The organism is Paenibacillus sp. FSL E2-8871 (assembly GCF_038000345.1).
Taxonomy (GTDB): domain Bacteria; phylum Bacillota; class Bacilli; order Paenibacillales; family Paenibacillaceae; genus Paenibacillus_AQ.
Genome location: NZ_JBBOBV010000001.1, coordinates 4497951 through 4555621, shown reverse-complemented (window position 1 = coordinate 4555621; position 57671 = coordinate 4497951). Strand labels below are relative to the sequence as shown.

At 43.2% G+C, this 57671-nt stretch carries 52 protein-coding genes, 3 pseudogenes and 1 riboswitch (2 of these 56 cut by a window edge); of the genes and pseudogenes, 31 read left to right on the top strand and 24 right to left on the bottom strand.

Annotated elements, in window-relative coordinates:
- Together gntK and NYE25_RS20650 are read right to left on the bottom strand one after the other, a co-directional pair.
- Positions 1-789: the 5' portion of a gluconokinase gene (gntK, locus tag NYE25_RS20655; RefSeq protein ID WP_341146751.1), read on the bottom strand. It extends 750 nt beyond the left edge of the window; 789 of the gene's 1539 nt are visible here — the first part of the coding sequence; it begins with the start codon at positions 787-789; the stop codon falls past the left edge of the window.
- Positions 782-1513 (bottom strand): GntR family transcriptional regulator, encoded by a 732-nt coding sequence (locus NYE25_RS20650; RefSeq protein ID WP_341051038.1) that lies wholly within the window; start codon positions 1511-1513, stop codon positions 782-784. The genes gntK and NYE25_RS20650 overlap by 8 nt, the downstream gene beginning before the upstream one ends.
- 392 nt (positions 1514-1905) lie before the next feature.
- Between NYE25_RS20650 and NYE25_RS20645 the strand changes: the two genes are divergently transcribed.
- The gene (locus tag NYE25_RS20645; RefSeq protein WP_341146750.1) at positions 1906-2697 is read left to right on the top strand and encodes an AraC family transcriptional regulator; all 792 of its coding nucleotides are present in this window, start codon (positions 1906-1908) and stop codon (positions 2695-2697) included.
- A 96-nt stretch (positions 2698-2793) separates the two neighbouring features.
- Positions 2794-3183: a hypothetical protein gene (locus tag NYE25_RS20640; protein ID WP_341146749.1), complete on the top strand. Its 390-nt coding sequence runs from the start codon at positions 2794-2796 to the stop codon at positions 3181-3183.
- A 195-nt stretch (positions 3184-3378) separates the two neighbouring features.
- Here NYE25_RS20640 and NYE25_RS20635 read toward each other — a convergent pair whose 3' ends face one another.
- Both NYE25_RS20635 and NYE25_RS20630 read right to left on the bottom strand, forming a co-directional pair.
- On the bottom strand, positions 3379-4230 hold the full coding sequence (locus NYE25_RS20635) for an alpha/beta hydrolase (RefSeq protein WP_341146748.1): 852 nt from the start codon (positions 4228-4230) through the stop codon (positions 3379-3381).
- Between the two features lie 325 nt (positions 4231-4555).
- Positions 4556-4960 (bottom strand): hypothetical protein, encoded by a 405-nt coding sequence (locus NYE25_RS20630; protein ID WP_341146747.1) that lies wholly within the window; start codon positions 4958-4960, stop codon positions 4556-4558.
- Between the two features lie 143 nt (positions 4961-5103).
- Here NYE25_RS20630 and NYE25_RS20625 point away from each other — a divergent pair, with 143 nt between their 5' ends.
- The gene (locus tag NYE25_RS20625) at positions 5104-5436 is read left to right on the top strand and encodes a helix-turn-helix domain-containing protein (RefSeq protein WP_234534779.1); all 333 of its coding nucleotides are present in this window, start codon (positions 5104-5106) and stop codon (positions 5434-5436) included.
- 289 nt (positions 5437-5725) lie between these two features.
- Positions 5726-7120, top strand: a complete 1395-nt coding sequence (locus tag NYE25_RS20620) for an SMI1/KNR4 family protein (RefSeq protein ID WP_341146746.1) — start codon at positions 5726-5728, stop codon at positions 7118-7120.
- 129 nt (positions 7121-7249) lie between these two features.
- On the opposite strand, the gene adhP is transcribed toward NYE25_RS20620, so the two are convergent.
- Positions 7250-8266, bottom strand: a complete 1017-nt coding sequence (gene adhP, locus NYE25_RS20615) for an alcohol dehydrogenase AdhP (protein WP_341146745.1) — start codon at positions 8264-8266, stop codon at positions 7250-7252.
- Positions 8267-8463: 197 nt separating this feature from the next.
- Positions 8464-8544, top strand: a riboswitch (glycine riboswitch).
- 133 nt (positions 8545-8677) lie between these two features.
- On the opposite strand from adhP, the gene NYE25_RS20610 reads away from it, so the two are divergent.
- Together NYE25_RS20610 and NYE25_RS20605 are read left to right on the top strand one after the other, a co-directional pair.
- Entirely contained in the window at positions 8678-10036 is a 1359-nt protein-coding gene (locus NYE25_RS20610; protein WP_341146744.1) for an amino acid permease, read from the top strand.
- A 138-nt stretch (positions 10037-10174) separates the two neighbouring features.
- Positions 10175-10627 carry a helix-turn-helix domain-containing protein gene (locus tag NYE25_RS20605; protein WP_076285039.1) on the top strand — a complete coding sequence of 151 codons (453 nt, stop codon included), beginning with the start codon at positions 10175-10177 and terminating at the stop codon, positions 10625-10627.
- Positions 10628-10705: 78 nt separating this feature from the next.
- Here the strand turns inward: NYE25_RS20605 and NYE25_RS20600 are convergent, their stop codons facing one another.
- Entirely contained in the window at positions 10706-12169 is a 1464-nt protein-coding gene (locus tag NYE25_RS20600) for a DHA2 family efflux MFS transporter permease subunit (protein WP_341146743.1), read from the bottom strand.
- Between the two features lie 166 nt (positions 12170-12335).
- On the opposite strand from NYE25_RS20600, the gene NYE25_RS20595 reads away from it, so the two are divergent.
- The gene (locus NYE25_RS20595) at positions 12336-12890 is read left to right on the top strand and encodes a TetR/AcrR family transcriptional regulator (RefSeq protein WP_042193012.1); all 555 of its coding nucleotides are present in this window, start codon (positions 12336-12338) and stop codon (positions 12888-12890) included.
- Between the two features lie 172 nt (positions 12891-13062).
- Here NYE25_RS20595 and NYE25_RS20590 read toward each other — a convergent pair whose 3' ends face one another.
- Positions 13063-14214 carry a metallophosphoesterase gene (locus tag NYE25_RS20590; protein ID WP_341146742.1) on the bottom strand — a complete coding sequence of 384 codons (1152 nt, stop codon included), beginning with the start codon at positions 14212-14214 and terminating at the stop codon, positions 13063-13065.
- Positions 14215-14551: 337 nt separating this feature from the next.
- On the opposite strand from NYE25_RS20590, the gene NYE25_RS20585 reads away from it, so the two are divergent.
- The 6 genes from NYE25_RS20585 (at position 14552) to NYE25_RS20560 (ending at position 21575) form a co-directional block, all read left to right on the top strand.
- Positions 14552-15592, top strand: coding sequence for a zinc-dependent alcohol dehydrogenase (locus NYE25_RS20585; RefSeq protein ID WP_341146741.1), 1041 nt, complete (start codon positions 14552-14554; stop codon positions 15590-15592).
- Positions 15593-15628: 36 nt separating this feature from the next.
- Entirely contained in the window at positions 15629-17569 is a 1941-nt protein-coding gene (locus NYE25_RS20580; RefSeq protein WP_341146740.1) for an alpha-amylase, read from the top strand.
- A 15-nt stretch (positions 17570-17584) separates the two neighbouring features.
- On the top strand, positions 17585-18721 hold the full coding sequence (locus tag NYE25_RS20575; protein WP_341146739.1) for a sugar ABC transporter substrate-binding protein: 1137 nt from the start codon (positions 17585-17587) through the stop codon (positions 18719-18721).
- A gap of 21 nt (positions 18722-18742) precedes the next feature.
- The gene (locus NYE25_RS20570) at positions 18743-19402 is read left to right on the top strand and encodes a dihydrofolate reductase family protein (protein WP_042193005.1); all 660 of its coding nucleotides are present in this window, start codon (positions 18743-18745) and stop codon (positions 19400-19402) included.
- A 74-nt stretch (positions 19403-19476) separates the two neighbouring features.
- On the top strand, positions 19477-20841 hold the full coding sequence (locus NYE25_RS20565; RefSeq protein ID WP_076298081.1) for an MATE family efflux transporter: 1365 nt from the start codon (positions 19477-19479) through the stop codon (positions 20839-20841).
- 125 nt (positions 20842-20966) lie between these two features.
- Positions 20967-21575 carry a hypothetical protein gene (locus tag NYE25_RS20560; RefSeq protein ID WP_341146738.1) on the top strand — a complete coding sequence of 203 codons (609 nt, stop codon included), beginning with the start codon at positions 20967-20969 and terminating at the stop codon, positions 21573-21575.
- 12 nt (positions 21576-21587) lie between these two features.
- Here the strand turns inward: NYE25_RS20560 and NYE25_RS20555 are convergent, their stop codons facing one another.
- From NYE25_RS20555 to NYE25_RS31315, 4 genes and pseudogenes are all read right to left on the bottom strand, one after another.
- Positions 21588-23012, bottom strand: coding sequence for a HAMP domain-containing sensor histidine kinase (locus tag NYE25_RS20555; protein WP_341146737.1), 1425 nt, complete (start codon positions 23010-23012; stop codon positions 21588-21590).
- Positions 23009-23311, bottom strand: coding sequence for a winged helix-turn-helix domain-containing protein (locus NYE25_RS31325; RefSeq protein WP_410477466.1), 303 nt, complete (start codon positions 23309-23311; stop codon positions 23009-23011). Before NYE25_RS31325 ends, NYE25_RS20555 begins: the two co-directional genes overlap by 4 nt.
- Positions 23312-23340: 29 nt before the next feature.
- Positions 23341-23440: pseudogene (locus NYE25_RS31320) on the bottom strand (DNA-binding response regulator); the annotation flags it as partial.
- Positions 23417-23698: pseudogene (locus NYE25_RS31315) on the bottom strand (response regulator); the annotation flags it as partial. The pseudogenes NYE25_RS31320 and NYE25_RS31315, both read right to left, overlap by 24 nt.
- A 200-nt stretch (positions 23699-23898) precedes the next feature.
- On the opposite strand from NYE25_RS31315, the gene NYE25_RS20545 reads away from it, so the two are divergent.
- Entirely contained in the window at positions 23899-25101 is a 1203-nt protein-coding gene (locus tag NYE25_RS20545; RefSeq protein WP_340973512.1) for a macrolide family glycosyltransferase, read from the top strand.
- Positions 25102-25156: 55 nt separating this feature from the next.
- Here the strand turns inward: NYE25_RS20545 and NYE25_RS20540 are convergent, their stop codons facing one another.
- Positions 25157-25915, bottom strand: coding sequence for an SDR family NAD(P)-dependent oxidoreductase (locus NYE25_RS20540; protein WP_341146736.1), 759 nt, complete (start codon positions 25913-25915; stop codon positions 25157-25159).
- Positions 25916-26053: 138 nt separating this feature from the next.
- On the opposite strand from NYE25_RS20540, the gene NYE25_RS20535 reads away from it, so the two are divergent.
- Entirely contained in the window at positions 26054-26440 is a 387-nt protein-coding gene (locus NYE25_RS20535) for a MerR family transcriptional regulator (protein ID WP_076285022.1), read from the top strand.
- A 103-nt stretch (positions 26441-26543) separates the two neighbouring features.
- On the opposite strand, the gene NYE25_RS20530 is transcribed toward NYE25_RS20535, so the two are convergent.
- The 3 genes from NYE25_RS20530 to NYE25_RS20520 are packed head-to-tail and all read right to left on the bottom strand — an operon-like array spanning position 26544 to position 29162.
- Positions 26544-27449 carry a DUF5643 domain-containing protein gene (locus NYE25_RS20530; protein WP_076285021.1) on the bottom strand — a complete coding sequence of 302 codons (906 nt, stop codon included), beginning with the start codon at positions 27447-27449 and terminating at the stop codon, positions 26544-26546.
- A 20-nt stretch (positions 27450-27469) separates the two neighbouring features.
- The gene (locus NYE25_RS20525) at positions 27470-28627 is read right to left on the bottom strand and encodes a DUF4179 domain-containing protein (RefSeq protein WP_341146735.1); all 1158 of its coding nucleotides are present in this window, start codon (positions 28625-28627) and stop codon (positions 27470-27472) included.
- Positions 28620-29162 carry a sigma-70 family RNA polymerase sigma factor gene (locus NYE25_RS20520; RefSeq protein WP_231573368.1) on the bottom strand — a complete coding sequence of 181 codons (543 nt, stop codon included), beginning with the start codon at positions 29160-29162 and terminating at the stop codon, positions 28620-28622. Before NYE25_RS20520 ends, NYE25_RS20525 begins: the two co-directional genes overlap by 8 nt.
- A gap of 352 nt (positions 29163-29514) precedes the next feature.
- On the opposite strand from NYE25_RS20520, the gene NYE25_RS20515 reads away from it, so the two are divergent.
- Entirely contained in the window at positions 29515-33573 is a 4059-nt protein-coding gene (locus tag NYE25_RS20515; RefSeq protein ID WP_341147762.1) for a glycosyl hydrolase 53 family protein, read from the top strand.
- 308 nt (positions 33574-33881) lie between these two features.
- Positions 33882-36305 carry an RNA polymerase recycling motor HelD gene (gene helD / locus NYE25_RS20510; RefSeq protein ID WP_341147761.1) on the top strand — a complete coding sequence of 808 codons (2424 nt, stop codon included), beginning with the start codon at positions 33882-33884 and terminating at the stop codon, positions 36303-36305.
- Here helD and NYE25_RS20505 read toward each other — a convergent pair.
- Entirely contained in the window at positions 36269-36751 is a 483-nt protein-coding gene (locus tag NYE25_RS20505; RefSeq protein WP_341146734.1) for a VOC family protein, read from the bottom strand. The two genes, helD and NYE25_RS20505, sit on opposite strands and share 37 nt — an antisense overlap.
- A 158-nt stretch (positions 36752-36909) precedes the next feature.
- Between NYE25_RS20505 and NYE25_RS20500 the strand changes: the two genes are divergently transcribed.
- From NYE25_RS20500 to NYE25_RS20470, 7 genes are all read left to right on the top strand, one after another.
- The gene (locus tag NYE25_RS20500; protein WP_076285015.1) at positions 36910-37344 is read left to right on the top strand and encodes an Lrp/AsnC family transcriptional regulator; all 435 of its coding nucleotides are present in this window, start codon (positions 36910-36912) and stop codon (positions 37342-37344) included.
- 100 nt (positions 37345-37444) lie between these two features.
- Positions 37445-39181: a sensor histidine kinase gene (locus NYE25_RS20495; RefSeq protein WP_341146733.1), complete on the top strand. Its 1737-nt coding sequence runs from the start codon at positions 37445-37447 to the stop codon at positions 39179-39181.
- Between the two features lie 11 nt (positions 39182-39192).
- The gene (locus NYE25_RS20490; RefSeq protein ID WP_341146732.1) at positions 39193-40767 is read left to right on the top strand and encodes a response regulator; all 1575 of its coding nucleotides are present in this window, start codon (positions 39193-39195) and stop codon (positions 40765-40767) included.
- Positions 40768-40936: 169 nt separating this feature from the next.
- Complete coding sequence (locus NYE25_RS20485) at positions 40937-41857, top strand: ABC transporter permease (protein ID WP_042192982.1); 921 nt, start codon at positions 40937-40939, stop codon at positions 41855-41857.
- 39 nt (positions 41858-41896) lie between these two features.
- Positions 41897-42778: a carbohydrate ABC transporter permease gene (locus NYE25_RS20480; RefSeq protein WP_076285013.1), complete on the top strand. Its 882-nt coding sequence runs from the start codon at positions 41897-41899 to the stop codon at positions 42776-42778.
- A 53-nt stretch (positions 42779-42831) separates the two neighbouring features.
- Positions 42832-44427 (top strand): ABC transporter substrate-binding protein, encoded by a 1596-nt coding sequence (locus tag NYE25_RS20475; RefSeq protein ID WP_076285012.1) that lies wholly within the window; start codon positions 42832-42834, stop codon positions 44425-44427.
- Positions 44428-44666: 239 nt separating this feature from the next.
- Positions 44667-45251: a Crp/Fnr family transcriptional regulator gene (locus tag NYE25_RS20470; RefSeq protein ID WP_042192976.1), complete on the top strand. Its 585-nt coding sequence runs from the start codon at positions 44667-44669 to the stop codon at positions 45249-45251.
- An 8-nt stretch (positions 45252-45259) separates the two neighbouring features.
- On the opposite strand, the gene NYE25_RS20465 is transcribed toward NYE25_RS20470, so the two are convergent.
- The 3 genes from NYE25_RS20465 to NYE25_RS20455 all read right to left on the bottom strand — a co-directional run bounded on the left by NYE25_RS20465 (position 45260) and on the right by NYE25_RS20455 (position 48234).
- Positions 45260-45979 carry a DUF4386 domain-containing protein gene (locus NYE25_RS20465; RefSeq protein WP_341146731.1) on the bottom strand — a complete coding sequence of 240 codons (720 nt, stop codon included), beginning with the start codon at positions 45977-45979 and terminating at the stop codon, positions 45260-45262.
- Positions 45980-46085: 106 nt separating this feature from the next.
- Complete coding sequence (nudK, locus tag NYE25_RS20460; RefSeq protein ID WP_341146730.1) at positions 46086-47048, bottom strand: GDP-mannose pyrophosphatase NudK; 963 nt, start codon at positions 47046-47048, stop codon at positions 46086-46088.
- Position 47049: 1 nt separating this feature from the next.
- On the bottom strand, positions 47050-48234 hold the full coding sequence (locus tag NYE25_RS20455) for a MerR family transcriptional regulator (RefSeq protein ID WP_341146729.1): 1185 nt from the start codon (positions 48232-48234) through the stop codon (positions 47050-47052).
- A gap of 226 nt (positions 48235-48460) precedes the next feature.
- On the opposite strand from NYE25_RS20455, the gene NYE25_RS20450 reads away from it, so the two are divergent.
- From NYE25_RS20450 to NYE25_RS20435, 4 genes and pseudogenes are all read left to right on the top strand, one after another.
- Positions 48461-48745, top strand: coding sequence for an alpha/beta-type small acid-soluble spore protein (locus NYE25_RS20450; RefSeq protein ID WP_076285007.1), 285 nt, complete (start codon positions 48461-48463; stop codon positions 48743-48745).
- Positions 48746-48937: 192 nt separating this feature from the next.
- A pseudogene (locus tag NYE25_RS20445) lies at positions 48938-49120 on the top strand (YiaA/YiaB family inner membrane protein); the annotation flags it as partial.
- A 57-nt stretch (positions 49121-49177) separates the two neighbouring features.
- On the top strand, positions 49178-49414 hold the full coding sequence (locus tag NYE25_RS20440; RefSeq protein ID WP_306035596.1) for a YiaA/YiaB family inner membrane protein: 237 nt from the start codon (positions 49178-49180) through the stop codon (positions 49412-49414).
- 27 nt (positions 49415-49441) lie between these two features.
- Positions 49442-50029: a DUF1349 domain-containing protein gene (locus tag NYE25_RS20435; RefSeq protein WP_341146728.1), complete on the top strand. Its 588-nt coding sequence runs from the start codon at positions 49442-49444 to the stop codon at positions 50027-50029.
- Between the two features lie 98 nt (positions 50030-50127).
- On the opposite strand, the gene NYE25_RS20430 is transcribed toward NYE25_RS20435, so the two are convergent.
- Entirely contained in the window at positions 50128-50730 is a 603-nt protein-coding gene (locus tag NYE25_RS20430; protein ID WP_341146727.1) for a TetR/AcrR family transcriptional regulator, read from the bottom strand.
- 136 nt (positions 50731-50866) lie between these two features.
- On the opposite strand from NYE25_RS20430, the gene NYE25_RS20425 reads away from it, so the two are divergent.
- From NYE25_RS20425 to NYE25_RS20415, 3 genes are all read left to right on the top strand, one after another.
- Positions 50867-52129: an MFS transporter gene (locus NYE25_RS20425; protein WP_341146726.1), complete on the top strand. Its 1263-nt coding sequence runs from the start codon at positions 50867-50869 to the stop codon at positions 52127-52129.
- 133 nt (positions 52130-52262) lie between these two features.
- Positions 52263-52847, top strand: a complete 585-nt coding sequence (locus NYE25_RS20420) for a spore coat protein (protein WP_341147760.1) — start codon at positions 52263-52265, stop codon at positions 52845-52847.
- A 145-nt stretch (positions 52848-52992) separates the two neighbouring features.
- The gene (locus NYE25_RS20415) at positions 52993-54303 is read left to right on the top strand and encodes an amino acid permease (protein WP_341146725.1); all 1311 of its coding nucleotides are present in this window, start codon (positions 52993-52995) and stop codon (positions 54301-54303) included.
- Between the two features lie 4 nt (positions 54304-54307).
- Here the strand turns inward: NYE25_RS20415 and NYE25_RS20410 are convergent, their stop codons facing one another.
- From NYE25_RS20410 to NYE25_RS20395, 4 genes are all read right to left on the bottom strand, one after another.
- Positions 54308-55081: a YqcI/YcgG family protein gene (locus NYE25_RS20410; RefSeq protein WP_341146724.1), complete on the bottom strand. Its 774-nt coding sequence runs from the start codon at positions 55079-55081 to the stop codon at positions 54308-54310.
- A gap of 92 nt (positions 55082-55173) precedes the next feature.
- A complete protein-coding gene (locus NYE25_RS20405) occupies positions 55174-55800 on the bottom strand; it encodes a LysE family transporter (protein WP_341146723.1) in 627 nt (208 codons plus the stop codon).
- Between the two features lie 107 nt (positions 55801-55907).
- Positions 55908-56498, bottom strand: a complete 591-nt coding sequence (locus NYE25_RS20400) for an urea carboxylase-associated family protein (protein ID WP_341146722.1) — start codon at positions 56496-56498, stop codon at positions 55908-55910.
- Positions 56499-56645: 147 nt separating this feature from the next.
- Positions 56646-57671: the 3' portion of a sensor histidine kinase gene (locus tag NYE25_RS20395; RefSeq protein ID WP_341146721.1), read on the bottom strand. 363 nt of this gene lie beyond the right edge of the window; 1026 of the gene's 1389 nt are visible here — the last part of the coding sequence; its start codon lies beyond the right edge, outside the window — the gene reads right to left on this strand; its stop codon occupies positions 56646-56648.

The following is a 57671-nucleotide window of genomic DNA, read 5'->3' as shown; positions in this document are numbered from 1 at the left end:
ACCGCTTGTCCCAATTGTGACGGCAATTTCGCCTTTTCTTATCGCATTTACACCTAGATTAGAAAGGACTCCGTCGCTGGCACCAATGACAAATGATGTTTGTGGATCGATACCCATCTGTTTTGCCAAATCTGAATCACAGTTGGTAAATATCTTGGTTGTTGGAACGAGTTCAGATAATTGAGCAGGTGTTATACCAGCAATTTGTAATGCTTCTTCATCCCAATCTAGTGTTTTGAGATTCATCATGCCCATGGCTGAAGCCAGGGAATGATCAACAACATAGTGATCAAAGAACTTTTTGAAAATATATTCTTTAATTCCTATATATATTTTAACTTTGGAAGCGATTTCGGGAAGGTCATTCACAATCCAAGCTATTTTAGTTAATGGTGACATGGGATGAATCGGTGTTCCCGTGCGTTTATAGACTTCATGGCCATTCAACTCATTTTTTATTTTATGTGCCCATGCTTCACTTCGGTTATCTGCCCAAGTGATACAAGGCGTCAGCGGCTGGTCATTTTCATCCATAGCAATGACACTATGCATGGCACTGCTAAATGAAACAAACGATAGCTTTTTGTGTGAATGATGTTTCATTATATTTGAAATGGCTTGTAGGACTGCCTGAAAAATCTCTTCTGGGTCTTGTTCAGCTGTCGATATATCCGGTGTATAAAGCGGGTAACCCATATTTTCTTGTTGGATGACTTCGCCTTTTTCACTAAATAAAACTGCTTTCGTACTTGTGGTTCCGATATCTATACCTAACATATAGTTAGTCATCTTGCTGCACTACTCCTTTCGAGAGCATTTGTTGCGATATCCATAGGTCTTCTACTTTTCCTTGAACATCATCAAAATTGTCATGCAAGGACTTACTCATGAGGTCTCTATCTTTTGTGTGGATCGCTTCAATATAAAGCTCATGATTTTTAATAATCCTTGTAAAGTCTTCATATTTTTCTTTGAAACGCATGCGCATCGACAAAAGGATGAAGCTTTCCATAACGGGTTTTAAATTATTCCAGATCATCAGGATGTATGAATGATTAGCTGCACGAATAATCGTTTCATGAAACAAGACATCTTGATAGGAAAATTCATCAGCATCACTATATTTGATTGCGACCTTCATCATTTCTAGAATTTTACTAAGTTCCTTTATTAATTCATTAGTGTCTATCTTTACAATCCGTTCAAATACAAACGATTCTATGAGTAAACGGACATCATAAATCTCTTCTATTTCTTTTTCTGATAAACCAATAACAACGGCACCCATTCTTTCTAAACGGATAATATTTTCGGATGCCAGTATTTTTAACGCTTCACGGATCGGTGAGCGACTTACAGCAAAATCTGCAGCTAATTTATTTTCCGATAATATGGTGCCGCTTTCAATTTCGCCGGAAATAATACGCATTCTAAGCTCGCAGGATACACGATCACCAGCAGAAGCTTTTGAAAGCCATTTGGAGGGATATAGAAATCTATTTGATTCGGTCATAAATTCACCTCATAATTAATATGGTATACTTGTATACAAGTATTATATCCTGAATATTTAATTTTGCAAGCGATTTCATGAATTTGGATTTGTCATGCATGATATTTGTTGAACAATTGAACCTAAAGCGAATTGGCATATTGATTTTAGTAGGAAGAGGGGATGCGCCGCCCCTCTTCTTTTCTATAATAAACTAGAAAATAAATGGCGGGGTTTATCGAGACATATCAATATAGGGGATATAATTGAGAAGTTCGGGGCCAACGGCGATTGGAAGAAAGACTCGACAGCGAAGTGAGCACAGATGGAACCTGATGTTTAAGGTGCTAAAGGTATTAGTGGAAACGTGGACAAAAGAGAATTCACCAGTCTTTTAGAAGGAGATGCATACGATGATTCGAATCTTTGAACCTATAAATGCCTTACATAAGATAGTGGACTATATTTGGGTCGTAGACTTCGACTTTCTCGCTGATGACAATAGAGAAGATATTATTATGCCGCTGGGGTATATCAATATCATTTTCAATTATGGGTCTGCTTATAGACTGGTGGGAGAAGATCAGGAAATGGTGATCCCCAATACGGTTGTGATTGGTCAAATGAAAAGCGCGAAATATGTTCGATATGGACAACAGTTGTATCAAATCGGGATTTCATTAACTCCGTTAGGATTTATACACTTGTTTCAAGTGCCCGGCCTCGAATTGGAAGAGCGAATCCTACAAGCCACCGATGTGGACCCTGATCTAGATGAACTGTACCGGATGATGAGATTTAAAGATGTGGAACAGAATATCACAGCAATCAATCATTATTTACTCGATAAGATGGTGTTGAATAAGAAGGATACTGGCCGCATAGAGGAAATGCTTACTTATGTAGAACGAGAGTATGAAAACTTGAACATTGTGCGTATGGCAAATTTTTTTTGCATTTCAGTAAGTACGTTAGAGCGTTTCTTCAAAAGGCATGTCGGGCTTACCCCAAAGACCTACGGGGATATTGTGAAGTTTAGAAAACATGTTGAGGATGAAAGATTGAGGGAGGAGATGCAGTATCGTTACTATGATCAGTCTCACCTCATCAAAACATTCAAAAAGTTTGCAGGCAAAACCGTCAAAGAGTTAGAGAAACTTCCACATGAATTAACCCTTCGATATGTCTGGCATGGTCAGAAGTGATGAACGCCAGATCATATTGATGCTGATTTTTTACAATACACTGTTATTTCTTCCTGCTAATCTTGAGACACTAACAGATGAGAGGAAGGAATAACGATGCAGGATATTATGATCATGGCAAGTTTACTAGTGTTTTTAAATGTAACATTATTGGCGATATTGGTTCCGGGAGGGCCGATTGAGAATAGAGATTTCTCAAAATTAAAAGGAGGTGTATTTTGGGGGTTTAATCTGTTTCTTATCTTGCTTGGAATTACGTCGTTTATCGTATGCTATCTCTTGTTGATATCACATCCACATGCCATATTCATGACACAAATCATCGCTGTTTTATACTTTATTGTATACATTATCGACTTAGCTGGTATTTTTCCAAAATCACCGACTAAAATGTCTAAGCCGCTTATGCTTTTCGAAGTAATTAACACATCAATGGCTATATTCCTCTTCCTCTTTGTGATGGCGATTGGGCATGTCGGTTCGTAAGGACGAGGTCCGTGCACGTTGTCTTTAGGGTTTAGCAACGTGGAGGAGCCTGAGCAATCTCAAGAAATAGAAAATAGTAGGTTATGAAATATCGAATATCCAGTTACAAATAGGTAAATATGTATAAATCATTGGGCGTCCGGTAGGGCGCCTTCAATAAAAAAACACTAAGAATTAACTTAGTGCCTCAATTGGTCAATTGCCCTCAAGAATCCACTTGCTTAGCTCTTTGTCAAAGGTTTGAGGTTCTTCAAACATCGGATTGTGACCACTATGCTCAAAGATCACTTTTTTGACGTGCTTATAGGTTTCATCAACAGAATTCCAAAGTGAAACAGGCGCTACCAAATAGTCATACCTGCCTAAACCGATAAATACTGGTTTGTTGAAGTTAGCGAGTGATTGTATAAGATTCAATTCTGCGAATGCTTCTCCCCACAGATGATCGATAATTGGCATATTCGTATATATATCTTCCCACATGTATGCTGCGTTTAATGTATAGTCATAAAAGCTTTGGGCTCCCATCCAAATACACATGTGAACGAATCGTCGTTCAGGATCTTTCTGAATGTCACTTTCTAACAAAGCAATATCCATCTCGAACTGTCTTTTTCTCTCTGGACTTACTGTCTCATTAAAAAATGCAAAACTTTGACGCTGTCTTTCCTCGCTATTTGTAGGTGCTGAATTCAATAAGGCAACTTTTTGGACATGGCAGGGATATTTTTTAGCATATTCCAAAGCCATGAAAGCATGTCCTGAATGTCCTAATAAGATGAAATTTGTTAAGTTAAGATCCTGCCTTGCCGTCTCTATATCATCTAATACTTTGTCCAATCTATAATCTTCAGATTGCAGAGTTCGGGGCGGCTTCACAAATCCTCTATGATCAAGGAAAATAAACTGGAATGTATCATATAAATCTTCTGAGAATAGTTGAGGATAATAAACACTGCTGCCTATCACCAAAATAGGTTTCCCAGTTCCTTTTACACTATAATTCAGTTCAAATCCATCGCTATTTATAGTTTGGTATTTATTCATTGTCATCATCCTTTTTTCATTTTTACTTTACACATCACTCCTTCCTTTCACGGATTCCATTACATTCTCCATGGAACGTTCTAACATTCCGATCACCTCAAATTTTGTGGCTTGTAATAAACATAGTTAATCGATTACCGTGTTTAGACGAACTCGCCTTTAGTGGGATATGGTGAACTGTATCATAAATAGGGGAATGCTTTGGACACGCTCATTATGATATCCGAGCAGAATAAGGCTTTCCCCTTCCTGTTCTTCTTTGTTTATTTCTTTCTATTGAAATTTTTATATTCGTATCACTCTAACTAGATCTCAGATGATTCGATCAGAAAAGTGAACAGGGATCAACCCTCATTCTCCTACACAACTCGCATAAAACCTCTTTTGCTCTATTTATCACCCTATTGCTAGCCTCAATTTTTATAACTTCTAAATCCTGCCCCTCTCCGTTAACGATGTAGTCCAACTCGCCAATAAACACCACAATCTCAAGCGCAAGATTATAATCCGTATGTAGAAGCAGTAAAAGATCAATTAAAGCAATCCCTGATCCCAATTCTGTCTTGTTTTCATAAATATATAGTGCCCGAATCATGGAGATGAGTGCCGAATGACAAAGATAGAATGCAGCTTTATTCTGATTATGTTTTCTCATGATATGGACTAACTTCATATGATATTGAGCAAGTTGATAATAATCGTCAATTTTATTTTGCAATCTTTTTTCCATGGCAATCCCCCTAGAATAGAAATGGAAAAGTATTATACTAGTATAATACTTATAAATATTAAAATAAATAATAATATTCGCTATCCGGTGTTTACCTTGATGAAACTTGTCTACACTTTTGACATGGAGAGGTGAATACTGAGATGGATAAGGAAATATTGAAGCTGGTAGGAATACGTATTCGTACTCTTCGGAAAGAGCGCGGCTTGTCCCAGGAAGCACTCGGTGAGAGAGGCGGATTTCATTTTTCATACATAGGACAAATTGAACGCGGTGAGAAAAACGTATCTTTATTGAATTTACATAAGATTGCAGAAGCTCTTGAAGTTAATTTAATTCAGTTGTTTGCATATTTGGATGAAGATTTCATGGTCACATCATCAGAGAGCGATATTCGAGACATTGTGGGTTTGCTTCGTACTGCTAATGATGAAAAAATAAGGCTGGCTAAAAATGTGTTAAGAGAATTATTATGAGGAAATCTCGACAAAGGTAGAGGTTTGACTATTCTGATATTCCATAATATTCTTTATTGATAAGAAAATAACAAGACTAGAGCATGGTCGTGACCTAACTCAGAGGCGTATAACCGGAAACGGGGATAACCGCCTCTTTTTTGCGTGTTCACTTGCGTATTTGTTTTATAAATTTATTTTGGGGATGCCCTATTTTCGATTTTCAATACCTACATCCCATCTGGTAGAATAGGGAAAACCATATTTCTCTATATTTTAGTAACTTGATTATACGCTTGGGGAGGTAGACATGGATAAAGAGCTAATCGCACAGCTGGCAAAGTGGCATGAAGATGATGAACATCAGAAGATAGTTGATACCCTGATGGAGATTTCACCAGAGGACAGAGATTACGAGGTGACCAGCAGTCTAGCAAGAGCATATAACAATCTGGGACGTTATGAAGAGGCGCTTGAACAGTTTGCGATGATTGCAGAACAGGGGCAGGATGACCCGTTGTGGCATTTTCGTGTAGGGTATTCCTACTATTATCTGAATCGGTATGAGGAAGCAGTGAGAGTGCTGGGTATCGCCCATGATCTCGATCCTGACGACGAGAATACGGCCATGTTACTGAACATCAGCCAGCGCAAGCTACGCAAAGAACAACACGCCGCGGCCAGACGGGTAATTAAAGATTCGCATAATGATCCGAGGACGGAAGCAACTCCTTTTGAAGGGATGGATTTCTCCGACTTTTGGGACGATAGCGATTATGGACTAAGAGAATATGTCTCTGATCCGCCTGCGGATGAGCTGATTGCTTCTGTAGAAGAAGAGCTCGGTTACAAGCTTCCTGCCTCCTATATCCGTCTGATGAAGGAGCATAATGGGGGAGTTCCTTACAATACTTGTTACCCGACGGAGGACGCGACCTCATGGGCTGAGGATCATATTGCGATTACAGGCATTATGGGCATTGGGCGCAAGAAAAGTTATTCGCTCTGCGGAGATCTTGGCAGCACATTCATGATTGAGGAGTGGGGGTATCCTGACATCGGCGTGGTAATTTGTGACTGCCCTTCGGCAGGTCATGATGTCGTAATGCTGGATTACCGGAACTGCGGGAGGGACGGCGAACCCGAGGTGATTCATGTCGATCAGGAAGACAATTATGAGATTACGTTCCTGGCTGAAGACTTCGAGACATTTATCCGCGGGCTGGTGAGTGAGGAGGAATACGATACCTCTCAAGAAGATAAAGAAGAGGATCTGCGAAAAGTAGCCGTAGGCAAATTCTCACCTTTGCTCGCGGAGCTGTGCAGTCGTGTGTCCGAGGTAGATCAGCTTGAGCAGAAGATTCGTAATGTCTGTACTCGAATCGTTGAAGAGAAGGGACACTTTTCCTTTCATGCAGATGAGCTCTCTACTCTGATGTACGATGTGCAGTTCTGGCTGTACACAAGCTCTTATCCGAATACGAGCCATCAACAATATCTGGATGTGTATGAGAAGATAATCGCTTTTGGCGGCGAGTTCGGTCAAGGCGGGTATGCGCCCGGCTGGATCAGTGACTGGCTGGATGGGCGGATTCGGGAAGGGCTGATCGTTCAGGAGAACGGAGTGCTTCGCTTCACGGATCAAGCCCGCTCAGAGGTTATTGCACGGCTGGAAGTGGGAGCCGCAGAAGAGGACGTGACCTAATCCGGTCTCCCGCGCAGAGCTTGATTGATCACAACAGAAACATTGTGCAGAAAAGTATTGCTAGTAGGGGGATTTTTAGGCATAAAAAAACCCGAAAAGCAGTACTTTTCGAGCATGTTTTCTTTCGGATTATTTCGTCATATCAAGGACGATTCGACCATTGATTTTGCCTTCTAACATCAGATCGTAGATCTCATTAATATCTTCTAGTTTACGTGTCTCAATAATGGTTTTTATTTTTCCTTCTGCAGCGAATTGTAATGTTTCTTGTAAATCTTTGCGAGTGCCGACAATCGAACCGACTACCTTTGTACCGTTTAATACCGTATCAAAGATAGGAACATCCATGGATTCAGGGGGCAGCCCAACCATGACGCAGGTACCGCCACGGCGAATGGCACGGTAGGCTTGGTCGAATGCTTTTTTCGCAACTGCTGTACAAACGACACCATGCACTCCACCTACTTCTTTTTGAATCCAGTCTGCGGCATCTTCTTTTAATGCGTTTACGGTTTTGTCTGCGCCAAGTTTTTTGGCAAGCTCCATCTTTTCATCTGACGTGTCGATGGCCACTACATTCATTCCCATCACTTTTGCATATTGTACGCCAAGATGACCTAATCCTCCGATGCCGAATATGGCTACCCACTCACCTGGTTTTACACCCGATACTTTCAAAGCTTTATAGGTCGTAACGCCAGCACAAAATAAAGGTGCTGCTTCGATGAAGCTTAGGTTATCAGGAACTTTCACTACATAATCGGCTGCCGCCACACAATATTCTGCATATCCGCCATCTACGGAATATCCGGAATTTTGCTGCTCCAGACAAAGAGTCTCTCTTCCTGTAAGACAATACTCACAATGACCGCAGGCTGAATACAGCCAGGGAATTCCTACTCGGTCACCTACCTTTAGGTGTGTAACTCCTTCACCTATTTCTTCAATAATTCCGACGCCTTCATGTCCGGGAATTAGAGGGAGCTTTGGTTTGACAGGCCAATCGCCATGAGCAGCGTGCAAATCAGTATGACATACACCACACGCCTGAATATGGACAAGGATTTCTTTGTGTCCGGGTTTTGGTTTAGGTACGTCTTGTAGTTCTAACTTTTCTTTGAATTTTTTTACTACAGCGGCTTTCATCAGCATACTCCTTTAGTTTTTTGCTTTTCAAAAAGTAGTATGTTCATGAGGCTAACTTTAAATTCTTGAGACTTTTATCACTGATTAACACTCACATCACAAGTAATATGTTAGAATATCAGAACAGCTTTACTGCGTTACCGCTTTATCAACTTCATAATTCACGAGCTATGATGGCTAAGGATTACACTTTAGCTGGAGCAGCTTCTGGAGAGACTGCGGAAATTCCGCGGCGCCGAAGGGTTCACAATCTCAGGCAAAAGGACAGAAGAGTACTGAATATGTATTTGTCATGCTGATCGCCATCAGTAGGGCAAATATTATTTGATATTCTTACGATCTGGGAGATTGGATGACATCCAATCTCTCTTTTTTATTCCAATTTATTGTACTCACAAGGGGGAACTAGGTATGGCACAACCAGAATTAAAGAGAGAGCTAGCCAATCGGCATGTTCAACTTATTGCTATTGGCGGCACCATTGGTACAGGATTATTCCTGGGATCAGGAAAGGCGATAGAGAAGGCAGGCCCATCCATCATGATCACGTATTTAATCGTGGGTATTGCTGTGTTTTTTGTGATGAGAGCACTGGGAGAGCTCCTATTATCTAAAGCGGGCTATCAATCGTTTACGGATATTGCAGAAGACTACCTTGGATCACGAGTCGCATTCATTACCGGTTGGACCTATTGGTTTTGCTGGATCATGACGGCTATGGCTGATGTCATCGCTGTTGGCGTGTATGTACAGTATTGGTTTGATATCCCGCAATGGGTTCCTGCCATCGCCTGTCTGGTCGTGTTATTAGGACTTAATCTATTAACTGTAAAGAGCTTTGGGGAACTAGAATTTTGGTTTGCTTTAATTAAGGTAATTACGATTCTCGCCTTGATTGGACTTGGGGTCATTTTACTGATCATAGGATTTAAGACGGATGCAGGATCGGTGACGATACGGAACCTATGGGAGCATGGGGGCTTTTTTCCGAACGGTATATCAGGCTTCTTATTTTCTTTTCAAATGGTTGTATTTGCTTATGTCGGTGTGGAGTTGGTGGGTGTGTCAGCAGCGGAAACAGCGGATCCGGAGAAAAATATCCCATCGGCGATTAATAAAATTCCTTTACGGATTCTATTTTTCTATGTCGGCGCGCTTTTCGTCCTGCTATGCATTAACCCTTGGACGGAGCTTAGTCCGGCAGAAAGTCCTTTTGTAAAAACCTTTACTTTAGTAGGGATTCCAATTGCCGCAGGGATTATTAATTTTGTTGTACTAACCTCAGCTGCTTCCGCTTGTAATAGTGGGATGTTCTCAACAAGCCGAATTCTCTATAATTTGAGTAGAAATAACCAGGCGGCACCTCATTTGGGCAAACTGAATAAAAACCATGTACCAGGTAACTCGTTATTCATTTCTACAATTGTTATATCTGTGGGTGCTCTTTTAAGTAAACTTATTCCGGAGCAGGCTTTTGGAATCGTAACAACGATTAGCGCCATTTGTTTTATATGGGTGTGGGGCATTGTGCTCATCTGCCATATTAAGTACAAGAAAACTCGGCCAGACTTACAGGCGAAATCCAAATTCAAAGCACCGTTCACACCTGCTATTAACTATATTGTCTTAACCTTGTTCGCTGGAATACTAATCATCATGCTGTTCGCTGGAGAAACACGCCCTGCTCTATTGTGTACTCCGTTATGGTTTATTTTATTATTCATCTTGTATTCGATTAGAAGTAAAAAGGGGAGAAGTAATCAAGCTTGAGTGAGGTCAACATCAACTAGCGGTAAGCCTAGTGTTAACTGCAACTTGGGGTTGCGGGGCTGCAACTAAAGCGTTCTTTACTTCTGCATACGATTAATCCAATATAGGCTTATGAATTGCAGAAAGGTAGTTGCTGTTATGATCTTTGGGGAGAAGTTAAAAGCGGAAAGAAATAAAAAAAGTTGGTCACAAGAAGAACTGGCCGAGAAGCTGTTTGTAAGCCGACAGTCGGTTTCGAAATGGGAGAATGGTCAAAACTACCCAAGCATTGAAATCATTATTAAAATAAGCGATCTTTTTGGGGTAACTATCGATGAGTTACTAAGGAGTGACGAGGAGTTGACCAAAAAGGTGATAGAAGAAGGCAAGAAATTGGCTCACCCGAAATTAAAGTTTGTATTTGATGTCTTCGTAATAGCAGGCATTGTGCTATTAGTGATTAAACTCTGTGTTCTCTTTCTGAACAAAGTAACGGCACTAGAGATTACCTTGAATGGCGGGTCATTCTTTTGGAACTTCGGTTCTCTGATTTTAATGGTTAGCGGGGGAATCGGCTCCAGCATCCTGAAAGAAAAATATAAACAAGAGTAAGCCGGTGAGCCGGGAAAAGCTATTAATAATGTAAAAGGACAGCTGATCGCTGTCCTTTTTACATTCCACGTTATAAGGTTATTCCTTGTTAACTAGGTTTGCTTTCTTTTCAACCATGATCTTGCTCTTCATCGGCATAAATAATGTTATAACAAACGCGGCGACGGATAAAATCATCATAAAGTAATAGGCGTCACTTGCCCCAAGAATGGATGCAAGGGATTTAAGGATCTCAGGAGTAGTAGAGGGGTTGCTCTGCATCACTGTGGCCGCATGACTTGTTGCCTGTACTGTATAAATCGTAATTACGACAGCAGTACCGATGGCTCCGGCAATTTGGCGAACGGTATTGTTCACTGCTGTACCATGGGTGCCGAGTTGTTTGGGTAGTGCATTTAGTCCAGCCGTATTGAGTGGCATAGTAATGAAGCTTAATCCAATTCGCAAGCCAATGGTACGAATCATTAGATACATATACGTGGTCGATTCAGATAGATCAGTTACCGCCCACATAGATGGAATAATAAAGAGTAAACCAATGATGAACAGTGGTTTAGCACCAAAACGGTCATATAATTTACCGGTGACGGGTGACATGAACGCATTTACGAGTGCTCCCGGCAACAAGAGTAGTCCTGCATCAAATGCTGTAAAACCACGCCCATTCTGCAGATAAATAGGCAATAAAATCATATCTGCGTACATCATCATGGTAATTAACACGTTAATAAGAGAAGTCATCGTAAAAACTTTATTTTTGAAGACAGACAGGTTCAGCAGTGGATCATCAGACTTGATTTGTCGAAGACAGAATACGGCCGTAACAGCGATCCCGATCCCTAAGGTCAGAATTACTATTACATCGTCCCAGCCTTTACTGCCTGCACTACTGAAGCCGTATGAAATTAAGCCAAATCCAACGGTCGATAAAAGAACACTTACTACATCAAGCTTAGACTTAGACGTCTCGGATACATTCACTAAATACTTGAATGCCAACGCTATAACAATGATGACGAGTGGAATGAGGCCGATAAATAACCAGCGCCAAGAGTGATATTCAACAATAAATCCCGCAAGCGTCGGCCCAATAGCAGGAGCAAATATCATCGCCAGTCCAAGCAGTCCCATAGCACTGCCGCGTTTTTCAACAGGGAAAATAGCGAGCACAACGCTCATCATGAGCGGCATTATAATACCGGCACCTGCAGCTTGGATCATCCGTCCGACTAAGAGTAGACTAAAGCTCGGCGCTGCTGCACAAATGATTGAGCCAATTAATAAAAATGACATGGCACTTAGAAATAATTGACGTGTTGTAAAACGTTTCATTAAATAGGCTGTAATCGGAATCAATATCCCGTTGACCAGCATAAAACCCGTTGAAATCCATTGTACAGTTGTTGCCGTGACATCAAATACATCCATCAGACTACTTAAGGCGACATTTAAAAGCGTCTGATTGAGTGTAGATAAGAAACAACCAAAAATTAGGATGGTTAATAGGATTCCTTTATTTATTTTCTTAATATCTTCTTGCATGGTGCAGGCCTCTCCTCATTGCTTTTTCGACATAGTGTCGATAAAATAAATCATATCAGTATTTAAACGGTATTCCTATTTGCAATTTTATTGAAAATGTCGACTAATCGACAGAATGGGTAAATTAGTTGATGAAATACTATATAAACGATAATAGAGGGATGAAATGTCCGAACATAAAAAAGTTGATCCACGAGCCATTCGCTCAAAAAAGATGCTGAAAAATGCTGTTTTTTCATTATTGGCCGAGAATGTGGAGATTTCTCAATTGACTGTCCAAAAAATCGCCAACCGTGCTGAGCTGAATCGTGCAACGTTTTATTTGCATTATGAGGATATTAACGATTTATTGCGCCAGATCGTACATGAAATCTTTGATGACCTGTCCATGAAGGTTGAACCGTTATTACAAGTGAAGAGCAGTATCGAGCAGGAGCAGTTGGTCACATTTTTAAGTTATTTTTATGAATACCGGCAAATCTTTGCTGTATTGGTAGAGCACAAAGGCTTCAAAAACCAATTAACCAACCTATTAAAAAATACTATCGAAAAGCGAAGAAACGTGAGAAACATAGATTCCACTAAGGAGGTTGTCTCCCTTGATATTATTGCAGCATCACTATTAGGGATTATTATGTGGTGGATTAAGGATGGCAGCCAATATAGTGCGGAATACATAGCAGGCCAAATTACCTTGATGTATAAAAGAAGGTATTTATAATCGCTAGACTTTGCTACAGGAGGATATGGGTAAAAACCGTTGTATGATGTAGAGAGACAAATTTCAAGATAACGGATATTCTCCTCACCAACCTTAGGTAAAACTATAAAAAGCGGCAGTCTAGGGGGGTAATTCTCGTCCAAAGGCTGTCCGCTTTTTTTTATAAATCATTCTATTTAAAATCAACTTTAATTAGTGCTATCTCACTATTCGTTCCAATGCGTAATGGCGGTCCCCAAGTCCCTGCACCAGATGTGACGATGACGTTAGGGCTGTTCTGATTTTTCTGATAGTGCCCGTAATCTACTGTAAACATAGCGTTGGTGATTAGATTTGCAGGAAATACTTGTCCTTGATGTGTATGTCCGCTAAGTATTAAATCGACATCATCTCCGTACTGAATCATATTCGTGGGTTGATGATCCATTACGATAACGGGCATAGTTGTATCAATGTTACTCATCACTTCAGAAGTAACTGCTCTAGCATGTCCTTGATCACCAATCGGTGATGAATCTCTCCTGCCAACTACAACGAATTGATTATCAATAACGACATGCTCATCATTTAGAAGTTTAATATTACTCTTATCTATAAAGTTCACAATCTCATCGTATGATCGTCCTGCATCATGGTTACCTAAACAAGCATAAACCCCATAGGTGGACTGAATAGTATTTAATAACTCTATTCCTTTGGAAGGATTAGAGAGCGCATAGTAGTTACCATTAAATATATCTCCTGACATCAACACAATATCCGGCTGCATGTTATTAATACGATCAACAACGTCTTCAATAAACTTTACATCATTTACGTAGCCTAAATGTAAGTCGCTGATCAGAACAATATTTAAATGATCTAACGACGTGCTTTTATGTATTTGGATCGGATAAGTAACTTCTTTTATCTGATTCGCATTATAAATCCCATAGGACACCAATCCTATGACTAGAATTAATACTACTGACCTTGTATGAAAAATAACACGTTTTGGCGCAGGGGAGGGGATGATTTTGATCCATTTACTAATAAGTAAGATTACATCGGAAAGGAGTAACAGCAAGAACAAATAGAAGTAGATCCCCATCCAATAGTCCCCGAATTGACCAATAAAATTAACAATACTTGAATCGGTCGTCATAGCTGAAGAGGACAATAGTAAATTAATAATGATTGTTACCGCACACAAGCTGTAGATGACTCCGTATATAATCCCATTAATACTTGGAAATACATGTTGTAACCATTTTAAAATTTTTCTTGCGATGTAATAGTTACTTGCCGCGTACATAGCGAATATAAATAAAAATGCAAATACCATATAATGCACCGTCCTATTTTTTTAGATTTCAGAGAGCAATCGTTAATAATCAATAATTATGAACACATGGTCAGGTACTCAGTAACAGTAACATATTTTTTCATGTTGGAAGAGGAGTTTGTTGATTTTGAATCAGAAGAAAAATGGATCAGATCAAATCGTACTTGCCGCAATCGAAACGTTTGAGGAAGTGAATTGAAAGCGATTGCTCATTTGGTTTTTATATGAAAATGTAAACAATAACATTTTACGACAATATTCACCTTACTTTTACATGGGAGGTATGATATATTCTGGTGGAATATGGATAATAGAAAAAATGAAAGGGAGAATGCGTATGGAAGCGCTGGTGTGGACATCCAATGATAAGCTAGAGCTCTGCGAATGGGAAGAGCCACAGATTGTAACCCCGGATGAAGTTAAGATTCGGATTGAGATGACAGGCATTTGTGGAACAGATCTAGCGGTCATAACCGGTAAAGAGGAAGGAGTTCCAGGAATCATTCGCGGTCATGAGGCTGTGGGGACCGTAATTGAAATTGGCAGTAATGTTGACCGTGTTAAGGTGGGGGACCGAGTAGTTATCGATCCGAATCAAAGCTGCAATGAATGTTATTTTTGCTTGAAAGAACAGCCGCACTTATGTATAGGCTCCGATGGAAATGGGATGCCTATTGCTGGTTTGAATCGAAATGGGACATTCACTTTTTTTTTCTCAACTGTACAAACGTTTGCACACCTTTTGCCTGATCATATGAGCTGGGAGACGGGGGTATTAATCGAGCCGCTTGCCTGTGTGCTGCACAATTTCAAAGAAGCTAATGTCACGGCTGACGATAAGGTGCTCATTCTTGGATCGGGTCCAATGGGGCTGTTAAGTCAAATGGTGAGTAAATCAAAAGCTGCGCTCACGGTAGCGACGGAAATTAATCCCTATCGGTTGGCATTTGCTAGAGAGATCTCGGATTTTGCTCTAACACCATCCCAATTAAATCAAGCTACCGTAGATGAAATCTGCGCGGGACATAAGTTTGATGTGATTATCGATACGGTGGGCACTCAGCTCGAAGTAGCGGAGGAATGGATTGAGCGTGGAGGGCGCATTGTTCCTTTTGGAATTAATGCGAAGTATCGGTACACCTTTTCCCCTACCAAATTCGTACAGCATGCAATCAAAATTATCGCAGCAGGCGAATACCGCTACATGTTCGAGGAGGCTTTGCGGTTTGCCGCTGAGACACCTGAACTGGAGAGATTGGTGACCAGAAAAGTTAAGCTCAATCAGCACGAGGCAGCAATAAACGAGTTGATCGGCTATGAATTGAACTCTTTGAAGGTGGTTGGGAGTGACACCGTAAAGACGGTTTTTGTTCCCTAAACGTAGAACTGCAATCAACGAGAGGTGGATCTGTTAATGGGCAAAGAAAGCAAATTTAGACTTGTTCAGGATTACTTGTCTACACACAAAGATAAAGACGTCGCGCCAATTTGGATTCCTGCTGTGTGGAATGAGTGCAAATATGAGCGTGTTCTTTTCGAAAAAGACGGTGAAATTTGTGTACATCCGTATGATTTTTTGACAGAGCATTTGAAGTATGTAGACAAGCTATCGTGGAGATATTCGCTCAAGGAACGCACGAATTTAGACGACAGCGCGATCTATTCTTCATTAATTCGTTATTCGACGGCTTGGGATTACAACCATGATGGAACAATTGAATCCGGCACTTTTTTAAGATTCCTTATTCTTCTGCCGCTGTTAAAAAAAATGGGCATCAATATTCTGTATATGCTTCCAGTGAATCAGTACAGCAAGTTGAATCTGAAAGGCGATATCGGGTCACCTTACGCTGTGCAATCGTTATTCCACTTGGATCAGAACCTACACGACAGCCTGCTGGATGGTATGGAGGAGTTTACGATCCACGATGAGCTCAGCGCTTTGGTAGAAGCTTGTCATTTGCTTGATATTAAGACTGTTGTTGATTTCATTCCCCGTGTAACGGCGAAAAACAGTGCGTTCATTACCGACCATCCCGAATGGGTGTATTGGATCAAAATGCAGGAATTAGAAGGCTTTGCACCGCCATCGATTCCTGAGCTTGGATTCTTTGAGGAGTGTACGCCTGACAAATTGGAGACGGTCTACCACAGCCAGGAAACCGCAGCATTTCTGCGGAAGTTCTCGCCGCCGCCCAATGAACTTCATCCAATCCTTTGGCAGCAGTTAAAAGAGAGGGCTGCTAAAACTGGAGATGAGCTATTAACTTTGGTGGAGCAAGAGATGGGGATAACGACTGCTCCCGCGCATTCGGATTGGATTAACGATGTACAGCCGATTTGGGCAGACATTACGTTCTTGCGCCTCTACAAGGACTTTTCTCCGCAAGTGAGACATCTTATAAGTTCGGATCAGGCACCATATGTTCTTTTTGATACGATTAAATGCAATGACTACCCGGGTGAGGAGCCGAATCTGGAGCTGTGGGATGTGCTGGAGGAGGCCGTACGGTTTAATCTCGAAAAGTATGGGATTGATGGCTTCCGCATCGATATCGGACATGTACTTCCTATTCCGCTGTTGACTCGTATTTTTGACACGATTAAAGAGTTGAATCCGAATGCAATCTTGATCAGCGAAGATTTGTTCAATCGTAATCACAAGAAGGCGGCGAGCACCGGCTACAACATTATGCTTGGCAGCGGATGGAATGTCATGACGCAAATCAATAAGGACAATCTCGTTTCATTCTTAGAGGAGCTGCCTGAGTTAAACATTCATGTGTTCGCCTGTGCAGAAACAGCAGATACGCCTCGGATCACGAGCCGTGGCGGTGTTGAGGTGGCTCGGATGATTGCGGTATTTAATCAATTTCTTCCGAATGCAATTCCATACGTGACGACTGGCTATGAAATGAATGAGGAGCAGCCACTCAACTGTGGTCTTGGCGACAACACGAACGGAGAGGAGATTTCCCGCGCTTTTTTTAACGTCATGCAAATTAATTGGACTAATCCTGCACCGATGCTGCCGCTGCTGACGGAGCTGAGTGAATTCAAGAAAGATTGGCCTCAGCTAGTGAAGCCAGAAAACTTTTTCGTGGCTCAATCACCGGAAGGTACAGTTCTGTACGGGTATATGCATGGCGAACAGACGCTGCTCTGCTGCTTTAACTTGAGTGCTGATGCTTCCTGCCAAGTTGATTTGAAGGCTGCGGTACCTGGGCGGTGCCCAATGACCGTGACGCTGGATAGTTCCTTAACGGGGAGCATCGTAGGTCAGAAGTTAGACAGCTTACTACTTGCACCTAATCAGGCTTTAGTGCTCGTAAACAATCATAGACAAGTTAGTTAAGGGAGAGAGGCAGCGATGGAAAAGAAGAACAAAGAAATCGTGTTATGGCATGAGTTTGACGGTCCGGGAGATACCTCGATTGAGGTGTTGGAGGGAATTTGCAAGCTGTATACAGAGCGCTTCGGCGTACAAATTACGCCACAAGTGATGAACATTACGGAGTTGACTGCGCGCCTGAACCAAATTAAGGACACCCATCAAGGTCCGCATCTGGCGATGGTTCCTGCGGATATGTCCTCCTATGTTGAGAATGGCCTTTACTCTGAGGTACCGGGCTGGCTATTTGATGATGCATTGACTGAAGGGGCACTTTCAACGATGCAACTGGATGGTGTTCAGTATGGTATCCCGGTATTACGGGGCAATCATTTGGTTGTGTATTACAATCCGGAGATTTACGCCAGTGCGCCGACGACATGGGAAGTGTTCGAAGAGGCAGCAGAGAGGTTGTCCGCTCAAGGCATCATACCGATTGGAGCAGATTTACAGCAGGGTTATTGGTTTATTCCGTTTCTTACAGCTTTCGGTGGTTGGCCTGTTCAGGATGGAAAGCCGAATATCGTAACCCCTGAAATGAAGCGAGCACTTGATTTCATCCATGACAAGATGGATCAAGGCGTGCTCGTCAGTCTCGACGGTTCCACAGGACTGCTAGAGCAGTTTATTGACGGTAAGATTGGCGCCATTATTTGTGGAGAGTGGATTTATAACCATCTGGACAAGCAGATGAACAACAGGCTTGCGGTCTGCCAGCTTCCGGTCATAGAAGGCCAGCAATCGCTATCCATGTCTTCTTCTATCGGCTTGATTTACCCGAATCATTCGTTAACATCGGAGGAGCGGGAAGATATCTTGTCGTTCACGCATTTTATGCTGAGTGATGAGTGCCAAACCATGTGGACGCTGGGTGTACAGCGGATTCCAGCTCAGGAAGAGGTGCTGAACCGTCTAGCTGCCTCTGCTACGCCTAACAAAAAGATGATTATATCGCTGTTGGAGCACGCACGGCCGATGCCGACGTACCCCTTCATGATTCATGTATGGGAGGCGCTAAATGCGGGTCTAACCGAGCTGCCCTTAAGCAATTCTGAACAAGCATTGAAAAAAATTGAACAGACCATCCAAGCATTCTGGGGCGCATATAAAAGCTAAAAAGAGACGGGGAGAAGACAAATGAAAACAACGATATTCAGCCAAATTTCGATTGACGGTAAGCTCACTATGGGAGCTGGTAATTCGAGTAAGGAGCTTTTTTCTTTGTTTTCCAGTGAGGATATGGAATTCATTCATCTATTCCGGGGGAATGTGCAGGGCATTATGGTCGGCAAAAATACAATTCTGACGGACAATCCCTTTCTTACTAATCGGTATGAGGAGAACAAAAATCCAATCCGGATCATTCCGACGACCACCTTGGATATTCCGCTGGATAGCAATGTGCTTTCGGATGAGGGGAGGACGATTATTGTCACAACCGAGAAAGGACGGGATGAATATAAAATCAAGCAGATCCGGGAAAGAGGGAAGGAGTGCCTCATCTGCGGTGAGGATAAAGTCGATTTCGTGGAGCTTGAACGTCAGTTGGAAGACAACTTCGGGATTACCAGCTTGATGGTCGAGGGCGGCGGCTTTTTGAACTGGCATATCTTCGATCAGGACATCGTCGATGAAATTATTCTGATGCAGCTTCCGATCATCATAGGGGGTTCCACGAACATTACTTTAGTGGATGGAGACGGATATCAGCAATTGTGCTTTGCGAAAAAGTTCAAGGTTGTAGAAATTCAGCCAAAAGATAATTATACGCTCATGCGCTACAAAAAAGTGATATAACCTCATACGAAGTCATAGACTGCGAATGGCTATGGACGCGGTAAAATCGAGAATATGGGGGTTGTGAATGATCCATGTCAGAGAAAGAGAACTTCTACAAAAGTGTGTATAAAATCGCTGTACCTGTTACGCTTCAAAGCTTACTGATGGCATTGCTCAATTTGACGGATCAGTTGATGGTCGGGCAGCTTGGAGATGTGGCGATTGCCTCGGTGGGAATGTCCACCAAAATATATGGGATCATCGCGGTTGTCTTGGCTGGTCTATCGACGGGTGTGTCTATTTATGCAGCCCAGTTTTGGGGGAACAAAGATTCCAAAAGCGTCTCCCAGGTGCTGGGCCTTGGACTAATCGTCGGCTTCGCGTTCTCGTTCTTATTTTCTGCGGCTGTCTTCATCGATTCGCCGCTTTTCCTGAGCATGTTCACGACAGATGCGAATGTAATAGATAATGGGTATATTTTTCTGCAGATCATGTCGATCGGCTTTGTACCTGTCATGCTCACGATGATGTATTCTGCCATTTTGCGTAGTACGGGCCATGCCAAATGGCCGATGTATGTAAGCTTAATTGCTGTTGTGTTGAATATTATACTGAATTACGTACTTATTTACGGGAACTTCGGCGCTCCAGCGCTTGGTCTGAAGGGTGCGGCTATTGCTACCCTTATTTCCAGGGTAATAGAATGTTTGTTGATCATTGGTGCCGTGTACCGATATCGTTTACCGGGCGCTGTTGGGTTAAAGAACTTATTCATCATTCCTAAACCGCTCATTCGCAAGTTTTTTGGAACGACGTATCCGCTGCTGCTGACTGAGTTGATTTGGGTATTGGGTGAAACGGCATATGCGATCATCTATAGCCGTATGGGGACGATGGAGATGACGGCGATGACCATTACCTTCCCATTGCAAGGGCTTTGCATCGGCTTATTGTCCGGTCTGGCTAGTGCAGCTGGGGTTTTGGTTGGCAACCGTTTGGGCGCGAATGAAACGGATATCGCACTCGATCATGCGAAAAAGTTCATTCGTCTTGGCATTATCATCTCTCTAATTGTCGGGGTTATCATTGCGGCAGGCTCGAAGCTGTATGTCTCCGCGTTCAATATCTCCGAGGATGCTAAACAGATGAGCATATATATCGTTATCGTATTCGCTGGATTTCTTTGGGCCAAAGTTTCCAATATGATTATAGCAGGCGGCATTCTAAACAGTGGGGGAGACAGTAAGTTCGTGTTCAGCATGGAATCGACCGCGACATGGTTGATAGGTGTCCCCTCCGGGCTGTTGTTATCATACGTCTGGAAGCAGCCTGTCTACCTTGTATATCTCGTCATATCACTTGAGGAGGTTGTCCGTTTTGGCTTCGGTTACGCCCGGATTTACTCCCGGAAGTGGATGAGAAATTTAGTTAACGATTTGGCTGAAAAAGCGATGTAAGGGCTGATTGGATCGCTCAAGACTCCCGTGTATTTCCGCTTAAGGGAATGTCACGGGAGTCTTTTTATAACTAATGATATGATTGTCGTATGGGGTGGCTTTGAACGGGTGATAATTAATTAAACATGTCTAGTCAGAAAGGAACTGCTATGCAAGAAACTTCTAGAAACCATAGGTTCAATTATTTTTTTGAAATGATTCTCTACCTCATTTGCGGAGTATCAATTGTTTATTTTGGCGTGAATGGAAATGATGATAAAACATTTCAAGCGGCCCTTATCATTCTAGTCCTGTTACTCTTTAAGGGCTTAATCACAAGGACCAACAGCGAACTGTCTCCCGCACTTCAATTTTCGGTGCTGGTCTTTATCACAATCACGATGATGCTCGCCAATTTATTCAATTTGTATGGTGTCATCCCTTATTTAGATAAGATTGAACATCTGCTGTCTGGAATTATTTTATTCTTCGTAGGACGATTCATCTTGATCAAGATGGCTAAGCGTAAAGGGCTGGGCGGTCTGCCTTCCAACATTATCATTTGGTTCGCGTTTCTGTTTGCTGTTGCAATGGCTGGAATGTGGGAAATTTATGAGTTTACGGTGGATCATCTCTTTGAGCTTCATTCACAAAATGGTAGTTTGACCGACACGATGATGGATATGATTTGCGGAACATTGGGCGCTCTCGTCGCCTCCTTCTATTTATTCGTAGAAGCACGCAGAAAAACGTAGCTTTGATCAACGTTAATTTTCATGTTCACTAGGAGACTTCTTAGGAATTCTAATCTGAAAAATGGTTTCCGTCACGGCTTCGTCCAGCAAACGCACGCTACCATGGTGCAATTCCGCGATTTCCTTGACGATCGAGAGCCCGATGCCAAGTCCTTCGCCTTTTCTTCCGCCGTCGGCGCGGTAGAAACGCTCGAAGATACGCTCGCGATCCTCTCGTGCGATCCCTTTACCTCGGTTTTTGACCGTGAGAACCACTTCCTCTTGTTCCTCCGTCAATCCAATTCCCAGATAGTGTCCTTCTTCACCGTAACGAACGGCATTGTCCAGCAAGTTGCGCAAAGCACGTTCGATCAGCGGTGCGTCGATCATAACCTCGATATCCGTATCTTGGATGTCTGCCTCCAACACGATGTTCTTATCGTCCAGGAATAAGAGGTACTCGGCTGCGATCTTTCGCATTAATTCCGAGAGGTTATGCGGAGCAAGCTGAAGCCGAAGTAAATGCTCTTCTTGACGGGTAATGTCGAGTAACTGATCAAGCAGCTTATCCATGTAGCGAGAACGCTGCAGGATGATTTTGGCCCCGGACTGAAGCTCGTTCTCATTCTTGTACGCACCGGTACGGATCATCTCGGCATAACCCAAAATCATAGTTAACGGCGTTCGCAAATCGTGGGACAGGTCCGATAAGAGCAGTCTTCGCCGATGTTCTAACTGTTCAATTTGGGCAGACTGGCTCTGGATACGCATTGCCATTGAATTGTAGTGTTGGGTCAGCTGAGCGATCTCGTCCCTCGACGTATCTTCCAGCACGATGACATCGCTTCGGATTTCGACTTGGTTCAGCGCGTTGTTCAGTTTTGTAATGCGACGATCGGTGGAAGAGAAGAACCATAAGGAAAGGAGATAGGGAAGCAACAACGCCAGTAACAGAGGTAAAATAAATGTTAGTAAAGCTTTATACGTTCGGAGAAAAAAATATATTTGTCCAGATGTCATGTCTTCGCTGGATAAACTCAATAACATGTAATAGGATCGATGATCATGGGCAACGGAATAAGTAAGAGTGATCGGAGTATTTTCACCCCAAAGATTATTTGGCATATGGTCAACACGGTCGGCTAATTTGCGGAAGTCGTAGGAATTATTCTCGCCGGCGGAATCATACAGCGTCGAACCGTCCTCAGCCAGCCACTCTAGGCGGATCTTGGAATGCGGGAGTAGTACTTCTTCCAGAATGGGTTGAATCTCTGGTCCCGAGTAGGCGTCTTGCCGTTCTATAGCCGTAAGTGCTTCTTGTGCGATGGCGTTTAACGTCTTCAAATCATATCCCGGGGTCCAAGTCTTCCCGGTCATTAGGGTAATCGTAATAAACAAGACAATGCTTCCTGCGGCACTGGATAGCATCATCAGCCATAGCTTAGTTCGTCTCTTCATCGTCCGTCACCTGAGAGGCGGTAGCCGATGCCGCGAATGGTATGAAGATTAGATTGGGACCCGGGTGCGCTTTCAAGTATTTTTCGGATGCGGCTGATGAAGACGCTGAGGTTGTTGGCGTCATAGTTTTCATGCTGCCAGACTTGTTTGTAGATTTCTCCTTTTGTTAGTACGCGATCAGGATTGAGCATGAACACTTGCAGTAGATGGCATTCGACTGGAGTCAGTCCATGTTGTTGCCCATCATTATGTAGTACATAATTGTCGATATCCAGAATAAGTTTATTCAATTGAATCACATGGGGCCGGTTGGAGGTCTCAGGATGGTGCCTGCGGAAGTGGGCCTGTATCCGCGCCAGCAGCTCCATTGGACTGAAAGGCTTGGTCATGTAATCGTCGGCTCCCAGTCCAAGTGCGTCGATTCTGTCTTCCACTTCTCTTCTCGCACTAAGCGCAATGACCAGCGTTTCCGGACGATGTTCCCGCAAGTAGCGTAGAACTTCGAAACCGTTACCGTCGTCCATCATGATGTCCAGAACGATCAGTGAGAAAGGCTGCGCTTGTAGCTGTAAGATCGCCTGCCGCCCAGACCCCGCTTCGGCGATGTCCCATCCGGCGCGTTCCAGATGTAAGCGAATAAGCTCGCGAATGTCGGGTTCATCATCGACGATCAGAATCCGGTCCATGTTTTCATCACTCTCCATTTTTTGCTAACTATGATTTCATTATTATAGAAAAATTAGGTAAAATTAGGATCGGAATATCGGATGGGGATTTTGATAAGTAGAAGTCGGTTCTTAGATAAACGTATAATGGGTACATTGAAAAGGACAAAAGAGGGAGCTACATACATCGTAACTTAGGTCATAACTGAGGAGTGGTAGGCATGGCACGTGTCTTATTTATTAATGCTGGATCAGAGGGACATATCAATCCAACGATTGGCGTTGTACAGGAGCTCATTTCTCGTGGAGAAGAGGTAGTGTACTTCACTATAGAAGCTTTTCGGGAGCGTATGGAGGAGACAGGTGCTATAGTACGGACATTGGACGCTCAACAATTTATAAAAGCCTTTATTTCAGGTGGGAGAGATTATCTGCTTGAAAGAGTCAATGGGCTTTTACTTACGGCGGATATCGTTATACCAAGTGTTCTTGAACAGATTAAGGGGGAGCATTTCGATTACATCATCCATGATTCGATGTTTGGTTGTGGACGTTTACTGGCTCAAATTCTTAATCTTCCTGCAATCAACTCTTGTACTTCTTTTGCACAGACAAAGGAATCATTTGATCAAGTCATGGAACGATTCTACACAGAAGCCCCTGCAGAAATAGTAAAAGCTGTAGACGATAGATTTCAAAGTCTGACCATAAAAATAAAGGAACAATATGGTGTGCAGATTCACTCTCCTTACGAAGTGTTCTGTAATCCTGCACCACTTACAATCGTGTATACGACAAGGGAGTTTCAACCTTATGGAGAAGCCTTCGACCCATCGTATAAATTCGTTGGTCCTTCCATCTCTTCACGATTAACGCCAGATCATTTTGATTTTTCTGCAATTAAGGGAAAGGACCTAATTTACATTTCAATGGGTACGGTCTTCAACCAAGCAAGTGATTTCTATAAGCTTTGTTTTGAGGCATTCGGGAATACGGATTATACGATTGTTATGTCCATTGGGAACAAAGTGCAAATCTATGATTTGGGAGAAATTCCTCCCAACTTCATAGTTAAAAACTATGTTCCACAGACGGATATATTACAGTACACAAAAATATTCATTACACATGGTGGAATGAATAGTGCGCATGAGGGTCTCTACTATGGGGTTCCGCTAATTGTAATCCCACTAAGTGCGGATCAGCCGATCATTGCGGAGCAAGTCGTCAATATTGGAGCGGGCATTAAATTACAAATGCAAGGATTAACTGCAACTGAACTGCGTGAAGCTGTAGAGCGTGTGCTCACCCTTCCGTCATTCCAAAAAGCTGTTGCAACGACTAAAGATTCCTTTCGAACATCCGGTGGATCTCATCAAGCTGTTGATGAGATTTTCAAATGGAAGTGTCAATATCTTGGTTAGTGTGCATGGCCATCCGTTGAAGGATGGCCATATTTGTTTAACTTTCGAGACAAGCCTATCGCGTACTCTCCACATAATTAAAAATAGCATCTCTCAACTCAAACTCGTACGTCAAACCATTCACAAGTCCCACCACATGATTGCTGTCATACAGATCAAGCATGAAGCCAGCCATTTCCTTCGCGGTATGGAATTTCCGCACAGCGCCGTGATATTCGAAATTCGTGATATCGAAAGCACGTTTCGCGAATTCTGTTTCTGTTGCGGCAGGTGCCAACACTTTAACCTGCATAGGTGCACCTTGACTCTTCAACTCATGAGATAGTCCTTCAGTAAATGCACTTACATAAAACTTGCTCGCACAGTACGTTATAGCATTGCCCACAATCGTATAACCGCCACCAGATGAAACGTTAATTAATTGCGTGCCATCAATAGTGGAGTAGTCTCGAACGAATAAAGAGGAGAGTATAGTCAACGCTTCTATGTTCAGATGTAGCATTGTAGTTATTTTATTTAAATCTTGCTCGGCCACTGAAGCAAAGTTCCCAAATCCGGCATTGTTGATCCAGGTTTCGATGGAATATCCTTGCAGGCTTTCATACAATGTATAAGCATTCTCGATAACGGATAAGTCAATCGTTTGAATGACAACCTCTACATTAGGATGAATACCAGCGATTTTAGACTGTAATTCCTCTAGCTGTTCCTTTCTGCGGGCCACAAGGATTAAGTTTTTTCCACGAGAAGCAAAAGCTAGGGCAGTTTCATAACCTATCCCTGAACTAGCGCCGGTAATTACAGTGTACTTCATGTGAGTTCCTCCTATTTTTTCTACGAGAATGTAATTCGATCTTACAGCGATTTGATTATATAGGTTAGAGTTTACTCTAAGGCAAATGTTTTTTATAATCAGGGTGACTTTCAAAATAAAATAGATTAGAGGATTTGCATGTACACGATTAGCGAGGTATCCAAGTTATTGGAGATAACCACATATACACTGAGATATTATGAAAAAGAAGGGATCGTTGCTCCGTTACGCAATGCCAATGGAGAAAGGGTATATGATGATACTCATCTTGCTTGGCTGCGATTTGTACTGAGGTTGAAACAAACCCAAATGCCCATCTCACAAATCCGGCAATATGCCCAGTTATATTTAGAAGGAGAACATACAAGCCAAGCCCGCTTGAATCTTCTGGAAGATCATAGAAGCTCAGTTCAAGATCAAATCAGACATTTAACAGAGACAGAGAAGATGCTGAACGACAAAATTGCTAATTACAAGGTCTTCATTAGTAAAGGGAATACACTGGATTTGTCTATGGATGATTAGTTGTAAAATTACGCTTCATCCATGAAAAAGGGGATTACCTCAGGCCTCACGGCCAACAGGTAATCCCCTTTTCCTCATACATATGGATCTGTTGTAGCGTTTATTATTTCAGAGGAATTTTGATCTCTAGTTGCTTGTTGTAATTTTTAACTACATTACCTTTGGCATCTACTTTATAAGCCCCTGCAGTGCCTTTTTCAAACACCGCTTGATAAGGTCTGATAATGAGATATTCTGCGGCCGGGCGAAGCGCCTCGAACAATAAATCTTCAGAAACAGTATTATGGGTTGTTGCAACAGATTCCCGTGCAATATATTCTAATTCGTTTCCCAGATTATCATAAATATCATATCCTAAAGCCTGTGCTTGGGTAGCAACCCCTTTAACTGCTAAAGCAATGCGCACAGAAGTCTCTCCCACAGCAACACGATTAGTTTTGATTTCAAATTGGTTGTCTTTCTTTAAAGCTGGTAGCTGAATGTTACGCGCTACTCCTGCTTGCTTAAGAGAAAACTTTAGTACATACGGATCTTCGATTCCGTTAAGCTTCACATGGATGCTCAATTCAGAGGAAGCCAGGCTTGCCTTTTGCTGCTCAGTTAGCCATCCGGTCTGCAATACAACAACCGCCTTGTTGGCGTCACCATCACTGATCCAGCGTGGTGATTTAAAATCAATTCCACCTGAATTAGTGAGCTTGGCGTCTACTGCCATAATGGTTCCTTCTGCAAGGTAAGGCTCACCTTTATCGTTCAAGGTTACACCTGCGAGCATTCCTGAGAACAGGGATCCCTCACGGCTCAGATCGATCTTAATATAATTACCGTCAAACTGTGCACTGCCCTTTAAAGTAAGCTGATCGTGTGAATCGGCGACTTTTGTTGTATTCAGGGAAGCTTCAGCGGCGGTTTGAACACTGGCTGCTTGGGTTAAAGCCGGCATTCCCAACGCTCCAAGGCATACAGCAGCACTTAAAATTACAGACAATTTCGTTGTCATTTTCTTCATGATATCATTCTCCTTAGTGTTTATTTAACTAGCACGTTTATTTCCAGACCATCGATATAATGCTTCACAGGATTTCCGGAGCTGTCTGTTTTGAATGCGCCACTCTTACTTTTTGGATCCTCGAACTCATAAAGATAGCCACGGATTGTGAGCATATTGGGATGTTTCTCGAACGGCTCTACAAGCAGATTCAGATCCTGTGATCTATTGGATGAAAGGAGTGCTTTTTGCGATATATTTTCCAATACCAGTCCCTGTTCATCCGTCACTTCAAAGCCCAATGTATTAAAATCTGCGTAATCCCCGTCAGTCTCTTGTTCAATGTTGAGTAACAGGCGCGTGGTTAATGGGCTATATTCCAGCTTTTGCAGCGTCAGACTCCATCCCTCTGCTTGTGCGCGCATATCAGGTACGACAATACTATTTTCTGTAACCTTACGTGCAGGAATCTCCAGAATGTATGGTGTATCTATACCGTTTAAAAGAAGGGTTACAGTCAGTTCAAATTGATCAGGGAAAGGCTTGGTGATCCCCAAATTCGAAGAATCCACCAGTTGAAAAATAGCTGTACTCTGCTCCTTGCCTTCCATCCAGGTTAGAAAAGGAACAGCATCCCAATGACCATCTGAGAATTCCTCCATTGAAACCCCATCGATCAAAACTTCTGCGGACATTATTGAACCTTTGCCTAGAAAAGGCTTCCCATCCGCTCCAATCGTCACGCCGGTGAGCTTCCCGTCCAGCCCTTCTCCCTCGCGCTTCACTGAGAATGCCAATCGGTTGCCATCAAATACAGCCTCTTCGGCAGACAAGGTGATTCCATCATGCGTATCACTACTATTCGGTCGTGTAATCAGACCCAGACGCTGAGCAGCTTGCAATCCTATATCATCTGCCCGTTCAAAAATTCCGCCTATCCATGGAAGCTGCTTGAGTGCATTGGCCAACGTTGGCGGATAGACGGCCGTTAGCATAACACTTAGCACTATCGCTGCAGATACAGCAGCTGCGATTTTTGGATATATCCGTTTTTTCTTTTCCTTTTCCACAGGATCCTGGACAATTGTGGCGAGTGATGCATAAATCGAATCCTGCCGCGACCGCAGTAAAGGTGGAAGCTCCTGTATATTAGCCTTTCCTAGCTCCCTGATCTGCTTTTCTAAATTGTTATTATTCATTAGCAAGACCCTCCTCCCGCACAGGATGTATCTGTTTGGACAACAATCTCCGTGCGCGATGAAGTCGTGCCCTGACCGCTCCTTCGGAGATGTCGAGCACATCTGCAATCTGCTTAATGGATAAATCGTCATAATAAAAAAGCACGATAGCAAGCCGCAGGGATTCGTCCAACTGATTAATGAAGCTTTGCAGGTCTACGTTGCCTGAATCTTCAAAATGCACATAGGAATCGACCGGTTCTTCGGGAATTTCCGCCACAGCTATAGTTCGCTCTCGCATACGAAGTAACTGATTGCATTCATTAATCAGGATGCGTATAACCCAGGTTTTAAAAAACTTAGGCTGCTTAAGGTTGGCCAACCCTTTATACACCTTCAGTGTCGTCTCCTGAAGAGCATCCGCGCAATCTTCATCTTTTAGCAGAATGGTTTTGGCTAATCTGTACAACTGGGATTCCAGTTGCCTAAAAAGACGGGTAAACGCCTCGTGGTCGCCTTTCTGCGCTTTTTTGATATCCAGTTCGTTTTCCAGCAAATGATTGTTCCTCCTTGAGGGCCCTCTGTATGATTAGATGGAGAAGGCATACAAAAAGTTATATTTGGATAAAAAAATATGAAATCCATTTAATATCATCTATTCCAGAATAATGGAAAATGAAGATTAAAGCCTATAAAGCTTGCTTAAGCATACAAAATGTTATCTTTTCATCCGTTACTAAATATTTTAACTATTGGTATATTGATTTGTAAGTGCTTACATAACTTAGGACGCACACATATGCATCTGAAAATTTAGAATGGAAGGTGATCAGAACGTGAGAGTTAATCAAAAGGGTATCTCTGCATTTTTAGCAGTGTTGTTGCTGCTAAGTTCATTCTCATTCAACATGAGGAGTGCTTTAGCTGCAGATTCGAACAGTTCTTTAATAGTAAATGGCGGTTTCGAGGACAATTTCTGGGAAGATGGATCATGGAGTGTCAATACGTCAGATTGGAATCAAGTAGAAATTAAGCATTTTGCATATGCCGATGATACTTGGCTAAATCCAGATGAAGGAGCTCATGCTTTCAAATATTGGATTAACAAAGTCGCTACTGGAAACCAGACCATCTCGCTTAAGCAGACTATAACGAACCTCCCTGCGGGAAGTTATGAGCTCTCAGTCAAGTCGATGGGCGGTACTGACAAAGAAACGGGGAATGTTGAATTGTTTGCGGGTGACGAGACGGCATCCGCTGTTGCTACCACTGGCTATAATGCTTGGGGAACGCTCAGCCTGAAATTTATCTTGAAGCAGGATACCCCGAGTCTTGAGGTTGGCGCGAACATAAGCGGCGCTCCAAGCGCATATGGATTTCTGGACAGCTTTGAGTTGAAACAGTTGAGTACGGATACGACCCAGCCGGTGGCTGCGGATATTTTTGTGAAGAAGGTGGAAGGACTCCAGCCTGATTTTATTAAGGGCGTGGACATCTCCAGTATTATTTCTTTAGAGAATAGCGGAGTCGAGTTTTACAATGAAAACGGAGAGGTGCAGGATATTTTTACAACCGTACATGAAGCCGGGGTTAATTACGTTCGGGTACGGATATGGAATGATCCTTTTGATACAGCTGGAAAAGGTTATGGTGGTGGCAATAATGATCTGGCCACCGCGATTGAAATTGGGAAAAGGGCGACCACAAACGGCATGAAGCTGCTAGTGGATTTTCATTATTCTGACTTTTGGGCCGATCCGGCCAAGCAGCATACGCCTAAGGCATGGGCCAATCTGAGTTTCGAAGATAAGAAGACCGCACTTTACGAATATACCAAAGTAAGCCTGCAAGCTCTGCTTGATGCAGGTATTGATATTGGCATGGTTCAGGTAGGCAATGAAACGAATGGACAATTCGTTGGTGAATCTAATTGGACGAAGATGAGCCAATTGTTCAATGAGGGAAGCAAAGCCATTCGGGAGATCGATCCTAATATTCTGGTTGCTCTGCATTTTACAAATCCGGAGTCGGCAGGCAGATATGCCACTATAGCGAAGAATTTACAAGATAACAATGTAGATTATGATGTGTTTGCAAGTTCTTATTATCCATTCTGGCACGGTACATTAAGCAATTTGACATCCGTGTTGAAGCAAGTCGCTGATACTTATGGGAAAAAAGTAATGGTAGCCGAAACCTCTTACGCGTATACCGCAGAAGACGGGGATGGACACGGAAATACAGCGCCGCAAAGCTCAGGTCAAACTTTAAACTACCCTATCAGCGTTCAAGGTCAGGCTAACTCAGTTAGAGACGTGATCGAAGCGGTTGCGAATGTGGGTAAAGCGGGAATTGGCGTGTTTTATTGGGAGCCTGCTTGGCTTCCGGTAGGTCCGAAAGAAAATCTGGAGCAGAATAAGTTGATATGGGAACAGTACGGTTCCGGTTGGGCATCCAGCTACGCGAAGGAATATGACCCTGATGATGCAGGGGAATGGTATGGCGGAAGTGCCGTTGATAACCAGGGTTTGTTTGATTTTAATGGACATCCGCTTGCCTCGCTGAATGTGTTCAAATATGTGAATACAGGCGCAGTGGCCCCTATTGCTGTAGATGAAATTAAGGATGTTTCGATAACGGCGATTGCTGGGGAGCCAATCCATCTGCCAACAGACGTAAGTGTTACTTACAATGATGGAAGTTCCGGCAAGATGTCAGTGGTTTGGGATCAAGTTGCGCTTGAGCAAGTCATTAGCAAGGGTGCGGGCAGCTATGTGATCGGTGGAACGACGGAAGGCGGTCAGGTGGTAAAGGCTTTTCTAGTTATTAAAAAAGAGAACTTTATCGTCAACGCAGGCTTTGAAAATAGCGATAGAAGCATGTGGAAAATCACCTATGCTGACGTTAATGCTCCACATACAGACTACCAAAATAAAGTTACAGATGCCAAAACAGGCAACTATTCACTACATTTCTACTCTGCGAAAGCAGTGGATTTTAGAGTAGAGCAGACTATTTCTGGTCTGAAGCCGGGATATTATAATCTTTCGATGTTTATTCAAGGGGGAGATGCTGCCAACCCCAATATGAATCTGTTTGCTGTAACGGATGGTAAGGAAGTAAAAGTAAACACCGGTGTGAAAGGATGGGCACAGTGGAATAATCCTGAGATCCAGGATATTCTCGTTACCGATGGAACCCTTACAATCGGAGCTAATATCAAAGCAGACGGCGGCGCATGGGGATCGATTGATGATTTCTATCTAAGCTTTGTCAAAGGTATTGAGGAACCTGCTATTGTTGATACGGATGCAGAAGTACAAAATATCACTTCTATGACAGCTACGGTTGGAGGAAATATCACTTCGGACGGTGGCGCTAAGGTTACAGAGCGAGGAATCGTATATTCTACTAGTGCCAATCCGACAATTGAGGATGGTAAAGTTATAGCTGAATCAGGTGGAACAGGTGCCTTTTCAGTAAGTCTTGCAGGACTTCAATCTGGATCTATCTATCATGTACGTGCCTATGCAGTGAATGCAACCGGAGTAAGCTATGGACAAGAGATTACGTTTACAACATTAAGTTCTAGTGCAAGCTTGAATAGCTTGAATTTGAGCGGCATAACATTGGATCAAACAGTGAGCGGAAGTGTATACGACTATACAGCGATTGTACCGTATTCTTTATCTAACTTCACAGTGACGGCAACGGCCAGCGATGCTGTTTATGGTACCTTGACAGTGAGTATGTACAATAGTGCCAATACACTTGTGGCCGGTCCGATAAGTTTGGCAAGTGGGGCAACAAGCATAGAGCTTCCCCTTGAAGTAGGTAGTAACCGATTGGAGTTATTCGTAATTGCCCAAGATGGCACAGGTACGAGATACACAGCAACAATAACGAGAGCTGCGCAAGATAACGGTTCTGATGGTAATGGAAACGGTGGTAATGATGGTGGTAGTACCTCTAATGTCGTACTTCCGGTTATCTCCTCCAATGGGAAACTGACGCTTCCTGCAGGTCAAGCGGGTGAAGTCAGATTGGATAATGGGCTTGTGATTTCAATTCCAGCTAATGCTTCAGGCAAGCAGTTGGTATTAACGATTGAGAAAGTGCTCGATTCGCAGAATCTTCTCAGCAATCATGAGATTTTCGTAAGCCCGATCTATGAAGTTCTAAAAAACTTCGCGGAGAACTTTAGTAAACCAGTCACGCTAACCTTTGTGTTCGATTCAGGACAAGTGAAGAGCGGCCAAACTGTAGCGATCTTTTATTATGATGAAGTGAAGAAGAGCTGGGTGAAAGTTAATGACGGCAAAATAGATGGAAATCGCATTGCTGCAGATGTGGATCACTTTACGAAGTTTGCTGTACTCGTAGTGGATCAAGCGACTGGATTACCGGTAACCAATGTATCTACTGAACCGACAACAGAGGCTCAATTTAGCGATATCTCGGGACATTGGGCACAGGCTAATATTAAGAAAGCGGTGAGCGAAGGGATCGTCAAGGGTTATGCCGACGGAACGTTCAAACCGAATGGTGCGGTGACACGCGCTGAATTTGCGGTGATGCTGATGAATGCGCTGAAGCCAACTGGAAACGGTGTGGAATTGGGCTTCACAGATACAATCCCTGCTTGGGCTGAGAAGTCCATTGCACAAGCCTTAGAGGCGAAGATTATACGCGGCTATGAGGATGTTACCTTCCGTCCGGCAGCGAGCATAACACGTTCGGAGCTAGCAGTTATGATCGCTAGAGCAGCAGGGGTAGATTTAACAACGGCGGCATCAACAGGCTTTGCTGATGATAGCCAAATTCCTGCATGGGCAAAGGATGCGGTTGCAGCCGTGAAGAAATCAGGCATTGTGAGCGGACGTAACGGCAATGTATTTGCACCAAATGAGACCGCAACAAGAGCAGAGGCAGTAACCATCATTATGAATCTGCTGCAAACTAAATAGTAAACCTACTGTAGTAAGAAAAAAGACCGTCCTTAGGACGGTCTTTTTGTCTATTCTCTATGTGCGCCCAAGCTTGGCATTCAAAAAAAGAAGAACCAGCAGAGTCTGCTGGTTCTTCTTACTTATATAAATAATTTGCATGCAAAGAAAGATCGTGATATTATAAAATAATCACTGTTGATTTAACGAATTTACACATAAGTGTAACATCTTATCTACACTATTATAATACCATGTGGATTAACAGTTTGTCAAATTTTAATTTTTGCTTCTTTATAACAAGAATGAAAAGGAGCGTGTTCGTGAAGATGGTAAACGTAATGGATTGGCAGCAAGAACAAGATCGGCTTGATTTGGTTACGGAAAAGCTGCAATCAAGAATCGCAGAACTAGAACCAGAAGTGACTGGGCTACGTGATCAAGTGGTGGACATTCGCAAGCGGTTTTGGGAAGAAGTCACGGTCAATACGAGCACAGACGAAGATTTCGAAGAGACCTTCTACAGTATAAAGCAGCAAGAAGCATTGTTGTCCGAGCGAGAGCGCAGCCACCGGCAGCGGGTGCAGCGTTTTAAGAATATGAAACGGCTACTGCCGTCTCCCTATTTTGGGCGAATGGATTTTCAAGAAGATGGTTTGGGCTTGAGTGAGAAAATTTATATCGGAGTGGCTTCTTTCGTTGATGCAGACGGTGTGGACTTTCTGGTGTATGACTGGCGAACGCCTATTGCAAGCATGTATTATGATCATTCCCCAGGGCCATCTACTTACGAAACGCCGGGAGGACAGATTACAGGTGAGATGATGCTGAAGCGGCAATATCAGATCCGTTACGGTCAGCTCCAGAACGTGTTCGATACGAGCTTAACGATCGGGGACGAATTGCTTCAGCAGGTGCTTGGCAAAGGCGCAGATTCACAAATGAAGAGCATTGTGGCGACCATCCAGAAGGAACAGAACGCCATCATCCGCAATGACAAAAGCCGTATGCTTATTGTGCAAGGAGCGGCTGGCAGTGGAAAAACGTCCGCAGCGCTGCAACGGGTAGCGTATTTATTATACAAACACCGCGATAGGCTCAAGGCAGATCAGATCGTTCTTTTTTCGCCAAATCCGATGTTTAACAGTTATGTATCGACGGTGCTCCCTGAGCTCGGCGAAGAGAATATGCAGCAAACGACCTTTCAGGAGTACCTTGCCTATTGGCTCGGATCCACGATGAATTTGGAGGACCCCTTCGAGCAGATTGAATATGTACTGACGTCACAATCCTCGCAGGGGTATGAAGCACGGTTAACTGGGATGCAATATAAGGCTTCTGAGGCTTTCCTGCATGCTCTTCAAAGCTACGCGTTATGGTTAGGCAAAGAAGGTATGCTGTTCCACAGTATCCGTTTCCGGGACCGCGAGTTGATTACTGCGGAGCAAATGAAGTCGCAATTTTACAGCTACGACAGCTCTATACGATTGGCTAATCGCGTTGCTTTACTACGTGAATGGCTGCTGCGTGAGCTGACTAAGCTAGAGCGTCAGGAAATGGAAGCGCCCTGGGTTCAAGATGAAGTCGATTACCTCGACAACGATCAATATGCCGAAGCTTACAGTGAGGTGCTTAAGAAGTACCGGCGAGAGGAAGCAGTCTTCGATTTTACAGAGCAGTATCTTGAAATCTATGGCGATTTTCGTACTCAGAAGGACGGGGAAGAGAATGTCTTTGACTTTAGCTCGCAGGAAGATGAGTTGCTGCGTCGTATGATCGTGAAGGATCATTTCAAACCGCTAAGACGGGATGCCAAACGTTTGAAATTCATAGATACGATTGGATTATACGAGCAGTTATTTAGGGATGAAGCCACTTATCAGAAAATGACGGGTGAGACCGAAGTACCTGATCAATGGCCAGAAATCTGTATGCAAACGAAGGAAAAGTTGAGCCATACCGAGCTGTTTTATGAGGATGAGACCCCATTCCTGTATTTAAAAGAGCTTATCGAGGGTTCTCGCACGAATACAATGGTGCGGCATTTATTTATTGATGAAGGACAGGATTATTCGCCGTTCCAATTCGCGTTCCTCAAACAATTGTTTCCCCGCGCCAGCATGACAGTACTCGGCGATTTCAGTCAAGCGATTTTCCCGCAAGCGACGAATCTGCAAGAGGTGGATTCTCCTTTGATCCGGCTTTATGGTGAAGAGGAAACGAACCTATTTCGTTTAATCCGAAGCTATCGTTCGACTCGCGAGATTGTGGAGTTTACGAAGGCGCTGCTAACTAATGAAGAGATCGTGCCTTTTGATAGGGGCGGCAAGAAGCCGCACCTATTGAAGGCTAGCAATGAGGTGGAGCGGGCGGTGCGGATAAAAGAGGATCTTGCGGCGCTTATGGCCGAAGGTCTCGACTCCATCGCCGTTATTACTAAGACTGCTGCGGAAAGCCGCGAAGCCTATGAAGCACTGCTTGCACAGGGGGGCGAGAATCTAAGGCTTATTACGAAGGAGACGCTCACCTTTGAGAAGGGAACGCTAGTTATTCCCGCGTATCTTGCTAAGGGCGTAGAATTCGACGCTGTGCTAATCTACGATGCTTCCACGCAGACGTATCATCGGGAGAGCGAACGTAAACTCTTTTATACAGCTTGTACGCGCGCGATGCATCGGCTTCACCTGTACACGACAGGCAATTGGTCGCACTTTATTCAAGCCTTGGATACCTCTTTGTATGAGGAAGTGTAATTAGACATATCAAAATCAACCTCTTCAAGAAATTCGATAACTTCCCCATTGGGACTGTGAACGATCGCGTTCTTGATCAGAAGAGGCGGTTCACCAAGAGAAAGCGAATCTGGTGCTATAAAAGCCTTTGCTCCATGAGCAAGGGCTTTTTCGTACATTTCATCGACATTATCCACATAGAAGGCGAAATGTAAGAGTGCTCCGTGAGCTATATCCTCTTCAGACAAGGCTTTTTTTCCTTGGGCGGCAATGACTGCATCGTTATCAAAAATCTCTATGCAAGTTCTTTGATCAGGTGAAATAAGCATCGAAGCTTCTTTGATTTGAAAGGAGGGCAGACTCCAATGATGACCTAACTTAAATCCTAAGACGTCAATGTAAAATGAAATTGTTGCTTTATAATCTTTGGCTTGAATCGCTATATGTGCAAGACCTTTTACGCTCATTATTAATCACTCCTATATCTAATGTACTATTTATTATAGTTGGATTAAAATAGGAGATACATATATAAGATAAGTGTTTTATACTGACATGGTTATTGAATATAAGGTATTTTAGTTGAATGGGTTTATTTATTAAAAAGAGCTAGGAGGCGCTTGATATGGAACATCTTATGGATGATATTGATAAAAAGATTATGCAATTATTGCAGTACAATGCTCGAATGCCCATTTCACAAATCAGTAAAGAGGTTTCGATGTCACAACCATCCGTTAAAGAAAGAATCATTAAGTTGGAGGAAAGGAACATCATTTCGGGGTATCATACAGCTTTTAATTTGCGGGATCTGAACCGGGGTACGACTACTTTTATTCTAATTAAAACAGAACATTGCCAAGAGCTCACCGATTTTTGCAACGATGCAATGGAAGTCACCGATTTGTTCCGCATTAGTGGAGAATATAATTATCTCATTAAGGTACAGACCTCAACGATTGAGGCGCTTGCTGAATTTCAAGATCACCTTATAAAGTTCGGACCTTCCAAATCGCATATCAGCTTGAAAAATATTTTGGAGAACAGAGTGCTACTCTAAAGCGAAGTTTCCAAATACAAGATATAGTAACCGCTTTCTTTTCGTTGTAAAATGGGTCAAAATAGCAGTCGTATGGATACGTATATAAGGGAGCATGCGCATGGAGAGTAAACAGTCTAGTAAAAAGTATATTCCATTCACATACAAGATGATGATTCCGTATCTCATTCTTGTATTGCTGACAGATGTGCTGGTTGGCTATATAGCCTATACAATGCTCGTAGAGTCCAGGACTGAAATGGCGGAAACGAATGTCCGGACCGCATTAAAGCAGACGAGGAACAACATCGAATACCAGACAGATGAAATCAAACGTATGACCAACTCACTGTTTCTAAATACGAATTTTCAGAATGCCCTTCAGTTCAGGGGAGATCCTTTGGAAAACATGCTCAAAATGAGAGATGATATCGTTCCTTATATGAAGGCCCCTCTGCAACTGTATGGGAACAAGCTGAGACTTGCGCTTTTTACGGTCAATGAGACGATGCTTGAAATTACCGGTGATGATATGTCGACACCCATCGGTCGAAGTGATTATTATGTTCTTTCTGATCAGGTGATCGAGAATACGGAGTGGTTTAAGTCGATTGTTGCGAATAATCAAGACAGTTTGTGGCTTCAAACGGATACTGACCGTGAGCTAGGTAATATTTCATATTTCCGTAAGCTTGTTTCTTCCAAGGCAGCACCTGCGATTATCGGATATATTCGCGTTACGGCGAGGATTGATGAGCTATTTGGCAATTTTGATACTTTTCCGATTGAACAGGGGATTGAACTTCGTCTGTTGGATAGGGCTACAGGAATGACTTTGTATGAACAAGGTGTTGCTGCTGAAGATACGAAACAAGATGATTATTTAATTATTAGTGAAGATATTCCGGTCTCCAGCTATGTCATTGAGGCGCGTGTACCCCACTCTTATTTGAACAAAGACGCTAGTAGAATGCGGAAGGTAATTAGCACCGTTTGTTCCATTAGTTTTTTGGTGATGGCTATTATCGGTTTTCTTGTTGCACGTATATCTGGCAAGAAAATTAAGCGGATTGTGTATTTGGTCCGATCGTTTCAGGAGGGGAATTTTTATAAAAGAATCGGATTTCCGGGGAACGATGAATTTGTCTATATTGCGAATAGCTTTAATCAAATGGCGACCAGCATTCAGGAACTCATCCGGAACGTCTATGTGCAGGGCATTCAGAAAAAGCAAGCGGAGCTGGATGTGCTCCAAGCCCAGATCAGTCCGCATTTCTTGTACAATACGCTGTCGACCATTGGCAGTCTGGCCAATTTGGGGGAAGTGGAGAAGGTTACGCAGATGGTACAAGGCCTCTCCAAATTTTATCGGCTCACTTTGAACGATGGGCATGTATATATCTCACTTGAAAATGAGCTGGAGCAGGTGAGGATGTATCTTGAAATCCAAAGAGTAAAGTATGCGGACGCCTTTGAGGTTTATTATGATGTCGATCCGGAAATTTTACAGGTGCCTATTATTAAGCTGATCTTACAGCCGTTTGTGGAGAATATATTCAAGCACGCCTGGTTCGGGGAGACTATTGCGATTCGTATTACTGGAAAGCGGCTGGGTGACCGCATCGAACTCAAGGTCATTGATAACGGGATCGGCATGCGGCCGGAGACACTTCAAAACATGCGATCAAGCGCATATCAACCAGGCAGCTACGGTCTGAGAAACGTGGAGGAACGAATTAAACTGCGATACGGGAGCGATTTCGGCATTCAAATCGGTAGCTATTTTGGAGCGGGAACGACAGTTCAAATTATTTTACCGGTGGAAAATGCAGAGATCAGGGAAGTGATGGGGGAGTGAGGAGTATGGCGATGGAGATCAATGTTCTGCTGGTGGATGATGAAGTAATCGATTTGGAATGGCTTAGACGGCGTGTAGCCGGCAGTGATCATTTGCCTTTGCATAGCGTGAGAACGGCAACAAGCGGGTTTGCCGCTCTAAAATTGATGGAGCAGCACCCTGTTGATATCATTCTCTCTGATATCGGTATGCCGATTATGTCAGGCGTGGAATTTGCACGGAAAGCGAAGGAGATTAACCCAGAGGTCCATATTCTATTTATTAGCGGACATCAGGATTTCAATTATGCCAAGGAAGCGATTCAATTGAACGCATACAGTTATTTGCTTAAGCCTGTGGATGATGACGAGCTGAACGAGACGCTGACCGAACTCTGCACCAAGATTGAGAAAGAGAGGACGCAGCGTACTTCCTTGTCGGAAACGCTGACGCTTGTTAATCAGGAGCTACTGCTGCGTTGGTTTAACGAGGCTGCACCGGGACAGGTTGAAACGCACATTCATAACGTTCTCACGCCATACTTACAAGGTGCATCAGCGGTTGCCATCATTGAGATCGACGACATGGCGCGAAAAATCCAAACCTGGACGGAAGAAGAGCGGAGTTTATGGAGCAGCACTGCCAATCAGTTTATCCGAAAGTTTGCTCAGGATCAAAATTTGGGCATGGTGATTACGACTTATGACTATCACTTTGTGATCCTTGCTGCGGTTCAGGAACAATATTTTACAGCTTTGCTGGAAGAGTTGATTCGGGCGTTCTATCAGGAGTTCTCCTGTTCGATTACGATCGGAAGAGGAATGTACACAACCGACCCGGTCAAGCTACATGATTCCTATCGGCAGGCACAGGCCGCGCTAAGCATTAAATGGATCGTAGGGAAGAATAGGTTGATCCAAGATGCCTCGGAATGGTCACCAAAGGAAAAGATGGCTTCGGACTTAGAGGTTATTGTGGATCGTATGCTTAAAGCTATGCTCGACTACGACCTTACCACTATTGATGATTGCTTGCTTCAGCTATTTGCCGGAGACAGTCCGATCTCCCAGAAAAACGACATCTACGATATCATTATCCGGATTACCTCTAAGCTTCATGCTGATCTGCAGCAAATGAATGAGCATTTGTACGAGATTTTGAATTGGGATTCTCATCATCCTTTTGTGCTGTTTCAGTTCGAAACGGTGCATGATATCCTTTCGTGGCTGAGAAGAAGATTCTTTGAACTGTCGGAGCTGCTTTATTTGAAACGCCAAAGGCAAAAGCGCAAGTTAATTGATGAAATCACGGAGTATGTGAAAGAAAGATTAGATCAAAAAATAACGCTAAACGAGGTCGCTGCACATTTCGACTTTACCCCTAACTATCTGGGGCATCTGTTCAAGGTCGAAACCAATAGTCTCTTCAGCGATTTTCTAAGTGAATTGCGTATGAAGCGGGTATGCGAGCTACTCGAGGATCCAACGAAAAAAGTATATGAGATTGCGGAACAAGCCGGATATAAAAATATTATTTATTTCAATAGGCAGTTCAAGCAATATATGGGCATGTCGCCCGGCGAGTACCGGAAGAAAAATAAAATCTGAATCGATTACTTATTGGGGAGGCTCATGTTCTATATGGAACAGGGGCTTCTTTTTTATCGAAATTGTTTATGAATCGTTGAATTAGTATTATGTTTAGTTGTTTCGCTGAATTATCTCACCGCCGCCGTCCTTTTATAATGAGAGATATAGAGAAGAAAGGGGTGCAAAGATGAAAGGGCATACATTTTGGAGCGATTTAAAAAACTATAGGGTTCTGTTGCTGATGCTGGCTCCGGCGGTTGCTTTTTTTCTTTTGTTTGCCTATGTCCCAATGGCGGGCATTATTATTGCCTTCAAGCATTATGATTACGCGGGCGGTATTTTTGGAAGTGCCTGGAACGGGCTCGATAACTTCCGCTTTTTCTTTGAATCAGGAGATGCTTGGCGGGTAACACGGAATACAGCATTGTACAATATTGCATTCATCGTTGTAAATAACTCTTTGCAAATTTTTGCAGCCATTATGTTGTTTGAGGTCGGTGGCAAATGGTTCCGCAAAATTACGCAATCGGCGTTGTTTCTTCCCTACTTTATTTCATGGGTAGTTGTCGGCGCGATTGCCTATAACCTGCTCAATTATGATATTGGTACTGTGAACGCACTCCTTAGAGGACTCGGGCTAGAACCTATTGATATTTACAATACGCCTGCCTACTGGCCGTATATCCTAGTTCTCGTTTCCGCCTGGAAAGGCCTTGGATACGGAACGGTAATGTACTTGGCCGCGATTACGGGCATAGATACTGAACAGTATGAGGCAGCTGAAATCGATGGCGCCAATATTTTTCAGCGGATCCGGAAAGTGACGATTCCAAATCTTTACCCGACGATTATTATTTTGGTGCTGCTGGCGGTCGGGAATATTTTCCGCGGTGATTTCGGGATGTTTTATAACATGATCGGCAATAACGGTTTGTTGTTCTCTTCGACGGACGTTATCGATACTTTCGTGTTCAGATCGCTGATTACTTCGAATGATATCGGCATGTCGGCTGCGGCTGGCGTTTTCCAGTCCGTTCTTGGCTTCGCAACGATCATGACTGTGAACTATGCTGTTCGTAAATACGATAAAGACCGCGCCTTATTCTAACCGCATCAGAGGTACAGTTTTCATAATGGAGGTAACGATATGAAACAGCTCGATCGTAAAATATTCTCGGGTATTGGTTATGTATCCCTAATCTTTCTCGCAATTTTATGTATATTCCCGTTTATACTTGTCGTATCTTCATCGCTGACGGAAGAGTCAAAAATATTAACTGATGGCTATCAATTTATACCTACGGCCTTCTCAACAGAAGCCTACAGCATTTTGTTTAAGTATCCCGACCAGATGATTCAAGCCTATATGGTGACCATAGGCGTTACTATAATAGGCACACTGTTTGGCTTGTTTCTGACTTCGATGACGGCTTATGCGCTATCCAGAAAAGATTTTAAATGGCGTAATAAATTTTCGTTCTTCTTTTTCTTTACAACTTTATTTAACGGCGGTCTGGTTCCATGGTATCTGCTTATGGTCAATTACCTCCATATCAAAGATACATTGCTGGCTTTAGTGATTCCGATGATGCTCAACGTCTTCTACATCATTGTTATGAAGTCGTTTATGGGCAGCATTCCGGAAGCAATCGTAGAATCGGCTAAAATTGACGGTGCAGGCGATTTTAAGATCTACGCCCGTCTAATCCTGCCTCTCTCTAAGCCGGCGCTAGCGACTATTGGTTTGTTTCTGGCTCTTGCCTATTGGAACGACTGGTACAATGCCCTTCTATTTATTTCCGATGAGAAGCTGATGCCGCTTCAATATTATTTGTACAAAATGCTTGGCAATATGGATGGCATGCGAAAAGCCATGATGGGTGCAGGAGCAGTCGTAACCACATCGATCCCAAGCGAGAGCTTGAAGATGGCAATGACGGTTGTAGCTACAGGTCCGATTCTGCTCGCTTATCCATTCGTTCAGAGATATTTCGTTCAAGGCTTGACGATTGGCGCTGTGAAAGGATGAACCCGGGGAAATCCGGTTTATCAATATAATTAATACAAGGGGGAAGGCTTGAAATGCTGAGAAAAAATAGATTCATTATGCTCGCACTCGTTTTAACCTTCGTAATGATTTTGAGCGCATGTGGTGGTGGCAACAACAACGCCAATACACCCGCTAAGGCTACCAATAATGCCGCTGAGGTAACAAGTGAGCCTACAGAAACAGCGAGTGCAACGAATGCAGCCGAAACTTCAGATACTATAGACACCTCTAAAGAAGTAAAGCTGAAAATGATCTTCGTTGGGCCTAAACCGATAGACTATGATAGTGTTTTTGCTGAAATTAATAAGAAACTGAAAGAAAAAATTAATGCGACCCTTGAGGGCGAGTTCTTGGACTGGTCTGACTGGGCTCAAAAATATCCACTGAAGCTGGCGGCAAATGAAGATTTTGATCTCATCTATTCGGCAAACTGGGCTGGTTATAATGATCAGGCGCTGAAAGGCGGATTCCTAGAATTGACCGACGAGCTGCTTACCAAATATATGCCGCAAACTAAGGAAGCTATGTCAGATGTGAGCTGGGATCAGGCAAAAGTAAACGGTAAGCTGTATATGGTTCCGCAAAACAGAGGAGAGTCTGTTGAAAAGCTGATTCTATATCGTGAAGATTTGCGTAAGAAATACAATCTTCCTGAAATCAACAGCCCGGAAGCATATGCTACCTATTTGAAGACGATAGCTGAGAAGGAAAAAGGAATTACACCTTTCACTCCGGAAACGGGAGACTGGAAGTATCATAACTTGGACCGTGTATTACTGAAGCAGCAAAACGAATGGAATATGTTTGACCTAGATCTTCCGTTTGCCTTCAAATTGACCGATGAAACAGGCAAAGTCTTTAACGTCTATGAAACGCAAGAGTTCAAGGATCTACTCGTGTATTACAAAGATCTCGCTGATAATAATGCCTGGTCGAAAAACGTTCTGAACAGCAAAAATGATCATCAGGCGGATTTTAAAGCAGGCAAAACAGCCTCGATTACGCATAATAACGGAACACTTGGAGCACTCATGGCCTTGATGCGCCAAGAAAATTCTCCTTATGAAGTGGCACTAGCCGACATCAACCAAGGGAAGAAAAAATCAGTGGCGATTTCTACACAAAACGGTACGTCGATTCATGCGACTTCCAAAAATGTAGAACGTTCCTTGATGCTGATCGATCTGATGCAGAATGATAAAGAACTGCACGACCTGATGATGTACGGAATTAGTGGCGTGCACTATGAACCGGTTGGCGACACCAAATATAAAGCACTCGACAAAAATCCGAACTTTACCGGCTTCTCTAATTGGAACTTCAACTCGCCACTCAACCTTGACAATGAAGCATTCCCTCAAGAAGCTAACGATCTGGCTAAGGGCTGGGAAGCTAACGTCTACCACTATGCCCTTGAGACCTTTGTATTCGACAATAGCAAAGTAAAGACGGAAATTGCCAATGTGGGCAATGTAATGCTCCGCTATGCCATTCCGCTTGAGTACGGCGTAATTAAAGATATCGACAAAGGCCTTGCAGATTTGAACAAACAGCTGAAATCAGCTGGCATTGATAAAATCCAGGCTGAGCTGCAAGCGCAAATCGATGCTTTCTTAGCGAACAAGTAATATACAGGATAAGGGAGGCTCAACAGTCATGAAATGGCTGTTGGGCCTCCCTGTTTTGGGGGATCGTCCGAATATGTGGCTCGCTATCGGACACAGCCGAGCGGCGTATGAAGAGTTCAGAGGTTGCATTTGTTTTAGTATGAGCTAGTATAATAAGGCAAGAAGCTCCCTCTCGGGAGCCTAAATAGCTTCAAGGGCATCATAAGCGAGCCATTAACTTCGGAAGATTGGAGAGAGAGATGAAAAATATATTGTATAAGTATATGAGTAAATTTACATCTCTTAACGAAGAGGATCAGCAGGATATTGTTGAGGGTATCCTTATAGAGGAATTTAAAAAGGGGACAGTGCTCCTTAGACAAGGAGATGTTCCCACAAAATGTTTTTTCGTGCTAAAAGGTTGTGTTAGGCAGTACTCGATAGATGAATCGGGAAAAGAAGTCACATCTAATTTCTACACAGAAGAGCAAGCGGCTTCGATTTTTAATCGGCATCAAGAAAGTAAGCCCTCTGCGTACACCTTAACCTGTCTGGAAGATAGCACATTGGTGGTTGGTGAACTTAATGCGGAACAAGACATGCTTCACAAACACTCGCAATTGGAAACGATGATCCGCAAAATGGTAGAGGAAAACTTAGGTGAGGTACAGGATGAATTAACTTCATTTATCGCTTCCAATCCTGAAGAACGTTACAAAGCTTTGTTGCGAAAAAGACCTCACTTACTCACTCGCGTACCTCAGCATCAATTGGCCAGCTATCTGGGGATGACACCAGAGTCATTAAGTAGAATTAAGAAGCGGGTTCATTCCAGTGATAACTAAAAAGAAAGTCATACACTTTTGTGGAGTTTTCCTCCTCTAAGCAGCAGCCATATCCCAAAGCCTAGTTCTCCTACAATCATAGGAATAGTGAAAACATAATTTAATATTGTAATGACCCCTTCGTATTGTGGGAGAAATATTTTGCTTAGATGAATGATCATATAACCTATTGAAGCAAGCAGCAATAAGATGCCGATTACTTTAGGGATGATGTCAGATTTTAAAGCCACATAGCCCACAATTAACAGATGCCCGCCAAAAACGACTAACCCCATAGACCAAATCCATTGAAATGCTTCCAGAAATAACATCATAAATGCTTGAGTCTGTTCGATTTTTAATGAGGAAAAGTCGATTGTATTTCCCGTGAGCAGCAGCACAACTATCAAGTTTAGTATAGCAATTCCCAATATAGCGGAATAGGTTAGACGAAGCCATGCGCCGAGTAAGGAAAGCTTTTGGTTAATCGGTTCTAGAAACACATAAAACGCCCAGGCGACCAGGATGTCAGTAATCATAATGATGATCCAACCCAAAATTTCACCTTTGAAAAGGTTAGTGGATGACACAAGGTTATTGAATGTGGCGCTGGCATCGCCCTGAACAACAAGATTCCCATGGACAAAGCCATACGAAAAAAATGAGGCAAGGGTCATGATAATAAGTGAGATTCCAGCAGTTAAAGCGGACTTTCGCTGATTCGATAGATCTTTTTCTGAGATAGCCATAGATAGCCTCCTAAAGGACTTTTTATTTTCATTGTAATTAGGAGTAGTATGGCGGGCATTGACTTAAATCAAGAGTACATCATCAAACAGAAAAAAATGCTTATTATCACAATAACGGAAGTTCATCCAGCCTTTCGTAAATCAACAATCCTTTCTCTTGCGCAATCTGTACCATTTCATCGGCACCCTGAGATGATCCTCCAACTCGAAGCACGGCATCACAGTAATTAAGCAGGCGAATGGAAGACGGATGGAAAATCCGGTTGAAAACGTCGTCTCCTAGATTAGTGGAACCGGCTGTAGCAATAAGAGGCAAAGCATACCACTCCCCCAGCACTGGCATATGCCCAGCCTCGTAAACTTGAAGAGCAATTTTATTCATGTATTTGACATTTTCCTCGATTAATACTGGATCATCATTGGTTCGAGAACGATACGGGCCAGCGATAAGGATATGCAGCGGTTTTGATTTTACCTTCAAGAGACCTTGGATCTGAGCGTATTGGAGCAGCATTACCGTCTTAGCATCACGAATCTCGCCGCTTTGGACCATGTCAAGCGCTTGAGCAAACGAAAGTTCCACTACTTCAATATTTTCCTGTTCCTCCTCAAGTCCCCCACCCGGACCTTTTGTCATGACATCACTATACTCAGCTACAAAGAAGTGCAGGGTTTCGGTAACAGATCCTGGTGACATATAGACCTCGCCAACTTTCTGCACTCGGTCGATACGGTACCCCGTCTCTTCCTCCGTTTCCCTCAGAATACTTTCTTCTGGTGTTTCTTTATCGAGTAGCCCCGCGCAGGTTTCGATAAGCATTCCAGTCACATTGCCGTTTAGATAAGTAGGCATTCGGAATTGTCTCGTAAGTACGATGGTTTGTTTGTGTCGATTATAGAGTAGAATGGTCGCTCCGTTGCCTCGGTCATACACTTCACGGGATTGTGTCTCCCATTGTCCATTTTCTTTTTCATACTTGAATGTGATCTTCTTTAAGGTGTACCAGTTATCCGATAGAAGTTCCTCTTTTATGATCCGTACTCTTGGGTTGTAATGCTGTGCCTTCATCTCATTTCCTCCCTAGAAAAATCCCATTTTCTTTAGTCATTTCGAGGGCTCCATTCTCCTGTAGAAGCCGATTGACGTAGTTTCGAAATTCGTCTATAGCCGCACCGACAAGTCGCTCTTTTGCGTTCATCGGGGTCGATATCATATATTCAATCAGGGGTTCAGCTTCGTCGACTAACAGACGGTCGTCGTAACGTAGTAACCGAAGATCGGAGAAGCAAGAAGACAGCAGGTCTCCTCCGTTACCCAGATTAAATCGTTTAATAGCTTGATCCAATACATGAAGGTCGGGGTCGAACGAGACCGCCAATTGTTCAATCTCTTGTAGGTGTTGAGTGCTCATTGTAGAGGTGCATATTATACCTCCTCGCTTTAGTACGCGGTGTATCTCGTGGATCGCTTTAGGGATGTCCGGCACGTGATACAGCATGTTGTTAGCGATAACCACATCGAAATGCTCATCGTGGAAGGGGATTTGTTGCGCGTCAACAGATAAGAGCTTAAACTGTGAACTTTTACTTCCTAAGCGGCAACGTGCTTCTTCTACCATCCCGCTCGAAATATCAGTAAGTGTGATGCGCCAACTGCTTGGAATTCGTTCGGCGTTTCTTATCCAAAAGGTTCCATCGCCGCCACCTAACTCTAGAATGTGGGCTCCAGGGTGCACCTCCAGTTGTTCAAACACCCAATTATGCCAGCCTTGCGGATTTGTACTGAACTTGTCATAAAGATGTATCCGCGTTTGCAAGCGGCTCGCCGTCCGATACTGTTCCCCCCAATCTTGCTTACTCTGCAAGGTTTGAATAACATTTGCTAAGTGGTTCCAATCAGACCGATTGACCGACATTTGCATAGCATCTCGTATTGCATGAACTACATGCTCCGTATGAGTGATTTTTCTCTGTAGAACATCGAGCTGTGCTTGTAATGAATGTCTGATCTCCCCTATGGATAGCGACTCTGCATCTAAGATGTCTTTTATTTCTTGAAGTGATAGCCCTAAGTATTTCAACGTTTGAATTTGCTGCAATTTTTCTAGGTCTTTCATGTTATAAGATCTTATCGATCCCGCATGATGATTTTCTGGAATTAGAAGCCCAATCTGATCGTAATATCGCAATGTCCTGACCGTTATTCCTGTACGCTTTGCAAGCTGCCCTGTCGTTAAATAGTTCTCTTTGTACATCCTTTCTCACATCCAATCGATTGCTCCAGCGTGTTGTTCTCAGTTAGTATAGCAGGTGACGTAACGTCACCTTCAAGCAAAATTTATGCATAAGAAACAGAGGGCAAGCACCCTGACAGCAGTTGGCCTTTCAGCGCCCTCTTGGAAATAATCGGAGCAAATCAACAGGGGTGGATATTTCGTTTTCCGGGCATGTTACTTAAAACATGTTAGGAGGGGATAAGGGATGTCCAGAAGAAACAGGAAATATGCAGTGCCGGGAGTCAATCGCGGGATGCAAACGTTTAAGGCCGAGGTGATGCGGCGCGAGGGTTATGATGTAGATCCGGAGCGGCCTGATGATGTGAAATATGAAGTCGCAAAAGAACTTGGTATCCCATTGGAACACGGTGAGAATGGACATTTGAGTACAGAATCAGTGGGTCAGATTGGCGGAAAAATTGGTGGATCGATGGTCCGCGAGATGATTCGTCTTGCACAGCAGCAATTGGTGGATCAGGAAAGGGAGTAGCATTTTTTCTAAATCATAAAGTTGCAGAAAATATAGGAGGCGGCTTTAGTCCTGAATTGCCTGGGACTGAGACCGTTTTCTTTGTGTTTTCCCAAAACAACCTAATTAATGGTAGAATTTTACCGATGTTCCACGGTATAGTGAAGAAGGCTATAACACCATTCAATTCTGTATTGGGAGAGGAATCGTCAGATGAATCAGAGGTATCGTAAACGCAACACAGCTGCTTTCACAGGGGTATCGTATTTTGCATTGGCTGCAGGTCTTTTTCTATTCTGTTTGGGGGTGTACAACGACGATTGGGAATTGAACGTGAAAGGGTATTATTTGCTTTGCATGGTGTTAATTACGATTAGCTGTATCGTTGTGCAAAAGGTCGTTAGAGACAACTCAGAGGATAAAGAAATTAAGCTAGAAAATCCGAAACACAGGATGAGAAATACAGGGGCTTTCACAATTATGGCTTTTGCAGGCTTGGTTATTGGGTATGTAATGTTCTTTATTGGTCTGTACAATGCTCCATTTCAATTGAATGTAAAGGGGTATTATATAGCTGTTATTCTGTTGATTTCATATAGCGCCGTTGGCGTTCAGAAAGTGACGAGAGATAACGCGGAGGACAAAGAGATTCTCGCCGAGCAAGATGCCAGGAGGGACATTCAAGGGTAAAGAGGGAACTAGATAAGGAGTAGTGAGATGAAATTTTTAAAAGAAAATCTTTTTTGGCAGTATCCAGTAAGCACTTTTTCTATTACAGATGAGAAGATTGAAATTGTAACTGAGCCTAATACTGATTTTTGGCAACGTACCTATTATGGATTCAGAAATGATACTGCACCTGCGCTGCTAATGAGGACTGACGAGAAATACTTTTCTTTAATAGTGAAAACTGATTTTGACAGCGCTCATAGATTTGACCAGTGTGGAGTCATTATTTATCAGGACAGTGACAATTGGTTCAAGGCATCGATTGAATATGAGAATGAAGAATATCAAAGATTGGGTAGTGTAGTTACGAATCACGGATATTCGGATTGGGCAACAACAGATATCGACGCAACAATAAAAACAATGTATTACAGATTAAGTCGGCGTGAGAGTGACTTCTGTGTTGAAAACTCTCTTGATGGGATTACATTTAAGCAGATGCGTATTTTTCATTTGTTTGAAGGAAGTGAGCATATCAACTTTGGTTTATATGCTTGTAGCCCAGAGGATTCGTCATTTAAAGCAACATTTACAGAAATAGAAATCACAGAATGTCAGTGGTTGGAACATAAATAAAGTTAAGGAACTAAGAATAAGTTAAAGGAGCCTCGTGAGTAGTGACGAAGCTCCTTTTTATTTTAAAATCTTTGTATGTTAAAAAAGTTTTGAATGAACTAACTAGGTTGGCGTAGGCACTCTTTTTTTAAATAAGCAGCAAAGCTCTTGATATTCATCCGTATATGCCGATTATTGCCCTCGAGCTTACTCATCATGATGCCGCCTTCCATGATGGAAAGGGAGAAGGTAGCTAGTGCCTCAATGTTGAGATCTGCTTTGAATTCACCACTTTGTACACCTTCAGAAATGATTTTCTTTTTGGATTCCAGTGTGCCTATAAGGGCTTGCTGGGCTTTTTCACGTAAGCCTGGATGACTGTCGTCGCTTTCAATAGCCGTGTTGAGGAGCGGGCACCCCCCAATAAAGGGTGGCGCTTCAACTACTTTCTCATACACATGTAAATAAGCTAATAGCTTGCCAGAGGCCGTTTCTTGCTGACTAATGGCATGAGCTAGTTGGGCCCCCACAATACTACCTGCATAGCTAAAGGCTTCATATGCAATCTCATCCTTACTTGAAAAATGACGATAAATGCCACCTTTCTTAATGCCTGTCAATTCAGTTATATCAGATAAGGATGAGCCCGAATATCCTTTCTGGTTAAACAGTTCAGCGGCTTTAGCTATGATGTAATTGCGAGTCTTCTCACCCTTTTCCATTGTCATCCTCCGTCCTTAATTGTATATGTACACGTAGTATATCAAATGAAATTATTCTGTTGCAAAAAAAAGCATCTATGCTATTATAAAAGATACCAATCGGTATCTTTTATAATAGACAGGGGTGGAAACCATAATGGAAACGACATGGTTTAAGGAATCCAGGTATGCATGGATTGGATTAGGATCTCTCTGGGTTATTGGATTTATTGGTGCATTGACTCGCTTCAGCTTGTCTTTTTTTCAGGTGCAAATATCGACGGATTTACAGATTAGCAGGGGATTCATCTCAATGGCATGGTCCACCAATTTATTCATCGTAGCCGTATGCGCGCCTTTGGGGGGCTGGCTCGTGGATCGTTATGGCACAAAGAAGATACTAATGTTAAGTGCAATCATGAGTACTTTGGGTACTGGTATTGTCGTGTTAGGCCACCATCCTATTGTCTTTTTTATTGGATACGGTGTTATCTCTGGTTTGGCAGGTATTGGGGCGACGACAAATTATATATTGATGTTTGAATGGTTTCGGCATCATCGGGCTAAAGCAATGGCCTTGCTGGCGAGTGCCTCTTCTGTAGGATTAGCGATTATTACACCCATTTTCGTATCCATGGACTGGCTGACTTGGAAAAACGCTTTTATGGCTTCTTTTATCCTAGGTGTTTGTGTAACACTTCCCGTAATTTGGTTAGGAATTAAGAGTTCAGAACAGAAAAATACGGAGAGAGCTCCTTCGGATCGTTCAATAGAAGTCGAAGGTCAAGATACATCACCTAGAGTAACTCCACCGTCCAAGAAATTTATTTCTCTTCCTATCTTTGTCGTAGTCGCGATTGCGCTGTTCACCTGCGGTATCAATATGGGATCCGTCGAGATGAATTTGGTAGCCATACATCAGTTGGCAGATGTATCACCAAGCATGATCGCCCTATCTATGAGCATCCTTGGTATTATGGAAATCACGGGGGCACTCATTTGCGGTTATTTTCTGGACCGATACAATAAATTAATGATGATGTCTCTATTGTATGGCATACGTATTATAGGTTTTGCTTTCCTCTTTATGCACTTGGGAAGTTCACCTATTCTTTTTGCTATAGCGTTCGGAATTACCTACTTAAGTGCATTACCAGGTGGAATGCTTGTCATTAATGAGTTTGCAAAGGGTAAAGGAAAACATACCGGTGTTCTACTTCTCATGCACCAGGGCGGCGGTATAGTAGGTGTATTAATCGGAGGCCTATCCTTCGATTATTTTGGGAATTATCAGAACTTAATTGTAGTTGATGTTATAATCTGTATCCTCGTAACGCTAGGGTACTTCGGATTATTCACGACACATAGAAGGAATCTTCGGATTCAAAATAAGAAGGTTGCAGTAAGTGAGGCACTTTGACTTAGATATGGAGGGATGTAAATATAACTGCGTGCATAATTGGCTATCTTGTCCTTCATATTATAGAGGGTACTCATCTAAGAACAAAGGAGAATATAATTTGCAGCAGCAACCACAGTTAGGAAGTATAACGATGGGCGGACAGCAGCTAGGTCATGGCGCTCACGAAATGTTCGATGTGCACGAGGTATTGTCCTGCCAGATCAATTTACTGGACCAGTTCATGATGTTCAGAACCTTTGTACAGGATCAAGAGCTACTGTCTATCTTGGATCGGCAGTACAATTTCATGCTGGATCAGTACAACTTGACCTGCCAATGCTTTAAGACAGGGCAAAAGCCAAGCCAGGAAACGGCTACCTATCTTATCCCGAATATGACACAGCCGGTTTACGGCCTCCAACCGGCCCCGCCCAAGAAGCCTAACTCGTCACTGGCGGATGTGAAAGATGCGGGCGTCAGCGGGTATATGCTGGGTCTAATCAAATCCCATGCCTCACTGCTGGCCATGTCTTCACCGGAAGTGACGAACCCAGCGCTGCGGCGGGTGCTGGCTTCACAGGTGCAGCATTTTATTGAAATGGGATATGAGTTGTTCCTTTATCAGAACAAACATGCCTATTATCAGGTTCCGCAGCTTCAGGTTTCAGTAATACAGCAGATGCTGGATGCCTATGTTCCTGCTGCCGGATCTCCTCAGATGCCGACAAGCAACTAGAGCACTACCGATCTCTAAATTGTAAATTACCCGGCTTCGTTCGTTATTGAACAGAGGCCGGGTTTTCTTGTGCCTGCCTAAGCTTGTACCAGAATAAAATAGCACCCGATAACGCATAGTAAAACCAGACGGAGGGGATATACATATGGGTGCTCCAACTGGCAAGCTACCTTGGTGGCAGCTTACTCTATTTGGTGTAGGCTGCACGATTGGCACGGGATTCTTTCTTGGTTCCAGCATCGCTATCCGTAAGAGCGGATTATTGGTGTTGGTTATTTTTGTGTTGGCGGCTGTGGCAACTCTGTTCGTCTATGAGGCGCTGGCCCAAATGACTATACAAAATCCTCAAAAGGGCTCTTTTCGTAGTTATGCCAAAGAGGCTTTTGGCCGCTGGGCCGGGTTTGGCATGGGCTGGATCTATTGGTGCTCAGAAATTCTAATACTCGGCAGTACCTTGACTGCTTTGGGCCTGTTTTCGCGGGTCTGGTTTCCGAGTTGGCCGCTTTGGGTTTTTACCGCAATTTATGCTGTACTGGGTCTGCTGGTCATTATTCTAGGTAGCCAGGGGATTAACAAAGCGGAAAATCTATTCGCCATGATCAAAATCGCCGCGGTACTGATGTTCATCGTGGTCGCCGTGATTGCCCTTTTGAGGGGAAGGGGGAATTGGGATACGGTTCACAGTTCGGCAGCATGGTTGAATAAAGGATGGATGGGTGCTTGGAAAGGGTTACTTTATGCGTTCTATGCTTTTGGGGGTATTGAGGTAATGGGCTTTATGGCGATGGACCTACGAGACTCAAAAGAAGCTCCGAAAGCAGGCAGGTTTATGCTGCTGGGCGTGACCCTGCTGTATGTACTGTCGATAGGACTTGCATTATTATTCGTGAGCCCTGAGAAAGTGAGACCTGATCAAAGCTCAATTATTGCTGCACTTGAAGCGATGGGACTACCTATTCTTGTATATGTACTGAACGGGGTAATGATCGTGGCCGGGTTCTCTATTTTAGTGGCTTCATTGTATGCGGTCTCGACTATGCTGGTAACCTTGGCCGAGGATAAAGATGCTCCTTCTTGGCTGGCGGTGACCAAAGGAAAAAGAAAGATGCCGCTCTACGCGCTTGGTATCAATATGCTGGGCCTGTGCGTGACAATTGTACTGAGCTTGTTTCTGCCAAAGCAAATTTTTGAGCATATCACCACGGCAGCCGGTCTAGTTATTTTGTACACATGGCTATTTATCCTTGCCTCTTTCCTTAAGTTATTGAGACCAAAGATGGGCGGTTGGATTAGATCCATGGTCGCTATGGCGCTGATCATTACTGCCGTGGCAGGTACACTTTTTGAAAAAGGGGGCCGTCCCGGCTTCTGGTCCAGCCTTCTGATCATCTGTGTCATTGCGTTGATTACCTGGTTTAGGGAGCACCTTTTGAAAAAACGCGGACAAACTTCATAAGCGCTTAAGAGTGAAATTTCATTCCTATTGCTTTGAACTTGTTCTTCATATAAGTATATGGACATTTAGACGGTGCACTCTCGTCATCTCGTAGAAAATATTGCTTCCATTCTAAATTGCTCTCCTGCCCATACCATTGAAGGGAAGGATGTGCGGGAACACTGTCGTAGTCAGCGAGCTTCTTGCGGATCTGCTTCTTCATGTTGCGGCCAAATGCGGTAGAATCATTAATATTCTCGAACACCCAACGCGGCTGAAAAGCAATGACAAAATAAGGGGTATGGCGGCTTCTCCGCAGCTCATGTGCCGGGGTTGCGCAGAACGCGAAATAAGGATGTCCATCAAAGCAGAACTCCCACGAAGGATGTGCGGGATCTGTAGAAATTTCATCCGGCCAGGGCACCGTGTCCACCGCACTGACGCGGCCCAGAATGGACCAGAACAAATTCTCATATTCCTCAATGGAGTAGCCTTCTGCCAGATCTGCCGGTGTTTCAAAAAACAGGACAAGAGAGGCATATTTACCGGTTTCCCGCGAGCATTCCCCATATTGACGAAGTAATTGAGCGACCTCTATTGCAGACTCTTCACTTCGTGGATCAGCTACGAAGCCAAAACGCAAATGATTGGACAGAAACCCCTGACGTCCCGGAATACAGGGATATTTGCCTTCGGGATCTGCAATCATAGATGTAAATTGACGAAAAGCATCCTGCTGCCAGTACGGCAGCTCAGCCAGATGTTCATCCAGCCAGACCTTTGTGTTCAAATGGGCCATCCAAAAACACCCTCCTCGTTAAGTTCAAAACATCCTATGCGAAGGGAGGGAGATGGGTGAAGGCCTAGGAAAGCTCTTGCCTGTTAAACGTATTAGCCAAACAACTGTGTAAAAGCCTGTAAACCGAAGTAGATGCCAAAACCAAGAAGGCAAATCCCCGCGGCAAGGGAAATGAACCGGAGCATAGAAGGGCCGGTGAACCGATGAAGGAAGCTAGACAGCATCGCCATCACTACATCCCAGAGTAGGATACCGACAAAAATACCAATGCTGTTCCACAGCACCTGATCGAAATGTTGATTTTCTATGCTTTTGGCCAGAATGGAGCCGTAGATACCTAACCAGAACAGAATGCTGAGTGGGTTCATTAGTGCCATCAAAAAGCCTGAACGGAAGGCGCTAGTGCCGGTCTGTGCACCTCGTGAGGCGGATCCAGGCACGGCATTGATATTTTTTAAGGTGTCAATTCCGGTATAAAGGAGAACGAAGCTGCCGAATGTCCACAGGAAGGTTTTCATAAACGGGGTATTCAGAAAGTGGGCTAGTCCAAAGTAAATGAGTAGCATATACACTAAATCCGCACACATAGCCCCCAGTCCGATCATCCAGGATTGGAAAAATCCCATCCGCGCTCCCCGGTCGAGCTGGGCTGCATTGATGGGACCAATAGGTGCAGATAATGAAATGCCGAGTACGATATAGGTTAAAAAGCTATTCATGGTCATCGCTCCTTGAATGAGATGTTAACTTGTACAAGTCATTCTATTCAAGAAGTGGGTAAGTTAGAAGACAAGCCTAGTGGGCGCTATCCTCTTTGCGACATACTCTAAAGGATCTCCACGGCAATCGGTGTACATTTATACCCGTTGCAGACACTTTCGGAGCAGGGACAAGCCGATATGGCAATGATCAGATCCATCTCAGCCCGCAACTCAATATAATCCCCGGCTTTAGAAAGCGGTCGCTCCACGCTGACTTTTCCAGAAGGATCAATGACAGTATTCATAAAAAGATTAAACGGATAATGCTGATCGGGAGCGGGCAGGCCAAACTCCGCCAGTGCCTCATTCAGGTTATTGTAGCAGCTGGCGTGTTCCTTTTTGTTATACAGCACCTCGTACATCTCGGGACGGCAGGCAGAGTTAATGAAATCATGACGGCCCACAGTATCCTTAATAATCGTAAGCAGTGGTCTGTATTGATTGGAATAGAGGATGTCCCCCGGGAGCACATTCATCTTGCCTAGAGCATCTATCGTTACACCGGGGTCAATCCGTTCATTAGGGCCAACGGCGTTATAAGCAGCGAAATCGGCTACCTGCTCACCCTCTACATCGGTTACCCGGACAATCTGTCCTTTGTCCAACTTGAAGCCCAATCCCTTGGTTGCTGGAATCAGCCATTGTTGTTCGCTCATCAGTACTCTCCTTCGGGATATTCATAGTCTGTGAGGGTTAGTATGGCTCTTTGCCAAAAAAGTCATACAAAGTATAGAGCTTTCTGGCGGCATCATAGAAAGAGTTCGTATTCGATTCGATGACAATCTTTGAGCATCAGAATGCATTTATTTTGAAGGGAAACTCATTCGAAAGATAGCTCCACCCTGCTCTCCGTTATGAGCGGATATAGTACCGTCGCACCGTTCAACAATTGCACGTGAAATGGCGAGTCCAAGTCCCGTTTCTCCATTCTTACCTTTAATAAAACGCTGAAATAGCTGAGGCAGTAATTGATCAGGAATACCTTGACCATCATCAATGACATCGATCTGCACTTGTCCATCCTGCTCCGAAATTTCTATATCCACGGCTTGTGATGCATGTCTGATCGCATTGCTCATAATATTTAGTACTGCTTGTAAGAGTTTTTCCGAATCTCCATGAATATGAAGTTTTCTCGGGTTATCCACCTCGTACTTTACTTTGATGTCAACTCTCTCATTTATAGCTAATGGACGTATTCGATCGGCGGTTTTATCGATTAATTGTTCTACTGACACTTCTTCTTGATCAAAAATACCATCTTCACTTTCAAGCTTGGCTAACAAGATCATCTCTGTAACAATTCCCTTAAGTCGTTCACATTCACTTGAGATGACATCAAGACCATTGTCAGCACGATCCCCGGTGAAAATACCATCTCGTATTCCCTCTGCATAACCTTGAATCGTCATTAGTGGGGTCTTAAGTTCATGAGAAGCATTCTGGAAAAATTGTCTTTGAGCATGATGGTATTGTTTAAGTTCTCCTGCGAGATGATGGACACTTTGGGCTACCTCACCAATTTCCCCGCCAGTTTGAATGAGCTGCACCTCATCGAATTGGCGTTTTTCAACTTTTTTGAGCTCAAGCTTTAATTTCTCAAGAGGAGTAACGAGACGTTTGGTAATAAATAAACTTAGGCCAAAGGCAATAATGCCCCCAATCACCATAATGAACATCATTCTTGTAAAAAGCTCTGATTGATATGATTTCACTTTGCTCAGCGGTGTAGACAAGACAAGGGTGGCTGGGGTTACAGCACTAGCTGGATCAAGATTCTGTGGATTAGAAGTTAAGGTCTCAACAATATATTTCTCCTGTCCATTTTC

Coding starts and splice junctions, on each gene's coding strand:
- NYE25_RS20650 (WP_341051038.1), bottom strand. CDS start 1,513: ATGACCGAATCAAATAGATTTCTATATCCCTCCAAATGGCTTTCAAAA.
- NYE25_RS20645 (WP_341146750.1), top strand. CDS start 1,906: ATGATTCGAATCTTTGAACCTATAAATGCCTTACATAAGATAGTGGAC.
- NYE25_RS20640 (WP_341146749.1), top strand. CDS start 2,794: ATGCAGGATATTATGATCATGGCAAGTTTACTAGTGTTTTTAAATGTA.
- NYE25_RS20635 (WP_341146748.1), bottom strand. CDS start 4,230: ATGAATAAATACCAAACTATAAATAGCGATGGATTTGAACTGAATTAT.
- NYE25_RS20630 (WP_341146747.1), bottom strand. CDS start 4,960: ATGGAAAAAAGATTGCAAAATAAAATTGACGATTATTATCAACTTGCT.
- NYE25_RS20625 (WP_234534779.1), top strand. CDS start 5,104: ATGGATAAGGAAATATTGAAGCTGGTAGGAATACGTATTCGTACTCTT.
- NYE25_RS20620 (WP_341146746.1), top strand. CDS start 5,726: ATGGATAAAGAGCTAATCGCACAGCTGGCAAAGTGGCATGAAGATGAT.
- adhP (WP_341146745.1), bottom strand. CDS start 8,266: ATGAAAGCCGCTGTAGTAAAAAAATTCAAAGAAAAGTTAGAACTACAA.
- NYE25_RS20610 (WP_341146744.1), top strand. CDS start 8,678: ATGGCACAACCAGAATTAAAGAGAGAGCTAGCCAATCGGCATGTTCAA.
- NYE25_RS20605 (WP_076285039.1), top strand. CDS start 10,175: ATGATCTTTGGGGAGAAGTTAAAAGCGGAAAGAAATAAAAAAAGTTGG.
- NYE25_RS20600 (WP_341146743.1), bottom strand. CDS start 12,169: ATGCAAGAAGATATTAAGAAAATAAATAAAGGAATCCTATTAACCATC.
- NYE25_RS20595 (WP_042193012.1), top strand. CDS start 12,336: ATGTCCGAACATAAAAAAGTTGATCCACGAGCCATTCGCTCAAAAAAG.
- NYE25_RS20590 (WP_341146742.1), bottom strand. CDS start 14,214: ATGGTATTTGCATTTTTATTTATATTCGCTATGTACGCGGCAAGTAAC.
- NYE25_RS20585 (WP_341146741.1), top strand. CDS start 14,552: ATGGAAGCGCTGGTGTGGACATCCAATGATAAGCTAGAGCTCTGCGAA.
- NYE25_RS20580 (WP_341146740.1), top strand. CDS start 15,629: ATGGGCAAAGAAAGCAAATTTAGACTTGTTCAGGATTACTTGTCTACA.
- NYE25_RS20575 (WP_341146739.1), top strand. CDS start 17,585: ATGGAAAAGAAGAACAAAGAAATCGTGTTATGGCATGAGTTTGACGGT.
- NYE25_RS20570 (WP_042193005.1), top strand. CDS start 18,743: ATGAAAACAACGATATTCAGCCAAATTTCGATTGACGGTAAGCTCACT.
- NYE25_RS20565 (WP_076298081.1), top strand. CDS start 19,477: ATGTCAGAGAAAGAGAACTTCTACAAAAGTGTGTATAAAATCGCTGTA.
- NYE25_RS20560 (WP_341146738.1), top strand. CDS start 20,967: ATGTCTAGTCAGAAAGGAACTGCTATGCAAGAAACTTCTAGAAACCAT.
- NYE25_RS20555 (WP_341146737.1), bottom strand. CDS start 23,012: ATGAAGAGACGAACTAAGCTATGGCTGATGATGCTATCCAGTGCCGCA.
- NYE25_RS20545 (WP_340973512.1), top strand. CDS start 23,899: ATGGCACGTGTCTTATTTATTAATGCTGGATCAGAGGGACATATCAAT.
- NYE25_RS20540 (WP_341146736.1), bottom strand. CDS start 25,915: ATGAAGTACACTGTAATTACCGGCGCTAGTTCAGGGATAGGTTATGAA.
- NYE25_RS20535 (WP_076285022.1), top strand. CDS start 26,054: ATGTACACGATTAGCGAGGTATCCAAGTTATTGGAGATAACCACATAT.
- NYE25_RS20530 (WP_076285021.1), bottom strand. CDS start 27,449: ATGAAGAAAATGACAACGAAATTGTCTGTAATTTTAAGTGCTGCTGTA.
- NYE25_RS20525 (WP_341146735.1), bottom strand. CDS start 28,627: ATGAATAATAACAATTTAGAAAAGCAGATCAGGGAGCTAGGAAAGGCT.
- NYE25_RS20515 (WP_341147762.1), top strand. CDS start 29,515: ATGAGGAGTGCTTTAGCTGCAGATTCGAACAGTTCTTTAATAGTAAAT.
- helD (WP_341147761.1), top strand. CDS start 33,882: ATGGTAAACGTAATGGATTGGCAGCAAGAACAAGATCGGCTTGATTTG.
- NYE25_RS20505 (WP_341146734.1), bottom strand. CDS start 36,751: ATGAGCGTAAAAGGTCTTGCACATATAGCGATTCAAGCCAAAGATTAT.
- NYE25_RS20500 (WP_076285015.1), top strand. CDS start 36,910: ATGGAACATCTTATGGATGATATTGATAAAAAGATTATGCAATTATTG.
- NYE25_RS20495 (WP_341146733.1), top strand. CDS start 37,445: ATGGAGAGTAAACAGTCTAGTAAAAAGTATATTCCATTCACATACAAG.
- NYE25_RS20490 (WP_341146732.1), top strand. CDS start 39,193: ATGGAGATCAATGTTCTGCTGGTGGATGATGAAGTAATCGATTTGGAA.
- NYE25_RS20485 (WP_042192982.1), top strand. CDS start 40,937: ATGAAAGGGCATACATTTTGGAGCGATTTAAAAAACTATAGGGTTCTG.
- NYE25_RS20480 (WP_076285013.1), top strand. CDS start 41,897: ATGAAACAGCTCGATCGTAAAATATTCTCGGGTATTGGTTATGTATCC.
- NYE25_RS20475 (WP_076285012.1), top strand. CDS start 42,832: ATGCTGAGAAAAAATAGATTCATTATGCTCGCACTCGTTTTAACCTTC.
- NYE25_RS20470 (WP_042192976.1), top strand. CDS start 44,667: ATGAAAAATATATTGTATAAGTATATGAGTAAATTTACATCTCTTAAC.
- NYE25_RS20465 (WP_341146731.1), bottom strand. CDS start 45,979: ATGGCTATCTCAGAAAAAGATCTATCGAATCAGCGAAAGTCCGCTTTA.
- nudK (WP_341146730.1), bottom strand. CDS start 47,048: ATGAAGGCACAGCATTACAACCCAAGAGTACGGATCATAAAAGAGGAA.
- NYE25_RS20455 (WP_341146729.1), bottom strand. CDS start 48,234: ATGTACAAAGAGAACTATTTAACGACAGGGCAGCTTGCAAAGCGTACA.
- NYE25_RS20450 (WP_076285007.1), top strand. CDS start 48,461: ATGTCCAGAAGAAACAGGAAATATGCAGTGCCGGGAGTCAATCGCGGG.
- NYE25_RS20440 (WP_306035596.1), top strand. CDS start 49,178: ATGAGAAATACAGGGGCTTTCACAATTATGGCTTTTGCAGGCTTGGTT.
- NYE25_RS20435 (WP_341146728.1), top strand. CDS start 49,442: ATGAAATTTTTAAAAGAAAATCTTTTTTGGCAGTATCCAGTAAGCACT.
- NYE25_RS20430 (WP_341146727.1), bottom strand. CDS start 50,730: ATGGAAAAGGGTGAGAAGACTCGCAATTACATCATAGCTAAAGCCGCT.
- NYE25_RS20425 (WP_341146726.1), top strand. CDS start 50,867: ATGGAAACGACATGGTTTAAGGAATCCAGGTATGCATGGATTGGATTA.
- NYE25_RS20420 (WP_341147760.1), top strand. CDS start 52,263: ATGGGCGGACAGCAGCTAGGTCATGGCGCTCACGAAATGTTCGATGTG.
- NYE25_RS20415 (WP_341146725.1), top strand. CDS start 52,993: ATGGGTGCTCCAACTGGCAAGCTACCTTGGTGGCAGCTTACTCTATTT.
- NYE25_RS20410 (WP_341146724.1), bottom strand. CDS start 55,081: ATGGCCCATTTGAACACAAAGGTCTGGCTGGATGAACATCTGGCTGAG.
- NYE25_RS20405 (WP_341146723.1), bottom strand. CDS start 55,800: ATGAATAGCTTTTTAACCTATATCGTACTCGGCATTTCATTATCTGCA.
- NYE25_RS20400 (WP_341146722.1), bottom strand. CDS start 56,498: ATGAGCGAACAACAATGGCTGATTCCAGCAACCAAGGGATTGGGCTTC.